The 57,671-nt window shown below is 40.1% G+C and carries 48 protein-coding genes (1 of these 48 running past the window's edge); 18 read left to right on the forward strand and 30 right to left on the reverse strand.

The genetic code is table 11. From position 1 onward, the window contains the following. The 5 genes from PseudUWO311_RS09675 to PseudUWO311_RS09695 form a co-directional block, all read right to left on the reverse strand. The coding region (locus PseudUWO311_RS09675; protein ID WP_142655049.1) for a glycosyltransferase family 2 protein at positions 1–868 on the reverse strand (868 nt) is incomplete at its 3' end. Next, the gene (locus tag PseudUWO311_RS09680; protein ID WP_142655050.1) at positions 868–1,329 is read right to left on the reverse strand and encodes a serine O-acetyltransferase; all 462 of its coding nucleotides are present in this window, start codon (positions 1,327–1,329) and stop codon (positions 868–870) included. The genes PseudUWO311_RS09675 and PseudUWO311_RS09680, both read right to left, overlap by 1 nt. 118 nt (positions 1,330–1,447) lie before the next feature. Further along, positions 1,448–2,236 carry a glycosyltransferase family A protein gene (locus PseudUWO311_RS09685; RefSeq protein ID WP_142655051.1) on the reverse strand — a complete coding sequence of 263 codons (789 nt, stop codon included), beginning with the start codon at positions 2,234–2,236 and terminating at the stop codon, positions 1,448–1,450. A 705-nt stretch (positions 2,237–2,941) separates the two neighbouring features. Continuing rightward, positions 2,942–4,090 carry a glycosyltransferase family 4 protein gene (locus PseudUWO311_RS09690; RefSeq protein ID WP_142655052.1) on the reverse strand — a complete coding sequence of 383 codons (1,149 nt, stop codon included), beginning with the start codon at positions 4,088–4,090 and terminating at the stop codon, positions 2,942–2,944. After that, complete coding sequence (locus tag PseudUWO311_RS09695) at positions 4,087–5,133, reverse strand: glycosyltransferase family 4 protein (protein WP_142655053.1); 1,047 nt, start codon at positions 5,131–5,133, stop codon at positions 4,087–4,089. Before PseudUWO311_RS09695 ends, PseudUWO311_RS09690 begins: the two co-directional genes overlap by 4 nt. A gap of 750 nt (positions 5,134–5,883) precedes the next feature. On the opposite strand from PseudUWO311_RS09695, the gene PseudUWO311_RS09700 reads away from it, so the two are divergent. From PseudUWO311_RS09700 to PseudUWO311_RS09725, 6 genes are read left to right on the forward strand one after another with little or no spacing between them, the layout of a single operon-like run. Next, entirely contained in the window at positions 5,884–6,513 is a 630-nt protein-coding gene (locus tag PseudUWO311_RS09700) for a hypothetical protein (protein ID WP_142655054.1), read from the forward strand. Beyond that, positions 6,506–7,141 carry an HAD family hydrolase gene (locus PseudUWO311_RS09705; protein WP_142655055.1) on the forward strand — a complete coding sequence of 212 codons (636 nt, stop codon included), beginning with the start codon at positions 6,506–6,508 and terminating at the stop codon, positions 7,139–7,141. Before PseudUWO311_RS09700 ends, PseudUWO311_RS09705 begins: the two co-directional genes overlap by 8 nt. Beyond that, complete coding sequence (locus PseudUWO311_RS09710) at positions 7,138–7,905, forward strand: glycosyltransferase family 2 protein (protein WP_142655056.1); 768 nt, start codon at positions 7,138–7,140, stop codon at positions 7,903–7,905. Before PseudUWO311_RS09705 ends, PseudUWO311_RS09710 begins: the two co-directional genes overlap by 4 nt. Further along, entirely contained in the window at positions 7,898–8,224 is a 327-nt protein-coding gene (locus PseudUWO311_RS09715) for a cupin domain-containing protein (protein ID WP_142655057.1), read from the forward strand. Before PseudUWO311_RS09710 ends, PseudUWO311_RS09715 begins: the two co-directional genes overlap by 8 nt. A gap of 1 nt (position 8,225) precedes the next feature. Beyond that, complete coding sequence (locus tag PseudUWO311_RS09720; RefSeq protein ID WP_142655058.1) at positions 8,226–8,984, forward strand: glycosyltransferase family 2 protein; 759 nt, start codon at positions 8,226–8,228, stop codon at positions 8,982–8,984. Between the two features lie 56 nt (positions 8,985–9,040). Further along, on the forward strand, positions 9,041–10,027 hold the full coding sequence (locus PseudUWO311_RS09725; RefSeq protein ID WP_142655059.1) for a glycosyltransferase: 987 nt from the start codon (positions 9,041–9,043) through the stop codon (positions 10,025–10,027). Positions 10,028–10,054: 27 nt separating this feature from the next. On the opposite strand, the gene PseudUWO311_RS09730 is transcribed toward PseudUWO311_RS09725, so the two are convergent. The 6 genes from PseudUWO311_RS09730 to PseudUWO311_RS09755 all read right to left on the reverse strand — a co-directional run bounded on the left by PseudUWO311_RS09730 (position 10,055) and on the right by PseudUWO311_RS09755 (position 17,385). Further along, positions 10,055–11,512: an O-antigen ligase domain-containing protein gene (locus tag PseudUWO311_RS09730; protein WP_142655060.1), complete on the reverse strand. Its 1,458-nt coding sequence runs from the start codon at positions 11,510–11,512 to the stop codon at positions 10,055–10,057. 115 nt (positions 11,513–11,627) lie between these two features. Continuing rightward, the gene (locus PseudUWO311_RS09735) at positions 11,628–13,241 is read right to left on the reverse strand and encodes a SagB/ThcOx family dehydrogenase (protein WP_142655061.1); all 1,614 of its coding nucleotides are present in this window, start codon (positions 13,239–13,241) and stop codon (positions 11,628–11,630) included. Between the two features lie 300 nt (positions 13,242–13,541). Beyond that, positions 13,542–14,552 carry a DUF1517 domain-containing protein gene (locus tag PseudUWO311_RS09740; RefSeq protein ID WP_142655062.1) on the reverse strand — a complete coding sequence of 337 codons (1,011 nt, stop codon included), beginning with the start codon at positions 14,550–14,552 and terminating at the stop codon, positions 13,542–13,544. A 62-nt stretch (positions 14,553–14,614) separates the two neighbouring features. After that, a complete protein-coding gene (locus PseudUWO311_RS09745) occupies positions 14,615–15,628 on the reverse strand; it encodes a diguanylate cyclase (RefSeq protein WP_142655063.1) in 1,014 nt (337 codons plus the stop codon). Between the two features lie 63 nt (positions 15,629–15,691). Next, positions 15,692–16,576 (reverse strand): J domain-containing protein, encoded by an 885-nt coding sequence (locus tag PseudUWO311_RS09750; RefSeq protein WP_142655064.1) that lies wholly within the window; start codon positions 16,574–16,576, stop codon positions 15,692–15,694. Next, positions 16,489–17,385, reverse strand: coding sequence for a substrate-binding periplasmic protein (locus tag PseudUWO311_RS09755; RefSeq protein WP_142655065.1), 897 nt, complete (start codon positions 17,383–17,385; stop codon positions 16,489–16,491). Before PseudUWO311_RS09755 ends, PseudUWO311_RS09750 begins: the two co-directional genes overlap by 88 nt. 143 nt (positions 17,386–17,528) lie before the next feature. Between PseudUWO311_RS09755 and PseudUWO311_RS09760 the strand changes: the two genes are divergently transcribed. From PseudUWO311_RS09760 to PseudUWO311_RS09775, 4 genes are all read left to right on the forward strand, one after another. Continuing rightward, positions 17,529–18,530, forward strand: a complete 1,002-nt coding sequence (locus PseudUWO311_RS09760) for a DUF928 domain-containing protein (RefSeq protein WP_142655066.1) — start codon at positions 17,529–17,531, stop codon at positions 18,528–18,530. Positions 18,531–18,581: 51 nt separating this feature from the next. Next, on the forward strand, positions 18,582–19,730 hold the full coding sequence (locus PseudUWO311_RS09765; protein WP_142655067.1) for a glycosyltransferase family 4 protein: 1,149 nt from the start codon (positions 18,582–18,584) through the stop codon (positions 19,728–19,730). 152 nt (positions 19,731–19,882) lie between these two features. Further along, the gene (gene argB, locus PseudUWO311_RS09770; RefSeq protein WP_142655068.1) at positions 19,883–20,752 is read left to right on the forward strand and encodes an acetylglutamate kinase; all 870 of its coding nucleotides are present in this window, start codon (positions 19,883–19,885) and stop codon (positions 20,750–20,752) included. 111 nt (positions 20,753–20,863) lie between these two features. Further along, a complete protein-coding gene (locus PseudUWO311_RS09775) occupies positions 20,864–21,499 on the forward strand; it encodes a hypothetical protein (protein ID WP_142655069.1) in 636 nt (211 codons plus the stop codon). A gap of 33 nt (positions 21,500–21,532) precedes the next feature. On the opposite strand, the gene rpmF is transcribed toward PseudUWO311_RS09775, so the two are convergent. Together rpmF and PseudUWO311_RS09785 are read right to left on the reverse strand one after the other, a co-directional pair. Beyond that, a complete protein-coding gene (rpmF, locus tag PseudUWO311_RS09780; RefSeq protein ID WP_103668198.1) occupies positions 21,533–21,709 on the reverse strand; it encodes a 50S ribosomal protein L32 in 177 nt (58 codons plus the stop codon). A gap of 177 nt (positions 21,710–21,886) precedes the next feature. Then, entirely contained in the window at positions 21,887–22,858 is a 972-nt protein-coding gene (locus PseudUWO311_RS09785; protein ID WP_142655070.1) for an ABC transporter ATP-binding protein, read from the reverse strand. Positions 22,859–23,274: 416 nt separating this feature from the next. Between PseudUWO311_RS09785 and PseudUWO311_RS09790 the strand changes: the two genes are divergently transcribed. Then, positions 23,275–24,318, forward strand: a complete 1,044-nt coding sequence (locus PseudUWO311_RS09790; protein WP_142655071.1) for a hypothetical protein — start codon at positions 23,275–23,277, stop codon at positions 24,316–24,318. Between the two features lie 275 nt (positions 24,319–24,593). On the opposite strand, the gene PseudUWO311_RS09795 is transcribed toward PseudUWO311_RS09790, so the two are convergent. Both PseudUWO311_RS09795 and PseudUWO311_RS09800 read right to left on the reverse strand, forming a co-directional pair. Continuing rightward, positions 24,594–25,490, reverse strand: a complete 897-nt coding sequence (locus tag PseudUWO311_RS09795; protein WP_142655072.1) for an ABC transporter ATP-binding protein — start codon at positions 25,488–25,490, stop codon at positions 24,594–24,596. Between the two features lie 173 nt (positions 25,491–25,663). After that, a complete protein-coding gene (locus PseudUWO311_RS09800) occupies positions 25,664–28,090 on the reverse strand; it encodes an NACHT domain-containing protein (RefSeq protein ID WP_142655073.1) in 2,427 nt (808 codons plus the stop codon). A gap of 166 nt (positions 28,091–28,256) precedes the next feature. Between PseudUWO311_RS09800 and PseudUWO311_RS09805 the strand changes: the two genes are divergently transcribed. Then, on the forward strand, positions 28,257–28,985 hold the full coding sequence (locus PseudUWO311_RS09805; protein WP_142655074.1) for an ROK family protein: 729 nt from the start codon (positions 28,257–28,259) through the stop codon (positions 28,983–28,985). A gap of 18 nt (positions 28,986–29,003) precedes the next feature. On the opposite strand, the gene PseudUWO311_RS09810 is transcribed toward PseudUWO311_RS09805, so the two are convergent. Next, positions 29,004–31,292, reverse strand: a complete 2,289-nt coding sequence (locus PseudUWO311_RS09810) for a RelA/SpoT family protein (RefSeq protein WP_142655075.1) — start codon at positions 31,290–31,292, stop codon at positions 29,004–29,006. A 337-nt stretch (positions 31,293–31,629) separates the two neighbouring features. Next, positions 31,630–32,067, reverse strand: a complete 438-nt coding sequence (locus tag PseudUWO311_RS09815; protein WP_142655076.1) for an ATP-binding protein — start codon at positions 32,065–32,067, stop codon at positions 31,630–31,632. Positions 32,068–32,235: 168 nt separating this feature from the next. On the opposite strand from PseudUWO311_RS09815, the gene mrdA reads away from it, so the two are divergent. After that, positions 32,236–34,062, forward strand: coding sequence for a penicillin-binding protein 2 (gene mrdA / locus PseudUWO311_RS09820; protein WP_142655077.1), 1,827 nt, complete (start codon positions 32,236–32,238; stop codon positions 34,060–34,062). A gap of 46 nt (positions 34,063–34,108) precedes the next feature. Here mrdA and ilvC read toward each other — a convergent pair whose 3' ends face one another. Further along, positions 34,109–35,104, reverse strand: coding sequence for a ketol-acid reductoisomerase (gene ilvC / locus PseudUWO311_RS09825; protein ID WP_142655078.1), 996 nt, complete (start codon positions 35,102–35,104; stop codon positions 34,109–34,111). Positions 35,105–36,515: 1,411 nt separating this feature from the next. On the opposite strand from ilvC, the gene PseudUWO311_RS09830 reads away from it, so the two are divergent. Further along, on the forward strand, positions 36,516–36,851 hold the full coding sequence (locus PseudUWO311_RS09830) for a hypothetical protein (RefSeq protein ID WP_142655079.1): 336 nt from the start codon (positions 36,516–36,518) through the stop codon (positions 36,849–36,851). A gap of 17 nt (positions 36,852–36,868) precedes the next feature. Here the strand turns inward: PseudUWO311_RS09830 and PseudUWO311_RS09835 are convergent, their stop codons facing one another. After that, complete coding sequence (locus PseudUWO311_RS09835) at positions 36,869–37,090, reverse strand: hypothetical protein (protein WP_142655080.1); 222 nt, start codon at positions 37,088–37,090, stop codon at positions 36,869–36,871. 299 nt (positions 37,091–37,389) lie between these two features. Then, positions 37,390–37,896: a GNAT family N-acetyltransferase gene (locus PseudUWO311_RS09840; RefSeq protein ID WP_411729682.1), complete on the reverse strand. Its 507-nt coding sequence runs from the start codon at positions 37,894–37,896 to the stop codon at positions 37,390–37,392. Between the two features lie 216 nt (positions 37,897–38,112). Between PseudUWO311_RS09840 and petB the strand changes: the two genes are divergently transcribed. Next, positions 38,113–38,760, forward strand: coding sequence for a cytochrome b6 (gene petB / locus PseudUWO311_RS09845; protein WP_103668178.1), 648 nt, complete (start codon positions 38,113–38,115; stop codon positions 38,758–38,760). A gap of 83 nt (positions 38,761–38,843) precedes the next feature. Further along, positions 38,844–39,329, forward strand: a complete 486-nt coding sequence (gene petD, locus PseudUWO311_RS09850; RefSeq protein ID WP_094528536.1) for a cytochrome b6-f complex subunit IV — start codon at positions 38,844–38,846, stop codon at positions 39,327–39,329. A 61-nt stretch (positions 39,330–39,390) separates the two neighbouring features. On the opposite strand, the gene PseudUWO311_RS09855 is transcribed toward petD, so the two are convergent. Beyond that, positions 39,391–41,094: a ShlB/FhaC/HecB family hemolysin secretion/activation protein gene (locus PseudUWO311_RS09855; protein WP_142655082.1), complete on the reverse strand. Its 1,704-nt coding sequence runs from the start codon at positions 41,092–41,094 to the stop codon at positions 39,391–39,393. Positions 41,095–41,321: 227 nt separating this feature from the next. Next, complete coding sequence (locus PseudUWO311_RS09860) at positions 41,322–45,686, reverse strand: CHAT domain-containing protein (protein WP_142655083.1); 4,365 nt, start codon at positions 45,684–45,686, stop codon at positions 41,322–41,324. Positions 45,687–45,947: 261 nt separating this feature from the next. Here PseudUWO311_RS09860 and aroC point away from each other — a divergent pair, with 261 nt between their 5' ends. Beyond that, positions 45,948–47,030 (forward strand): chorismate synthase, encoded by a 1,083-nt coding sequence (aroC, locus tag PseudUWO311_RS09865; RefSeq protein ID WP_142655084.1) that lies wholly within the window; start codon positions 45,948–45,950, stop codon positions 47,028–47,030. A 371-nt stretch (positions 47,031–47,401) separates the two neighbouring features. Beyond that, positions 47,402–49,285 (forward strand): excinuclease ABC subunit UvrC, encoded by a 1,884-nt coding sequence (uvrC, locus tag PseudUWO311_RS09870; RefSeq protein WP_142655085.1) that lies wholly within the window; start codon positions 47,402–47,404, stop codon positions 49,283–49,285. Positions 49,286–49,314: 29 nt separating this feature from the next. Here the strand turns inward: uvrC and PseudUWO311_RS09875 are convergent, their stop codons facing one another. The 8 genes from PseudUWO311_RS09875 to PseudUWO311_RS09910 all read right to left on the reverse strand — a co-directional run. Next, positions 49,315–50,235 (reverse strand): glycosyltransferase family 2 protein, encoded by a 921-nt coding sequence (locus PseudUWO311_RS09875; protein ID WP_190303457.1) that lies wholly within the window; start codon positions 50,233–50,235, stop codon positions 49,315–49,317. 186 nt (positions 50,236–50,421) lie between these two features. Then, the gene (locus PseudUWO311_RS09880; RefSeq protein ID WP_142655087.1) at positions 50,422–51,534 is read right to left on the reverse strand and encodes a glycosyltransferase family 4 protein; all 1,113 of its coding nucleotides are present in this window, start codon (positions 51,532–51,534) and stop codon (positions 50,422–50,424) included. 110 nt (positions 51,535–51,644) lie between these two features. Further along, positions 51,645–52,616 carry a GDP-mannose 4,6-dehydratase gene (locus tag PseudUWO311_RS09885; protein WP_142655155.1) on the reverse strand — a complete coding sequence of 324 codons (972 nt, stop codon included), beginning with the start codon at positions 52,614–52,616 and terminating at the stop codon, positions 51,645–51,647. Between the two features lie 58 nt (positions 52,617–52,674). Continuing rightward, complete coding sequence (locus PseudUWO311_RS09890) at positions 52,675–53,748, reverse strand: class I SAM-dependent methyltransferase (RefSeq protein WP_142655088.1); 1,074 nt, start codon at positions 53,746–53,748, stop codon at positions 52,675–52,677. 64 nt (positions 53,749–53,812) lie between these two features. Beyond that, complete coding sequence (locus tag PseudUWO311_RS09895) at positions 53,813–55,135, reverse strand: glycosyltransferase family 4 protein (protein ID WP_142655089.1); 1,323 nt, start codon at positions 55,133–55,135, stop codon at positions 53,813–53,815. 147 nt (positions 55,136–55,282) lie between these two features. After that, positions 55,283–56,368 (reverse strand): glycosyltransferase, encoded by a 1,086-nt coding sequence (locus PseudUWO311_RS09900; protein ID WP_142655090.1) that lies wholly within the window; start codon positions 56,366–56,368, stop codon positions 55,283–55,285. Positions 56,369–56,490: 122 nt separating this feature from the next. Then, positions 56,491–57,534 carry a glycosyltransferase family 2 protein gene (locus PseudUWO311_RS09905; protein WP_142655091.1) on the reverse strand — a complete coding sequence of 348 codons (1,044 nt, stop codon included), beginning with the start codon at positions 57,532–57,534 and terminating at the stop codon, positions 56,491–56,493. Positions 57,535–57,543: 9 nt separating this feature from the next. Continuing rightward, a protein-coding gene (locus PseudUWO311_RS09910) for an alpha-1,2-fucosyltransferase (protein WP_142655092.1) crosses the window boundary here: on the reverse strand, positions 57,544–57,671 show its final stretch. 856 nt of this gene lie beyond the right edge of the window; only the last 128 of its 984 coding nucleotides appear in the window; its start codon lies beyond the right edge, outside the window; it ends in the stop codon at positions 57,544–57,546.

A 57,671-nucleotide genomic window follows, 5' to 3' on the forward strand; every position in this document is an offset into this window, starting at 1 on the left:
ACTTTTGTCTTGCTACGTCACCTTCTTTAGGCAAATATCTTATGCACTGCAACACGCCAAAAGCTTCAGATGTACCGATCGCGATCGCCCAAATCGTAAACACCAATCTTTGTAAAGGAGGCAAATAGCCCAATAACGCTACTGTCTCATTATGAACAGCATTAACTGATGCTTGAGCATTAAAAGAATTGCGCTGATCCTCGTCAAAACGCTGTGCAGGAAAGTGATCTACCGCAATTTGTGGATCGTAAATTAATTTCCACCCCTTTTGTCTCAAAGTCAAAGAGAAAACTACCTCGAAATGCACCTGTGCACCTGTGCCTCTCATTCTTTGATCAAAGCGTAAATCAGCGATCGCTTTACGCCGAAAGCTCATATTTACACCCTTCAGCACATCTACTTCGCGCCCTTCACCGCTGCCAATATGATGATTGCCAATCAATCGCCCAAACCACTGTAACTTTCCTACTACAGGCTTAGAACCATCTTCCAATATTGTCCCGTGATAGACCCAATCACGCCCACCAACTCCACCAACTTGCTCATCTGCTAAATAGTAAGCTTCTATCCTTTCTAGCCAATCAGGATGAGGTGCAGCATCATCATCAGTAAAAGCCACAATATCCCCTGTGGCTGACTCAAGCCCAACATTCATCGCCGCAATTACGCCAACCGCCGTTACTGTTGCTGTATGTAAAGGTAAAGCGCCGCGATCAAAATTTTCTAAAAATTGCCAAGTTTCGAGATCGGTATCGCGGACAACTATCCACAATTCATCAACAGAACGAACCTGTTGCTTTAACGCAGTTAAGCAACGAGCTAAATCTTGTGGGCGCAGGTAAGTGGGAACAATTACTGTTATCTTCATTATTTTTCAATTTCTTTTTTCTCAGTTTCTTTTTGAATGGTTCGAGCAGGTACGCCTATAACCGTCTCTCCGTCATTAACATCGTGGGTTACTACAGCATTTGCTCCAATCACTGCGCGATCACCGATTTTCAAAGTCTGATCTTTGCGCCCCACAAATGCTGCTCCAGCGCCAATGAAAACATCATCACCAATTTGTATTTTGTACGGAGACCCAACCCAAGTTTCTGCTGCTAAAGTTACATTGTGATAGATTTGGACGCGATGTCCAATCTTGACATTTGGATGAATGACGATACCTAAACCGTAATATTTTAGATCGATGTCACGTTCTATTTCCGCTTGATAAGGAAGAATCGCGTGAAAAAACAAAAAATTAATCGTTTTAATTAATCGCGGAATTAACGGGATTTTCAGTTGGTAAGCCTTACAACTTAACCACCACAAGAACGATACATTCATTACTGTACTTTGCTTAAATAGGTTGCTTCAATAAAATTGTTTATTTCAGATGATTTGGCTTGGTTATTGTTAAGTATTACTAAACATTGATGTTTAATTCAAGTTGACTAAGGCAGAATCACAGATCGTATAGACCAAATGTCTGACGTATCGTTTCCGTTAACTTTTGAGAAAGCAAAGTTTTAACAATTTGCCGTAACCTAAACAAGAATAATTCTTTGAATTTAGATTGCTTAAGCATATTTATCTTAAAAGCAGGCAGCCACATATTTTCTGTGTGCCCGATAACATAAATAGCACCTTCAAATGGTAATTTCTCTAAAGGAGTAGAGTTGTTATTCATCAGATGCAGTACGGACTGATGATGTAAAAATTGGAAACCTTTAACATCACTAATATCAAAATTTATATATTTATCCAACAGATTGTAACGGACTATATTGCAAGTACCGCACTTATCCTGAAATTTACTTCTCATGAGGTATATGGAGTTGCTACCCTCTCTATATTCATAGCCTTTTTCAACATACCAACCATTACTTTCAGTATGTTTAGAAACAAAGTCAGCAATGTTACAATTTATTAAATCATCGGCATCCACAATCATGACGTGTGATGGTTGATACTTTTTAGCATAATTTAATCCATACCAAACCTTGAGAGATCTGTCGGTTTCTTTAATGTATAAATCAGAATCCGAATTTGGCATAGGAAAATCTACCTGAATGTAATCTACATTCGGATGTTGAAATGTTATGTCTGGTAACTCATGGCAAACTACAATTGCTTTAAAGTCGGAAGAAGTTTGATTGCATATAGATTTAATGCTACGTTCAAACAGTTGAGATACTAAATGCCAATTGCTAGAAGTTAAGGCACTTTTTAGCGGTACAATAAATACAATCAATTTATTGTTTTATTTAGAGAACACTAATAATTTTAACATGAAATTGTAGCTGATTTTAGGCGCTGGAAAGTTAAAGCGTGATCGACGTATTTGCATATTTTTGGTTGGCGTGAAATGGGCATTTCACAACCCATCCCCCATTAGCTGACCAGTGCCCTGATTCTAAATCAATATTAGTTGTTGTAACTACAATCGCTATTCTATGAGCTAGGGCAAATTTTTGCGATAAATTTAAGTTTCTAAAATGATTAATCTGAACACAATCATAGGCTTAATAGACTACCCCTGTTAAGGTTGCCAACCAAATTGCGTAATCCTAGCGATATAGCTGCGTAAAATTTCGTATCAAAAGTTCAAAAAAATGGATTTTTGAAGGCTGAAACAACCAATCTATGTTCGATATTTTTGCACCTTAACAGGGGTAGCTTAATCTTACTTTTAACGTCATCTCTGAAATGCCTTCTAGGTAAGGATTTTGGCATTAGCCAAATTTGCAATAAGGATTACTTAATGACAATATGTAACGGTGGAATAAGGCTTGTAGAGTTATGAATGTTAACGGTTATGCTAGATCAAAAAGATAACGGGAAAAGTAAGGTAGCTTAATAGACCACAAATTATTGTGTCAATTTTATACAACTTACACCAGAAACCCAGAAGAGCCAAAAAATTCTTGGTTCTATATTGCGTAGAAAGCGCTGTAACTTAAATTGCGCCGGTACATTCATTAATACCTTGAACAAATCGCTGCCCAATTACCTGATTAGAATATTCATTTAAGACTACTGAACGTCCTTTAGCTGCAAGCTCATGACGCAAATCTATATCTTCTATAAGTTGAGTAATGCGATTAGCTAAAACATCAGCCTGAGTCTCAGGGAATGTTAGCCCACCTCCCGTTTTATTAATCAGATTTGGAATTTCTCCTGAATCTGAACCAATCACAGGTGTACCACAGGCGATCGCCTCAATTGTGACACGCCCAAACTGTTCCTTCCAGTTTTTACGAGTTTCAGATGGTAAAACTAATATGTCAAAAGCTGATAAATATTGCGGCGCGTTTTGGTGAGGAATAAAACCAAGATGGGTAATGCGATCACTAATTTTACATTCTTGAGCGATCGCATCAAACGTAGACATATAGTTACCCGAACCAACCACAATTAGTCGCCAAGACAAATTAATAATAGTTTTGAGCGCATAAAGTAAAGTTTTTAAACCTTTTTCTTCAACAATCCTCCCCATATAACCAATCAATACTTCAGAAGCAGAAGCTTGCAATTCGGTTTTAAGTGATGTGTTAGATTCTATTTGAGGTTGGTATATCAAAGGATCGACACTGGCAGGTAATAAAATAGACTTGCCTTTAAAGCCTTTTTGAAGCAATACCTCAGCCGCACTATACGATCCAGAAAAGGCGATCGCACTATTTTCAAGAACAAATTTCTCTGAATAATTGAAGGGGAATGGATAGTGCTTTAAGATATTTTGCCATGTAAAGAAACTGATAGGTTTTTGACCACTAATAAAATTTGCTAGATATAGCTGTGCTGTAGCGGCAGCATATGGCTCGTGATGCACATAGATGAAATCAGGTTGGAGATCGCGTAGGATAGATAAAAAAGTGGCAAAGTAGAAATGTAGAGGCACGCTTCCAGATATGAGAACTGGTAATTCAATGATTTTGCCGCGAAATGTCTTCCATCGCTTAGGAAAAATCACATTGTTGTAGTCATTTTTCCATTTTTTTGGCACAATTATGGTGATTTCCCAGCCAGTTTGCTCTTCTATTTCAGCAAAAAATTGCTGATTAACTGGTGTAACACATGCATGGCTGAGTACAAGTAGCTTCATAAGGCCTCATTCTTTTTGGATTTTGATGCACAAGCCTTTTCATAAACTTGCTCGTATTTTTCAGCTACTCGATCCCATGAAAAATCCTGCGATCTCACAAGCCCCTGTTCTATATAATGGCGTAGCAAATCTGGATTACCTATCAAGCGATTGATACTATTTCCCAATTGATCGTCTTCGGCAATTAATCCATATTTGCCCTCTGTGAGAACTTCTTTCGCACCCAAATTAGGACTTGCAACTACAGCCGCACCTGAAGCCATTGCCTCAATATAGGGGACTCCAAAACCCTCATAGGTACTTGGTAAGCAAAATATCCAAGCCTTTTGAAATAAATCGCTTAGCGTATCAAGGGGAACTCTACCAAAATTACTAATTCTTTCACCAACCAGTGGAATATCACTCACAGCCCATAATTCAGCATTTGGGAACTGCGGCAAAACTTGCTCGCAAAAAGTTTGAGCTAACAAGCTCCCGCGCTTTCTCCCCCCCGCCGAACCTACAAACAAAATAGTTGGATGCTCAGATTTTTGAGCTGGTTTGAACCGTTGAATGTCCACACCACAGGGAATTATATCTGAGATAACTGGGATACGCAGCCTTGTTGCTTCAGAAACACCAACATTTATATCTGCTACCCAAGTGCCTGCAATTTCCAAATAGAAGAAAATCGACTGTAAAACGCGTCTTTTTAGATTAACTGCAGAAGAAGCTTCATCCTTAGCAGAACCATGAAAAGTCCTAACCTGTGGGTGTTTTCCCCACATTAAATAATTATCTCCATGGGAATGAATAACATCAAATCCAACAAAATTCGTGCGTAGTAAATGATAAGCTAATAGAAAAGGTTGAAATTTAGGTGTTCTTAGAGTAGGTGGATACTGACTGACACTATACAAACAATCTTTATAATGAGGGCTAAAAGTAAACATTGTGACATCATGTCCACGACTAACCAATGTATTAGACAAATAATGAGATTGAAAGGCCACGCCCCCATTTGACTCATTGGGCAAGTCAGCATGTATCATTGCAATTTTCATAAGTCAATATCTTAAAGCAAATAAAATTTTAAGCGCAAAATTTCTGTAAAAAATAAAATACTTGCAATGTGCGACTTAAGCCAATTAAGTTACAGTAAATTTGCTAACGGAAATTAACTTAAATTTATAAATAATTACAACAAGCTATTTCCATGCCTAAAAAAGGCTATAGCAAAATGCCTTAAGCTCCTTAATTGTTGTCGCCCCAGCAAAAAGACGAAATATAGACTGCATAATGATAGCACGAATTATTGAAGCAAAAATGTCTTTAGCACTTTTAGTAGGAATTCTCATTATGAAACTGATTTTTGTAATTGAGAATGGCTGTTTATTTAGGGCTTGTAAAAATCAGAATAACTGATAAAATAATGTTTCATATATAAGGAATTACCACAATCCATCCCAATTCAAATAGCATAAACAGATCAGTACTGCACAGTTAATGAGTGATGGATGCTCAAACGCCCATTTCATAAGGACAAAAAAGATGCAAATAAGTCGATCATATTTTAGCTGTCCAGTGCTGATTTGTTTGACAGCTCTGATCCGACCTTTGCCAATATCAGGTGTCCTAAGAAGCTAAGGATTAGCTACAAGGTAAAGAAGTATTGTAGTAATGGATGGAATCCAAATGGCTCCAATGTGATTTTCTTGTTTCTTATCTGTGGAATGTCAGTTAGTTTTTTTCTGGAAGATGCTTTTTCCCTACATTCAGTTCAATTAATTTTATTAGCAATTTCAAATTAATTTATGAAAATATTAAGTCATCGAGGGTATTGGCAAACCGAGGCTGAAAAAAACACGATAGATGCTTTTGTTCGTTCTTTTCAGTTAGGGTTTGGCACTGAAACAGATATACGAGATCGCAATGGACAGCTAGTTATATCTCACGATCCCCCGACTAATGAAGCATGTTCTATCGAAAAATTTCTAGAGATCTATAAGCAATATGGGGAGGGTTTACCATTAGCGCTGAATATCAAAGCCGATGGGCTGCAAAAAACTCTTCAGCAAATTCTGTTGGATTACGATATCAACAACTATTTTGTCTTTGATATGTCTATTCCTGATACACTTTCGTATCAGCGAAATCACATGAACTTTATGATCAGAGAAAGTGAGTATGAAAAAGAATTGCCTTTTTATGCCTACTCCGTAGGTGTTTGGCTCGATTGTTTTGAGAGTGAATGGATAACCCAAGCAGACATCAAGAAACATCTAGACGCTAAAAAAATCGTATGCCTTGTATCACCTGATTTGCACAAAAGAGAATATAAATCTTTTTGGGCAAAAATCTCTGATTGGGAACTACACAAAAATGATAGTTTAATGATATGTACTGACTACCCCGAAACAGCGAGGCTTTTTTTTAATGGTTAAAATCAAAGCGGTCATCTTTGATATGGATGGAGTGCTTATTGATGCAAAAGAATGGCACTATGAAGCATTAAATCGGGCACTTGCCTTATTTGGCTACGAAATTAGTCGCTACGACCACTTAGTCACCTTTGACGGCTTGCCAACTAGGCGTAAGCTGGAAATGCTAAGTATCGAACGAGGACTACCGAACTGCTTGCATGGATTCATTAACGAGTTAAAGCAAAATTACACTATGGAAATTGTCCAAACCAAGTGTAAGCCAGTCTTTCAACACGAATACGCGCTCTCGAAAATCAAAGCACTTGATTACAAACTCGCAGTTGCCTCCAACTCTATTCGCGATAGCGTCGAAATAATGATGAAAAAAAGTAACTTATTAAAATATATGGATGTTTTGATGAGCAATCAAGATGTTGTCAAAGGCAAGCCCAATCCAGAAATTTATCTCAGCACAATTTCTAAACTGGGACTAGAACCTTCTGAGTGTCTTGTCGTCGAAGACAACGAAAACGGCATTAAAGCCGCCAAAGAAGCGGGTGCAAATCTCATGGTTGTAGAATCTGTTTATGATGTTACCTTTACCAACATAATGGCTCAAATTCATCGATACGAGGCAATTCAAGCATGAATACTTTAATCTTGATGGCAGGTAGTGATGTTGCTTTTGAAGAGGCAGGGTACTTATACCCCAAAAATCTGGTGGAAATTGATGGGCTACCTTTAGCACAAAGAGTAATTGAAAAGTTAAGTCATTTCTCTGAACCCGATCACAAATTTATTTGTGCTGTTCGCGAAGAGGAAAACAAAAGGTTCTACATTGCCGATGTGATTCGTCTACTAGTTCCAAATGCAATCATTATTGAAGTCAAAGGTTCAACTGCTGGTGCAGCTTGTACAGCACTTCTGGCTGCTGAATATATTAATAATGATGAGCCTCTACTAGTCACGAGTGGAGATCAAATAATTGCAGAAGATATTACCGCAATTATTAATGGTTTTAAAACTAAAGGATTAGACGGAGGTACGCCTGTATTTGAATCAGTGCATCCTCGCTGGTCTTATGTTAAATGTTCTGAAGATGGTTTGGTGATTGAAGCATCAGAAAAACGTCCTATTAGCAATCTTGCCACCGCTGGACTATATTACTTTGCTAAAGGATCTAACTTTGTTAGCGCAACCATGGAAATGATTAAAAAAGACGATCATGTTAATGGTAGCTTTTACATCTGTCCCGTATACAATCAAATGATTTTAAATCAGGCAAAAATTGGTGTTCGCAAGATCCCTAAAAGTAATTACTTCAAACTAGCAGGCGTACAAGAAGTTCAAGCCTATTCAGAGTATCTGCACTCTTATTCTCTATCCACTCAGAGGAATACCAAATATGCGTAGTGACAAACTGGAAAATATGTTCAGGGGTTGGTTTGTGGGTAATTTTACACCCACTCTTTACCAAACCAATGATGTTGAAGTAGCGGTAAAAAACTACCCAGCAGGCGCTACGGAAGAATGGCACTACCACAAAATTGCAACTGAGCTAACGGTGATTATTTCTGGAGAAGTGGAAATGTGCGATCGCCGCTTTGGTGCAGGAGAGATTATTGTGATGGAACCTGGTGAAGGCACAGGTTTTGCGGCAATTACCGATGTCACAACCGTTGTGGTCAAAGTCCCTGGCGCTAACAATGATAAATATCTCAAAGAGGAGTAAAATGCTCAATATCGTTATACCGATGGCAGGCCGGGGTAGTCGCTTTCAGAAAGCGGGGTTTACTCTACCAAAACCACTCATCCCCGTCCATGGGCGGCCAATGATCAGGTTAGTAATTCAAAACCTTCGTCCAAAATGCGATCATCGCTTTATCTTTCTTTGTCTCGAAGAACATATAAGAACATATAAGCTTGATCAGAGTCTCCGTGATTGGTCGCCTAATTGTGAAATTGTACTTGTGGATGCTGTAACAGAAGGCGCTGCTTGCACAGTATTGCTTGCTAAGGATTTGATTGATAATGATGATGCTTTGATGATTGCCAACAGCGATCAGTGGGTGGATATTGATATCAATGACTACTTGAAGTTTATGGAAACATCAGGCGCAGACGGCTTAATCATGACTATGACTGCCGATGATCCCAAGTGGTCTTTTGTACGCTTTAATGAGCAAAGTGCGATCTGCGAAGTTGTCGAGAAAGAGGTTGTATCTAACGAAGCAACTGTTGGAATTTACAATTACTGTCGAGGCAAAGATTATGTAGAGGCGGCAGAAGCAATGATTGCTAGAGATTTTCGTGTGAACGGTGAGTTTTATGTTGCTCCTGCTTACAATGAAATGATTGCTAAAAACATGGAAATTGAGTGCTATAACATCGGCAGCGAAGCTAACGGCATGTATGGTTTAGGTATTCCTACGGATCTAAGCAAATTTGAAAGTTTACCTATTTCCCAAAAAGCGATCAGTCAAATTTCGTAGAGATTGGTTGATCTCACGCTGTTTTTTATTTATGAAAATACTTCTTAACTGAACCTATGCAAATATCTGACAAGCAACCACTTCTTTCCATCGCAATCCCCGTCTACAATGGCGAAAACTTTTTAGAAAAGTGCCTAAATTCAGTTTCAGATGCAGTTGCGAAACTAGACAAAACAGAACAAAACTTAGTAGAGGTAATTCTCTGTGATAACTGCTCTAGCGATCGCAGTTTAGAAATTGCTCGTAATCATAAATTTGAATGTGCCTACCAATTTATCCAAACTCCTGAATATTACGATAATCGAACTTTGAACTGGCGACATGCTCTCGCGCAATCCCAAGGAAATTGGATGATGATGCTCCATGCGGATGATCTGATGTCAGTAGATGGTCTTGGGAACTTGTTAGCTGCTTGTAAATCGCAAGTCAATAGCTCATCCGTGATGATAGCAGGTCGAATCAGAACCTTTAGTGATACATCAAGTCCCAGCAGACTTAAACCATTGTGGGCATCTCGAACCATGATCAGTGGAGAAGAACTACGCAAACGGGTCTTACCCCTTATTTGTCCTTTCGTCCCATTTACAGTAATGCGCCGTTCAGCATATATAGAAGTTGGTGGACTAAACATAGCTTACGAACTTGTTCAAGACTGGGAGCTATGGATTCGCTTATTGTCTCTTGGAGATCTTTATTTTTATCCTAGCGAATTTGGACTATGGCGCACTCATGGGTTCTCTGAAAAGTACGCCAAAATTTTTGCTGTTGAACACACACTTTTATCACTTGATATTAGAAACCTTGTGCCAAACTTATCGTCTAATCAGGCTCAAATTTGTATGGAAATTCAGTTAGCAAAAGCAAGGAACTGGCTCCCAGATATATCAACAGAGGGCTTCAGTCAGATAATTCAGAATGCACCTGACACTTTAATTAAATCTTTTCCTTCCTATGAAGAAGCACAAAAAAGATTGAAATGGGCAAGTAGACAAGTTTCTCTATGGCTCTACTGGTTAAGATTTTTGGGTATGTTTCGACTATAATGGCTCTAGCTCATAATAGATAGTCTGCTACGACTTTTCTGCATCAATAAAAGTTTTGTATCTCAGATCTGAATCGGCACTATTTTGTAACAAATTTGATTTGTAATAATAATTGCGGCCAGATAGCGCTAGAGACAAAGATGACCAAAGTAGCATACCAGAAGCGCCCTTCATTGATGCACCTGCAAACAGATAAAAAATTGATTGCAGTATCATTGCATGAATTATCGAAGCAAAAATATCTCTGGTTGTTTTAGGACTCTTAAAGATCAAGATCAACAGTGCAATTAAGGAACCCACATAAGGGATAGAGCCAACCCATCCCAAATCAAATAACATAACCAAAATCGCACTGTCATATCCAGTACCAACTCCAATTCCTCGCCCAATATATGATTGGAGAGCATCATTAAATAGAATATTGTAGAGTCCTTGCCTTTCTTGGAAACTACCATCATTACTAATATCAGATAGTGTTTCTAATCTTTTCGTAATAGTCGAACCAAAAGGTTCCATTGTTGCGAGAGGAATTACTAACGCGGCGAGTACTAAAATAGTTAAAACTAGTTTAAATTGTTGTTTTGGTTTGATATTCGCACTTATAAATATCATTCCGAAAAACCAGCTTAACCAACCAGTTCTCACTACAGATAGCAAGAATGATAAGGCTCCAAACCCAGCGGCTGGAAGAACTAAAAAGCTTTGGCAGCTAAATAGAATCAATAAACCCGCAGCCATAAAGACAGCAAATGTACCTGAAGCATTCATCGTACTCCAAACTCTTATGCCTAGAGGCTCTGGCTTACCCATACTAGATAGTACATTGGGTGCGTTAGCTAACCAAAAGCGATCCCATTCAGGAGCTACCAAATATTGATAGACTCCATAAATTCCCATGATTAAGACTCCCCATAAGAAAACCTTCTGAAGATTGCGACAATAGGCAGGATATCTATGCCAATTAATATATAGATGATATGCAAACAATATCGGTGATATCCATTCTAAAAATGCCACAGTAACTGAGACAAAGTTATTACTGTTAATAAGCCCTACTAAGTAACCGTATACCACACCACTGATTGCCAATATGAATGGAATTGAACCTTGTTCTTTTGATTTGGATAAATTTAAGTAAAGTGTGTATACGCATATTAGAATTGCTACATAGGGTGCTAAAAGCATTGGACTTGGATCTGAAAATGTTCCAGCCCGAAAGTCGGCAATACGTCGGACAAGCGGCGTCAAAAGAAACAGCCACCAAACAAAACCTGCATACAAAAAATGATGCCGAAAATATAGCTTCAACGAAACAACAAAAGCCCCAAATGGGTAAATAACATTGAGTGATTTAGCCCCGACTCCAAACGCCATTAAAATTACAGCAACAAACAGAAAAATTGTTGTCCAAGCATCAGCAGGCTTAAAAAAGGCAAGGAAGTTATCTTGCTGAGTATAAGTTTCAGGTGCGTTGTCTTTGTTCATCACAAATACTTTGACATCATAGTTTTGGTAATTGTATTTCTTTTAATAGGGCAATTTGAGATTATCAGTAAGACAAAATCTATATTGCCCGCTAATCGAGTAGTTTAGATTCTTTTTAACGATGTCGGCCTAATGTCGTAATGTATAAAACGGCTTCATCGCTGGGAATGCCAAGAACGTCATTGACCAGATCGTCAAAGAAACCTGCAATGCCGCTTACGCCGACACCTAAGCCGATCGCAGCCAGATTTATGCGTTGTCCTAGATGTCCTGCATCCATATGTAGATAACGATAAACGCGATCACCATATTTAGCTACAGCTTTTTGAAGATCGGCGGTGTGGAAAATGACGGCTCCTGAATCGCGTCCGAGGTCTTGACCGAGACAGAGATAATGTAATTCATCACGAAAGTTTTTAAAGCGAATTTGGCGTAGCTCTTGTGACTTGGGTGCGTAGTAATAGCATCCTTCGTCTAGGCCAACTACACCTGTTACGGCTACAAAGGTCTCGATCAGACTGAGGTCGAAATAGTCAGGATTACCATCAATACCCTGATCAGTATAGTGTTGCGGCTGATAAGTAAAGTCAAGAATTGCTTTGAGTTCGGCAAGTTCTAACTTTGCGCCACTGTATTCACGGGTTGATCGCCGTTGCAAGATGGTATTTTCGAGCATTTCCAGATCATCGCCCCAGTGAATGCTTTCAGTTTTAGTACAGACTTTTGCGCAAAAAGGAAAGTTGTACTTATCGAGATCTTGCTCAGGAATTTGTTCGATATCATCTGATTTTTGGCCATCTATCTGCTCTAAAAGCTTCTGCATATTTGGCTGTTCAGAAATTTGAGTAGATCGGTGTAGATATTCTAAAAGCTCACCATCAGGTAGCTTAGGATAACTGGTGACAGTTGCTGATGGCAGGGCTGTCATAATTCCTCTAGAAATATTGAGCGATCGCTGCATTGGTTCTCGCGATTCCTGACCTCTGCCAATGCGCTCTTCATCTTGCAGATCGAGGATTGGCGCGATCGCGATCGTCCCTTCAACCTCTTTATCCAAAAACAACAGTTCATTGACTGCTTCATCGGCAAATCCCCCAATTAGTGATGATTGATAATCCTCAATTGAGCTAGCAAGTTCAATATTTCCGAGCAAATGCCCTGTATCCAGAAAAATTCGTCGATAAGCCCGATCTTGATAGCGCCATGCAGATCGATGAAATACTGCGGTGATGGCGATCGCCATGCGGGTATTTTGTAAAGCGGGATGAGCAAAACAAGCCTGTTGCAAACCAGCCCAAACATTATTGTCTTGCCAAAAATGGATCAAGCTATGGGTGCGGACTTGATAGTTATAGAGCCCTGCGGACAAAAGCGGTGTCCCCGCTGAGATCAGATATAACTCTGCGGGATATAGCCCTCCAGCCGAAGGAGCCGATCGCAAATAAAAAGCCTCACCAGTTACGGTCGGTACTCGCGCCGTCAATCCATAGCTACAGAATAGTAACCTAGATAGCCTTCGCCAACGACTTATCAATAATCCATCGCGATCAGACTGAATTTCTTCAGTAAGATATGGCTTTAGATCATAAACCGTACCAATTTTATAATCCTTGTATGGCGATGGTTGGGTACTCCAATCTAGTCCCTGACTCTTACTAGCAAGGGTGGCAGGTGCATACTTAGTCCGTTCATGATAATGTTCGGCGAAGGAAATTCTGGCTTCGGGCATGTTTTTGCAACGTGACGTAAATAGGCATTTACAAACCCAAATTTGTAAGATTGCGCCCCGCAGGGGCGCAATCTTACAAATTTGGATAATTTATTTTGTATAGCAAAAAAAGAGTTAGCTGGTACAAACCAAAATCCCAGAAGTGAGTTGCGGCGCGAAGCGCCGCAACTCACTTCTGGTTTTATGTCCTAAGCAAACCTTGCTTTGCTATACAAGTACTTAGCTTAAAATGTTATATCAGTTTGCACTGTCGTCGTTGCTTTGCGTCGATGACAGTGTCAGATTATCTCCGCGAGTTGCTTAAATCTGAATCATATTGCTGTACTCCGTCAGTAGCTCATCGTAAGTGAGGCTGTCTGTATCCGCTTGAGGACTCCAAAGCAACTCAAAAACCAATAAATGACTAGCTTGGATCGAAGCGATCGCCTCTAATGCTTGGCGTAACTCTTGAATATTTTTGATATCACCAAACAGTGGCTTATCATGTTCAGTCCCAATCAACAGCGTCACCACAATATAAGCGGATGGGTCTTTGTCTGGGGATGCAATCGCTGTTGATCGCTGGGCAACTCTGCCCCTGATATTCACTAATGTTTCTTCGCTAAACTTGGTACGTTCTTCTAGAGACAATTTATTAAAGACTTCTTCAGCTTTGTCTCGATGCACTGATTGTGAACTGGAGGAAACATGTGTCCAATTTTCTGGAGTACGTACTAAGGCAAGTGCTGACTCTTGCATCAAGGTCATCAACCCTTCTGGTGTATCAGTATCAACTTCAAGAGTTAACTCCGTCAATCTGGCTTGCACTTCGCGGGCTTGGGCAAAGAGTGCAACTTGGAGTTTGCTAACCGTAAAGGTTGCATTCCATAAGTCATTTCCTCCTCCAATCTGTTTAGAACGCATCATGATCGCTCGAATAATAAAGTAGACGATCGCAAAAATAATCAATAAAATTATTATCCAGACAAACCAAGACATACCATTCGACGATGTGGAAGTTGTGGCTCGGTAAGGATCATAGGGTGAGTTATTCGACGGATTATTGATAATTACTGGGGCGACGATGGTCGATGGTCGATTTGGTGATGGTTGGCTAGGGGTAGTTAATGCGTCCCGATCATTGGAAGGACTAGATGGAGTTGAGGGTGATGATTTGGATGTACTAGAACTACTAGGCTTTGAAGGAGACGAACGGGTGAAAGAGCCACCACCGCTTCGACCAGCACTACTTTTTGCGTAGACTTGTTGATCTTTGAGCAAGAATGTATCTAATTTACGATCGTTAAAGCCTAACTCAATCGCTTGAACCATCGAGAATGCCAGTAACGTGGATACAAAGAACTGAAATTTTGTCTTACGCACGGTTGTTATAGTTATTCAAAAATTTCAAGGTAGTCGCGATCGCCACCAGATTGTTGGGATTGAAACAGCAATTGCTCAGCTAAAGAGACCAGTTCTTCAAAACTTATGTCAGGAATCTGTTGGTTTTGATTGTCTAAGGCTGTTATTACACCACCGATACTTATCGTTAAAGGAAATAACAACCCTGAAGAAACGGCGATCGGATGACTACGAATACTCGTAAGAAGATTCAAAGATAGTTGCTTACCACTTGTCGTATCACTATGGGGAGTGACACATACAAACTCATCTAAACCATGACGATAGATTAAGCTATTTGGCATACAACTATGGCTTAATCGTCCAGCGATCGCATTAATAGCCTCATTACCGATTTTCTTGCCGTAAGAATCGACAATTGCTTTAAACAGATCAATATCAATGATCAATACACTTAAGAAACTGTAATTCTTGTAAGTACCAAATCCCTTAAGTTGCTGCATCATCTTAGGCATGACATCAGCAAAGGTTTGCTCACTTAAAACCTTGGTTAAAGAATCAGACAAGCCAAGTGCATCCAGCAAGTCATTTTGAGCGAGCAACCTTTGATTGGCCCATGTTAATGACTTTGTCAAAGCAGTGAGTCGGATTCCTGTTCTCAATCTTGCTTTGAGCTCAGAGCCATCTATTGGTTTGTTGAGAAATTCATCTACACCAGTATCGAGACCAATTTGGCGTTGTTGGGAGTTAGAATCTTCCACGATCAAGACAAAATATATTGCCATTAACTCGGGATGCTCAAGATTTGACTTGCTCCGATGACAAAGTACTAAACCTGACACATCTGGGATTGCCCAATCAGCTATGACGATCGCAGGTTTCTTTTGGAGAATTATTTCCCACGCTTTTTCGCCACTGGTTTCAGTAATGAAATTATATTTTTCAGATGTTAAAACTTCAGCGATCGCCGATAAAATCTGGCGATCGCCACTAGTAACTAGAATTAGCGAATTATGACAATAATATTTTAGTCTACGGAAATCCAAGGTGTTTGCCTCGCCATATCTTTAGTCTGCGGAAATTCAGCCTTAGCGAGAAATACTCGGAATTTATTTCTTACCCCAGCCAAATAGTCCACCTTTTTTTTCTGGTGGCTTTTCTGGTGGCTTTGGAGTTGCACTCACTTGATTAATGTATTTGACGGCTATTGGCTCTTTAGGATCGAGTTTGAGTGCTTTTTGAAAGCTTGCCTTGGCGATCGCCGCCGCATTTTGATTCATCTGTACTAAACCCTTGAGTGCATACACCTTAGCGTTATTAGGATCAAGTTTTTCAGCGCTAATCAATTCCTTGAGTGCATCTGTCCATTGTTTCTTGCTAATAAACAGCTCAGCCATATTCAAATTGCGTAGGGCTGGCGATTGAGCAGGTTTTGCCGCAGGAGTCGCTTCTGCATTACCGACCTGACTGCCAACAGGAGTCGCAGTGCTACTGCCAGAAGAAAAACTAAGACTGGTTTGGGTAAACAAATATACGAGATTTAACTCACTTAGAGTGGCGGTGTATTCCATGATCGAGTCGAGTGTTTCATACTGTTTAGGTGAAATTTCCTCGATATATTGCTTGTAGGTGATTTCATGGGGGATACGATACAGCTTTTGAGCTATTTCAGTGCTGAGAGTTGGTGTTTCTTCTTTTTGCTTTTTGCCTTGGGCAAACATTCTCAAAGTTGCCAAATATTCACCACGTTCGCGATCGCTATTCAGTAATTGATAGGCTGGGCTGACCATCTTCGAGAAATATTTGGTCGCACTCTCTTTTTCTTCGGCATTTCTGCCAAATACATCTGGATGCAAAATCTTCGCAAGTTTGAGAAATTTTTTGCGAATCTGCACTGGATCAGTGGTCATTGGTAAACCGAGTATGGCGTAATGATCGCTAATACCGTAACTGGCAAGTCCTTTGTTGATTTTAAAGTTTTCTGGCTTTCCCACAGGTTCCACCTCTTAAGTATTTGTTCGAGTTTACCCTCTTGACGCATCTCTGTTAAAGTCTTATCTACAGCTTTTTTAAGTGATACATCATCTTTGTTGACGATCGCGACTAGACGAATTGGAATTAACGGCTCCCCAACAATTATAAAGTTGGGATTGTTGCGTACTTGCCATACTGCCACAGGTTCGTCAAGGATCATGGCATCAAGTTGGCGATCGCGTAATTGGATCACCATCCGATCAAGATCCCGTGACGAAAAAAGGCGAATGGCGTTGCCTCTATTTTTATTATAGGTTTCGGCGATCGCAGCGCCTCCGCTATTTGCCACAACCCCAACTCGCTTGCCGATCATATCGCGCAAGGATTTGATTTGTGTTCCATCAGCCCTAATCAATAAACGCTGAGAACTACGATAATATGGTGTCGTTTCAATGAATTTGCCTTTATTATCTCCTGATTCCAAGGCTCCTTCTTCCCTTGCACTAAGAAGAATATCAACTTGTCGTGATGCCAAATTTTCGGGCTGGGTTGTCCAAGGAATATTAATTGGACGTGGCTCAATGTTTAGCCTTGCAGCAATTTCTTGAATAATTTCTAGCTCAAAGCCATCATAAAACTGGGTCTTAGCATTCCAAAACATATAGGGTCCACCGATCGCAGCATCGATTCCCACCCGTAGATGTCCGCGTCGCATGACGATACCGAGGCTGCTATCTTCAGCAAATACTGGCGATGTAACGCTAACTACACTCAGACATAAACCTGTGTAAATTGCAAAGCCAGCGATTTTTTTGGCAAATTTAAACATTAATTTTTTAGTCAAGCGATCACTACAAATATACCAATATCGCTATCATTCATTTGGTTTAGATAAAGTGATGCTCATGTGCTATGACTGCTATTACTTAGCAAATACCTAATGCCCATTTTATTCGGGTGGCTCCAAAATTTATGATGTGTAAAGTACTTATTCCTCAAAGTAACTTTTTGATTGCCAAAACGACTAAGCTAAGTCGGCATACATATCTCGACTGTACATTGACAATCTTGATATGTACTTCTTTGAGTGTGACAATACCAAGCTATTTTTTGCCCTTAGAGACGATCTCGCAAACTTGGCTAGTAGCTCAGTTTAGCGGCACTAATTTTGGCTTAGGTCTACCCAAAACTGCAAGCACAGGCGGAGGTACAAGACTTGTCAATCCCGACTTAGAAATTGATAGAGCTGTCCCTATCACTCCCCCAAGAACGCTTAGAGGTGGTGCTTCATCTGCCCCTATCGATAGACAACCACAACTATTGAGAGAGCAGCAACTACCATTACTGATCTTGATTACACCTGAAGATGGGGCAAAGACAGCGATTTCACAACCTACGCTTTATTGGCATTTGCACGACAAAAATGCTCCAGCTTCTGCATCAGAAATTGATAATCTCGAAAATAATTCGTCTAAAGTAAACGCAAAAAATCTCTTTGCAGGGAAGCTTAGCCTCACCACCTCAGAGGGAGATAAATCGATTACGATTTTTCAAACTGATCTAAAAATGTCCAGCGGTTTATCTAGCTTCAAAATACCGATCGTCGCTTCTTTGCAACCATCTAAAACCTATCGTTGGCAAATCACTGTAAAGGATAAACGTGCCAAGGAAGTTACGGCAAGCGGCTGGATTGTTTATACGCCACCTAATGATAATCTTCAAAAATCCTTGATGCGTGCCTTGACTATTCGCGATCGCGCCAAGATTTATGCTGAAGCAGGATATTGGTTTGAGGCGATCGATGGCTATACCCGTTGGCTAAACTTTAAACCCGAAGATCTAAAAGCTAGAACCGCCAAAAATGAAATTTTGAAATCAGGATTTGTAACCAATAAAAACTTGGATTTTGATTCTTTTATTGGTTTATTAAATGCCGATACGCCAAAAAACAAGCAAGTTGTTATAGATAAGTAAATTACAGACCGCACCGCAAAGAATTACTCAAAGTTGACTACACTACCAGACATGAATACAAAAAAAATTTTGTTTGTGAGCTATACCGCAGTCTTAGGTGGGGGAGAGCTTTGTTTACTCGACTTTGCCCATGCTTATCGTGAGACTAGTCAAGTAGTGTTATTAACTGATGGCATCTTAAAAAATCGACTCGAAGATTTAGGCGTAAAGGTTGAGGTTATGCAAGCATCGCGATCGCTAGCGGATGTGAAAGTATCAAGTGGATTGGCTTCGCTCAAATCCATCGGTGATTTATGGCGATTGGGTAAGCAAATAGCCCAAAAGAGCAAAGATTTTGACTTGATTCATGCCAATAACCAGAAAGGGTTTGTGGTATCGGCGATCGCAAGATTATTTGGCGGTGCGCCTGTGGTTTGGCACTTACATGATATTTTAACCTCTGATATTTTTAGCTCCACTAATCGTCGTATTGCAGTAACTTTGGCAAATTGGTTTGCCACGCGAGTAATTGTTAATTCCCAAGCTACAGGTGAAGCTTTTCTTGCCGTAGGTGGGAAGCGACAATTATTACGTACGGTTTATAACGGATTTAATGTTGAAACATTTGATCAAATTAATGACTATCAAAAGAACTTACGGGAAGAATTAGGGATTCCTCGCGATCGCAATTTGATTGGTATGTTTAGTCGTTTATCTTATTGGAAAGGACAACATATTTTGCTGGAAGCCGCGAGTAAGCTCCCTGATGTGCATGTTTTATTAGTTGGTGATGCTCTTTTTGGCGAATTTGAGTATACGGAGAAATTAGAAAAAATTGCAGCGAGAGAAAGTTTGCAAGGGCGCGTACATTGGCTAGGATTCCGTCAAGATATTCCTGCATTAATGAAAGCTTGTGATGCGATCGCCCATTGTTCGACTGCTCCCGAACCCTTTGGTAGAGTAATCGTGGAGGCGCAATTATCAAAACGTCCTGCGATCGCTACCATCGGCGGCGGGACTTGCGAAATTATTGAAAATGGGATTACAGGCTTACTGATTCCACCAAATGATCCGCAATTACTTGCTGATGCTATGCAAGAAATTTTTAGCGATCTTGCTGCTACTCAGAGAATAGTCGAAACTGCCTATATCCAAGCCCAAGCTAAATTTTCGATTCCTTCAGTTTGTCAAGCTTTTGAAATGGCGATCGCAGGTGTTTAGTATTAGAGTGGGTGCAAAGCGCCTACTCTAAATGTATGTAATTTCGCAAAAGTCATCAAATATTGATAGAAAGCCTAATTAGCTCATCTATTGGGGTAATTGAGGCTGTAAGGTTAATCAAAGTATTTTTTTTAGATTAGTTGAGGCGTTAAATGCTAACAGACAGCGATCGCGTTCAGGTTCTAAGTGAAGCCCTGCCTTATATGCAGGAATTTTCAGGGCGTACCATTGTCGTCAAGTACGGCGGGGCAGCGATGAAAGAAGAAAACCTGCGACAGGACGTGATCCGAGATGTCGTGACGATGTCATTTATGGGACTGCGCCCCGTATTAGTTCATGGCGGGGGACCTGAAATCAATACATGGCTAACGAAGCTCAACATCAAACCGCAGTTTATCGATGGTTTGCGTGTTACCGATGCTGAGACAATGGAAGTAGTGGAAATGGTATTAGTGGGGCGAGTCAACAAGCAGATTGTCGAAATGATTAATCTGGCTGGTGGTTCTGGTGTGGGGTTGTGTGGTAAAGATGGCAACTTGATTCGTGCTCGTCCACAGGGAAATGATGCGATCGGCTTTGTCGGCGAAGTTAGTGGCATTAATATCGGTTTACTTTCAACCTTACTGGAAGCAGGACATATCCCTGTTGTGTCCAGTGTGGCAACCGATGAGACTGGTCAGTCCTACAACATCAATGCTGATACGGTTGCTGGTGAACTCGCCGCCGCCTTGGGAGCTGAAAAATTAATCTTGCTTACCGACATTGCAGGTATTTTGCATGATTACAAAGATCCCAGCACTCTCTACCGTAGTTTGACGATCAGCAAGGCGAGAGAATTGATGAATAGCAATGTCGTCAGTGGTGGCATGATTCCCAAAGTACAGTGTTGTGTGCGATCGCTAGCTCAAGGTGTGAAAGCAGCACATATTGTTGATGGTCGTGTGCCCCATTCACTGCTATTGGAAATTTTCACTAATAGTGGGGTTGGCTCAATGATTGTTGCTTCGGAAAACACGCTCTAAGAAATCATTTAAGGATTAACTTTTGCTAGGGGCGAGTGGATCTAGGCAATTTTTAAATGGTTTCTTAGAGATCAGGCGTGCTTCATAAGCCCTTATCTTTTGGATGAAATTATGGCAGATGCTGATGATTCTGATAATCAACAAACTGTAGCGGATCAATCAAAGAGCGCCTCTGAATCAGCTCAATTTGATCCGTCAAAACCTAATACATTAAGAACCCTAATCTCACCTAAACGTGGGCAAACTGGATCTAGTTTGCCCACGCTTAGGTTGCCCAGACTTAAATTGCCCAAATTTAAGTTGTCGAAACCTAAATTACCCTTCAAAAAAATCCATTTTCTCTGGTTGTGGCTAGCAATTATTTTGTTCAGCTATAGCTGTATGGGATATTTCCTTTCAGTATTGTTAACTATCCCAGCCCGACGGGATTTAGCGATCGCAGGCTTCGTGATCATCGGATTATTCCCAATTATTTCCGCCTTTGCTGACTATGCTCTGATGAAATGGAGCTATTTGATCAGTGGTCTTTTAGTTATTGGCGGTTTATTTTTCTTAGTACGGTTGAAGTTTAATCTTTTGCTTTTTGCGATCATTGCTTGGGTGGGTTTAACTGCAATTGCCTTTGTTGGGGATGTTTTGATTAGACAACGCAAGTTATGGATCGCGATCAGCATATTGACAATTCCTTGTTTGATTGGACTAGGAATTGGCTATCAAGTATGGCGACTAGCTACTCAATGGAGTTAAATCAAAAAAAGCGAGCTTAGCTCGCTTTTTTGATTACTCTTCTGTTTCAGCCTCTTCAGCCATTGGATAGACAAAACCATCATTTTTGCCTGAGAGGATGGACTTACCTAAAGAAATAGCTTTTTGAGCATGAACTGCGGCTTTCCTCTTCCATACTGCTTTGCGGCTATCTCTCTTAGATTTAGAAGTTTTCTTCTTGGGTACTGCCATGACGTGATCCCTATATTAAATGTGATTATTTTCTAGTTAGAAAATTTTTGACAACCTTTCTATCATAAGCGAAATCATGAATGTTGCGAACACAATTTTGATTGTCTAAGCAATTTTGGTGTTTGCTGCGCCTAGCTAGGCGCAACAAACACCAAAATTGCTTTTTTGAATTAGAACTTAGTCTTTATGACGCGAAGCTTTTATTTGATCGATAAAAAACTCTTCGAGAGTTTGGCGGGCTAGCTCGATCGCGATCGCCTTAGCCCCAATACTAGCGATATAGGTCAAAAACTCTGGCAAATCCTTAGCTAATTGACCATGCCAAGTATCATTTTGGAAAATTAAATGTTCCAACCAAGGTTGCAACTCTGACTCAGAGCCACCATGACCGCTGACTTGATAGGACTGCTCTGTCCCCAACAACTCATTTAAAGTTCCCATCGCCACAAGTTCGCCTTTGTTGAGAATACCTATGCGATCGCAGATCAGCTCCACATCAGACAAAATATGGCTGTTAAAAAATACAGTTTTACCCTGATTCTTGAGCATCAAGATAATTTCGCGCACCTGATATCGCCCAACAGGATCAAGCCCAGACATTGGCTCGTCAAGAAATACAATTTCAGGATCATTGATGAGAGCTTGTGCTACGCCAATTCTCTGCACCATACCTTTAGAATATTGGCGCAATTGTTTTTTTCGAGCTACTGACTGTGATAGACCAACAAGATCTAACAGATCAGCAATGCGCTGGCGGCGTAATGTCGGCGCAACCCCAAACAAACTGCCAATAAAATCCAGTAGTTCCCAGCCAGTCAAATAGTCGTAGTAATAAGCATTTTCAGGTAAATAACCGATTGACTGCTTAGCCGTGCGATCGCCTAGGGGATATCCTAAAATTTCACCAGTTCCTGCTGTGGGCTTCACAATACCCAACAAAATCTTTAATAATGTGGTTTTACCTGCCCCATTAGGACCTAACACACCAAAGGTTTCGCCTTGGCGAATGGTTAATGAAAAATCCTGTAAAGAACTAATTTTTTGATTTAACCAAAAGCCAGTACGATAAGTTTTGCTCAAACCATCTGCCACAATGGCGTTGCTCTGAATAATCTGAGTCTGGGATTCATTAGTCAATACTTCTACCATAGCTGCCGATCAAAGCTGCAAAGTTCATGCTTTAAAACATTATTTTAACGTCAGTTCGGGTTAATTTAAAAATGAGGATAATCTTGATGTCTACACAATTTCTGCCCCACACCTTCAATTCTTGAATCACAAGGATTCACATACCTAATACCAAATAAAAAAATGGCTACGCTATTTCTTAATTTAAAAACCCTTACTGGGTCTGTTTTTTTGATTTTGGTATAAGTCCCTGTGCAGAATAAGTGAAACCCTTAAGGTTGCGCCCCTGCGGGGCGCAACCTTAAGGGTTTGGGGTGTAATTAATTAAGCGTGTCTACTTATTTAGAAGAAAGATAAAAATAGTTAGTCCGCTAATAGGTATGTGTCAATAGATAACCTATACAATGTAATCAAACAAGGCTAGATAGCGCCCAGCTATGAGTAACATTTTTTTGCTGCCACCAAACCTAGACAAGAAGGAGCGTTTTGCTGCTTCTTGGGAATATTTGCTAGAAAACATTCCAGACTTAGGTCAAGATTTCGTTGACTTTTTAACACAGCGATCGGGCAAGCCAAGTTCAACCTTTGTTAAATCTGTTAGCCATCCTTTTTTTGCGTCAAGCATCCAGCCTGATATACTTTTGGAGTGTCAAGACTTTGATATTATCTGTGATCATCGCTTGGAGAGCCAGCTAAACAAGCTCTCTTTAGACTCATTATTCATTTTGGCTAAGTCTCAAACTAAGAAGACCTATATCGCAGTAATTAGTAATAGTTATTGCTTAATCGAACCTGAGGTTTTAGCTGGGGTTTTAGCAAAACAATATTATCTCCAGCCATATGATGATACAAATTCATCTATGCCATATTTTTGCTGGCAAGATGTATATGTTTTGGTAGCTCAGAAGCAAGAACGCCTTGCCCATGAGTTTGCTGAATACATGCATTTCATGGATATGCAACCTTGGCAGCATAGTGAATGGGGTAATTTGTTTCTTAATCCTGATGTAGCAAAAACTTTTAGTCAGCAATGGGCGCAAACAATCGATTATTTCCGAGAAATGGAGATTGACGCTAAGCCGAGTGGTTATAGTGCTTTAGAGGTCATTTATCCTCTACCTTGGTTGCAATTGCTTTATATCTATGTAGCAAGATCTGTTAGTCATAACGATCTCCAAGCTGTGAGTCCCTATCTTGTAGCGACAATTTGGATTAAGGGGGATGCAAAAACTCAGATTCAGGCTTTTCATGGCATTTCTGATCGCTTTACACTACCAGATAATAATCATATTACAGTTGAGATTAGAGCGAGTTTGGCAGATGGTCTATGGACAACCAAAGCTGGTAACAGACCTAAACTAGCTGCGACATATTACACATCTCTTGATCGTCTTGTAGCTTTAGATTCTCTGCAAATCCAGCAAAACTTGTTGGCTTTTTCTAAGGCAGTTTTTGTCCATGCTCAAAGCATATCAAGCTAAAGGCAATCAACGCCTTGAGCTTGAATTCGTAAGGTGGGCATTGCCCCATCTACTGTTTTTATCTGTTTTTATACCAATTCACGAAAGTATAGCTACACTTTCGTGAATTAAGAACCAAATCCTGTAAGGGTTTTACAGCGCTTTGCGCGCAAACCCAAACCAAGATAAATTTAGAAAGCGTTGCGAAGCAACGCTTTCTAAATTTATCTTGTGGCTCGTTTAATCGGCAATTGCTGTAAAAACAAAAAATGTCGTAGCCATGTTTTGTTTTGGTATTATTTAGAGCCTTGCGTGACTTCTACATAGATATTTTCAAGACGGACGGGTTGGCGCATAATCGAGTCAATTGTGATACCTTCAAAACATTCCAGAATTTCTTTTAGTTCCATTACTTTTGGGAGCCAAAAAGCTAGATCTCTCCCATAGTAGCGATGAGGGAAGCCCAACTCGAGCGCTCTAGCGATCGCTAAGTCTTCAGTGGGCGTGCAAATAATCGCAATTTCTTGAGCAGGGACATGTTTACGAAGTTCTTCTAGACTACCTTCAGCGAGCAAACTGCCCTGCTTAATAATGCCAATCCGCTGACAAAGACGCTCTGCCTCTTCTAGCATATGTGTAGTCAATAAAATCGCTGTATCTTGACTTCTAAGTTTACGAATCAATTCCCAAACTTCATAACGAGCTTCAATATCAAGTCCTGTTGTTGGTTCGTCGAGTACGACTAATTGTGGCTGATGGACAAGAGCGATCGCCATACTTAGACGACGTTGCATTCCACCACTGAGACTATCCGCAATACTTTTTGAGCGATCGCCTAGCCCCACTAACTCCAAACAATATTGTGCTTGTTTGCGACAAGCTTCATGACTAAGCCCATAGAGCTGTCCAAAAAATCGCAAATTCTCTTCACAAGTTAGACTTTTATAAAAAATATTTTCTTGTGGGGCAACGCCGATTAGCGATCGGGTTAAGCTGGATGCATTTTGCCCGTTCATTGTGACACTGCCGTGATCGGATTGGATCAAACCACACAAAATACTAATCGTAGTGGTCTTGCCAGCACCGTTTGGGCCGAGTAATCCATAGACTTCTCCAGGCTGGATAGCAAAACTTAAGTTCTGTAAAACTTGCTTTTTTCCATAAGATTTACAGATTTTGCGAACTTCTAGCACAGGGGATGTATCTCTTTAAAAGCAATGCCTAAAGTATAGCAACCGCTATTACAAAACTACAAAAGTAGAAACTGCATAAAGTGTAGTTTCTACTTTTATACATAGCTATAGTTAGCAATTCAAATTCTTTACTTATAAAACCAAAAATAGTAGCGGCGCAAAGCGCCGCTTTTTTAATACTGCAATATGCTGTACTCGCCTTGAGGTAGTAGCAATGTTGATTCGATTTGACTCTTGACTAATGGGCTGACATATTCAGCATTATTTAGACATTCGATCAAAAGCTTATTAGCATCATGATATGTGCGTAACAAATTAAGTTGATTTTCACTGAATTGCCATTCTTGGGAACTTTTACGATGCTGAACGATTAAGTTTCGTAATTTTTTTGACCAATCTAAGCCCTTAGCTTGCCACCACTTTGCAAAAGTTTCTCGACTTTTATTAGGATCAGGAAATTTCTGACGTAAAAACTGTAATCCTCTATGTAGATCTGGCTCAAGGGCACAAGCAAGCTCTATAACAGGGTGATTAGCAAAATATAAAGCTAAGTCAAGATTTAAAGCTAGATTAATAGTGTAATCTATGTCTACCTCAGTTTCCATCGTATTGTCTATACCCATTGCTTTGGTGCGGGCTCGCTCCAAAGAGCGAGAATGGGCGATGTCTAGAGCCCGAGCGCGGTCGAGCGATCGCGTATTTTCTAAATCAATATCTAGATATAAAGCCCGAATCGCTACCGATTTATATGGGGTTTGAAGTTGAATTGACTGTTGATTAACCCATGTCAGAAATGACTGCAATTGAGGATCTTGACTTACCAAGTCATCTATTTTTCGTTTCATCATCTTCAACATGCGATCAGCTTGTTGAGAAATGCTGACGGTCATCACGATCACACCATGCCAACGCTTAAGATATATCCGCTCTAGAAGATAATTTTGGGCAGCAGTGGGATTGCTGTTAGCAATCCGATAGGCAGCAAGATAGTCATGCAGAGTAGTGTGGGTGAGTGAGTAAATTCCTTTTGCACATTCAACCAATAGGCTATGTTGCCACTTGAGAATCTGGAAAATCCGTTCATAATCGATCGCTAATTTAGATAAGTTGCGACTAGCTACTATACAAGCTTGAAAGTCTTCCTCAAGTTGATTGTTTTGCCACACATAACCATGCCGATCGAGTGACACGATCGCCACATAGGAGAGTAAATCTAGTTTTTGAGAAGTTGATAACGTTTGATTTGATGAACTAGGTAAACATTTAGTTTGCTCCCATTTGGTCAATAGTAGATTTAAGATTTCCTGATAAAAGTTTGTTTTTAGAGAATCACAGTTGTTAAAGACAGTACAAAGATAGGTGAGTAGTAAAGGGTTTCTAGCAATCTCGGCTAAGGGTTGATTTGTGGCAAGCAATTGTTGAAACTTCTCATTTTTTTTCGGATTTTGAGAGCAAGTAGCTAGAAACCATTTATTTGCAAATGTAGCGATTTGTGTTTCTTCAAAAGGAGCTATTTCCAATGTCGAAAACGATTCGAGAATATGACCATAGATTGGATTGCGCGTAGCGAGAACTGTTCGATTTTTAGGATAGAGATCGCTAAAGTCAGAAATTTTTTGTGCAATTTCTGCGTGATAAATTTCTGGCAGGTCATCTAACCCATCCCAAAGTAATAACAATCGTCCTTGATTTAATAATTGTTCTAAGACTGTGCTATCCAAAAATTCATCTAACAAACCATAGTTAATAATTTGATGCTTTAACCATAAGAATGGGTTACCGATATCCTTGAGAGAAACAAGCGATCGCAGTGGCAAAAAAATAGGCAAATATTTCGGCAAAATTTTTCCTGAGATGCAAGCCATTGCCCAATATTTAAGTAATGTTGTCTTTCCTGAACCTAAACCACCCACTAGCAAAATTTGTTGGGATTCCTCTATAGCCTGATTTGCTGGAATTGTCGATGGGCAAATTTTGGCTAGATAAAAGCGATCATATTGCTCAGGAGATACATTAGCAAAAGCTTCATCTAGATCAAGATGTTGACTACTGGGTAAAATGGTAAAAACATTAATCTCAGTATATAAATCATGCAAATGAAGTGGCGTATTAACATCAATTATTCTGAGGCGATCGCATTGACGTATTAACGAAGGCGATATACTTTTTTGGATTTTCTGCAACGATTTATCAAGACTAATTTCCCCACTGATGGATAAACCATCACTTAAACTTTGAGTGATTTTTTCTATGATATTATTATCGTCTTGATTTACCTTTGATGGAATATTGTTGTTAATAATATTGTCATTGTTTGCTGTATTAAGATTAGATGATTGCAGATTTGAGTCGTCTTTGTTTTCTATAGACTTTTCTAACGATAGATCCTGAATTGAATTTATAGCAATGTTTAGGTTCTCACAAATCAAGTTATAGGTATTGCGATCGACGATTTCTCCATTGAGGAAATTCTCGACCAGTTGAACCGCAAGACTAAGCTCAGAGGCTAACTGGAGAGGATTGGAACCTCTAAGAGAGAGTTCATTTTGCGCTTTACTAAGAATATCTGAAGGCGCTCTTAGCATTAAGGCTGTAGCCATAGTCTTAATTCCTCTTTTACCTACTTCAACAAAAATTTGCCAGCAATATTAATAAGAAATCAATATTGGCATTTTAAGTGCCTCAGGCGCTTAAAATGCCAATATTGATTTTGAGAAAAACTTACTTTAATCAATTCTATTATCTACTACGAGAAGTTTATATACTGTGAGTCTGTTAACATTAGCGATTGATGTGGGTGGAAGTAGTATCAAAGCAATCATATTGCAAGACGATGGTACTAACGCCTCAGCGAGATCGCTTATTCGTACGCCCCATCCCGCCACTCCTGATGCCATAGTGGCAACATTAATCGACTTGAGTACAAAACTGGGTGAATATGATCGCATTTCGATTGGATTTCCTAGTGTTGTCGAAAATGGGGTGACTAGAGACGCGATTAATTTACATCCTGACTGGGATGGCTTTCCGTTAGCTGAGGTATTGCAAAATAAATTAGATAAACCGATCAGAATTGCTAATGATGCTGATGTGCAAGGTTGTGGGTCGGTCGTAGGACAAGGTGTAGAGTTAGTAATTACTCTAGGAACTGGCTTTGGGTCTTCACTATTTCTCAATGGTAAGCTGTTGCCAAATCTGGAACTTGGTCAACATATTTGGCGTGATAGCCATACTTACGAAGATTGTTTAGGGCAAGTGGCGCTTGATCAAGTTGGTGAGGCAATATGGAATACCAGATTATTAGAAGTGATTGCAACGCTCTATAAATTATTTAATTACGACAAACTTTATATCGGTGGCGGCAATGCTCGCTTAGTGAATTTGGCTTTATCGCCAAAGTTATCTGACAAAGTTGCGATCGTCTCCAATGATTTTGGTCTAATCGGCGGTCTAGCTCTGTGGAAATCTAGTGAAAAGAAAAAATCTGCTCCCTAAGGGAGTAGATTTTTTCTATTACTCAGCGACAAGGCGCGAAACAGAGAGGGTGTCACACATTTTATTGATTTGATTGCAAACCCGATCAAATTGGTGGCGATCGCTAATATCAATACTCAAATCAATAATTGCTGCCTTACCTTTTTTGGTCTGCACATTTGCCTTGCGGACATTAATTTTGTTATCCGATAGACGAGTCAAAATATCTCGAAGTACGCCCACACGATCAATTGTTTCCACCCGAATATCAATGGGATAGGTTTGAACATGATCATTTTCCTTTTGCTGATTCCAACCCACATGCAACAGGCGATCGTTAGGGATATTCGCTAAGTTATTGCAATCATGACGGTGAATCGTGATCCCACGATTGCTACCTAAAGCGACTACACCTGTGATCGGCTCTCCTGGAAGTGGAGCACAACAACCTGCGATCGAGTAAACCATACCCTCTAACCCTAAAATTGGCGACTTAGAGTTATTACTATGATGGGGGCTTTCATGACGTGCTTCATACTTTTGGGGATTGAAATAACGATCATTGTGTTGATTCTCACGCAGTTTGTTAACTACAGAATTAACTGAAGTTTCACCATAGCCAATACCTGCTATTAAATCTTCAACATTGTGATAATTGCAGCGCTCGGCAAGTTTTTGCATTTGGTCAGATTTGAGCAAAGCATCTAATCCGTTTTTGCCCAATTCTCTTTCTAACGCACTGCGACCTAATGCGAGATTTTCATCACGGCGCGATCGCTTAAACCATTGTCGAATTCTACTTTTCGCCGAATTAGTCGCTACAAAATTAATCCAGTCAGTACTAGGGTGAGCATTGTTTTGAGTAAGGATCGTGACAATATCACCATGTTTAAGTGGACGCTGTAATGGAACCATCACGCTATTTACCAATGCTCCAGAGCAGTGGTTGCCAACTTCGGTATGCACACGATAGGCAAAATCTACTGGTGTTGAGCCTCGTGGCAAGCAATACACATCGCCTTTGGGACTAAAGACATAAACCTCGCTATCAAATAAATCTTCCTTGACGCTATCAAGATACTCTTGAGGATCTTTCAGTTCACGTTGCCATTCCACCAACTGCCGCAGCCAAGTAAATTTTTGTTCATCCCCCTTCAGTGGCTTGCTAGTCGAATTACTCTCTTTATATTTCCAATGCGCCGCAATCCCATAGTCTGCGATGTGATGCATTTCCCATGTGCGAATCTGTACCTCAACAGGTTGACCTTTTGGCCCAATCACCGCTGTATGCAATGATTGATAGCGGTTCGGTTTAGGTAAACCAATGTAATCTTTAAACCGACCAGGAATCGGACAGAAATGATCGTGGACAACAGCTAGAACTCGATAGCATTCTTCTTTGGTATTGACGATTACTCTAACGGCTTGAATGTCATAAATTTCATTGTATTGCTTCTTTTGGCGTTCCATTTTGCGATAGATGCCATACAGATGCTTCGGTCTACCACTAATTTCAAAATCTTCAAGTCCCATTGAATTTAGGCGATCGGCTAATACCCTTGTCACCTCCGTCAACTGTTCGTGGCGATCCTCATGGGTCTCGGCAACCAGAGACACCATCGTTTGATACTGATCTGGCTCAATATATTTAAAAGCAATATCTTCCAATTCCCATTTGATTTGCCCTAACCCCAGACGATTTGCCAAAGGTGCAAAAATCTCTCTCGTTTCTCTAGAAATTAATACTTGTTTCTCAGGACGCAAATGTTCCAGCGTTCGCATATTGTGCAGTCGATCGGCAAGCTTCACGATAATCACGCGAATATCTTGAGCCATTGCTAAAAACATGCGGCGAAAATTTTCGGCTTGGCTTTCTGTTTTACTCTCAAAACTCAGTTTCGATAATTTGGTGACCCCTTCAACAAGTTGTCGTACTTCTTTCCCAAACATTTCTTCGATCTGATCACAAGATACCTCCGTATCTTCCACCACATCATGCAAAAACCCTGCGGCGATCATCGCATTGCTGCCACCTAAATCTTTCAGAATTGCGGCAACTGAAATCGGATGTAATATGTAAGGCTCTCCCGATGCACGGCATTGACCATCATGAAGTCTATAGGCAAAATCTAAGGCTCGACCAACGACATCTTCATTATCTAGACTTTCCCCTCTTTGCGATTTCTCCCAACTAACTCTCAGCCAATCTGGAATCCACGCATCTACTACCGCATTACATTCCCGCACATTGACGCAAGCTATCTCATCATCAATCGGATGACCTAAACGTTCTACTGGAGCTTCAGCTAATAATGTCATCGGAGTCATACGTTTAATTTCGCCCTAGCAAAGAAGTTATTAAGATCTGCATAACCTTATCTTAAACTTTATGTTATTAAATATACGATTTTGTCTTTAGGAAAACAAATTCTCATATTTATCATCAGCAATTCTACTTACGAAACCAATCTCGTTTTTTCTTAGCATGTAGGCTTTCAAGAAAACCAACCTTGAATTACTGAGCCAGCATATGTACCTCCCGATGAGCGAGAGTTACAGTTGCTGGGGTTTCATATTTAATTGCGCTTAGCTATTTAAATGTAGTAAAAAATTTATCGTGAGAAGGCGAAGCATTCTCCAAATTCTAAATATTGATATAATAAGACTAAAAAATTATTGGTTTACTTGATCGATCAATCCGTTTGCACAAAGTCAAACGATGCGTACCAATATCCCAATGCACATGCTCAAAAATCTTGCGTAATATGTAAAAGCCTCTGCCACATTCCAAGTCATGGCATGGCGTGGGATCATCTTTTGAGCCGCCAGAGGATTGCAGATCGCTTCCCTGATCAGTGATTACCCACCAATAAGTTTGCGAAACTATTGAAAATTTAACAGTGATTTGCTTGCATGGATCGAGAGAATTTCCATGTTTTACGGCATTAACTAACGCTTCTTGCAAACCCAAACGTAATTCTGGCTGCCATTCTGACGGTACTTCGTCAAGCAACAGTTCTAGTACTGGGGCAAGATAGAGGGTTGAAGTAAAACTAATATTTCTCCACTTTCGCCCTACAGGACGCACCGGTGTCACAATCACGGACTTTTAACTCCTCTGAAAGACGGCTGCAGCTTGCTTTTGTGCTTTGTGAACCACAAAAATGTCCACTAAACTTGCAATGGAATTAATTAAATTCACGATCGCCATACAATAGATCTATCTATTATTCTAGCGAAAAAATCCTTCTTAAAATCTTTCCTTAGCAATATGACTTTTACGCAACGACAAATCTCACCTTTTAATCCCACTGAAAATACCCGCACGATGGGAAAAGGGATGCGTGCGGCTATTTTATTTTTGCTAAGCGTATTGGTGCTAATTGGGATTTTAGGTGGACGACTTTTTTACTTGCAATTGATTGAAGGCGATCGTAATCAGCAACTTGCGGAGAATAATCGGATCAGATTAATTGCTAAACCCCCTGAAAGAGGCCGTCTGTTTGATCGCAAAGGTAATATTTTAGCTTCAAGCCGCTTAGCGCATGTAATTTATCTATGGCCGATCGCTCAACCTAAGGACAAATGGCAGCCAATTATTAATCGTTTAGCTGGGCTAATTGGCGTTTCGGCTCAGACGATTACCGATAAGCTGGAGCAAGAAGGCTATAACTCCCCAAGCCTAGTCCGAGTTTCTACGTCGATTAGTCCCAAACTGGTGACCGTTCTCTCAGAGCATAGCCTCGAATTACCAGGGGTAAAAGTTGAGGCAGAAGCCGTACGCTATTACCCCAGTGGTGATGTCGCAGCTCATGTGTTGGGCTATACAGGAGAATTAACTGCCGAAGAGCTACCCAAATTGCGCGAAAAAGGTTACCGCCCTGGGGATGTGATCGGTAAAGCAGGAGTAGAATATGCCTTTGAAAATCAGCTGCGGGGCGAATGGGGCGGTCAGCAAGTAGAAGTCGATGCTTTTGGAAAAGTACTGCGAATTTTAGGTCAGAAACCACCAAAAGCAGGTAACGCTGTCAAAATGACAATTGACGCAGATTTAGAAAAAGCAGTAGAAAAGATTTTAGGTGAGCAACAAGGCGGTATTATCGCGATGAATCCTAATAATGGGGAAATACTCGCCATGGTTAGCCATCCTGCCTTTGATCCCAATCTATTTTCAGGCAAGATTTCTGACGCAACATGGAAACGACTGCAAGAAAAAGACCATCCCTTTGTCAATAGGGTTTTACAGGTATACCCCCCTGCTAGTACTTTTAAGGTTGTGACAATGACCGCAGGTTTAGAAACTAAAAAATTCGGCATAAATGATGTGCTAGCCACATACCCCTATCTTGATATAGGCGGGTTTCAATTTTGGGATCACAACAAAGCAGGATTTGGCACAATTAGTTTTTATGAGGCGATGGCATATAGCAGCAATACTTTCTTTGGGCAGGTAGGTATGCGTGTGGGCGAAAAAGATCTTGCCGCATGGTCGCATAAATTTGGTTATGGAGAATATTCAGGCATTGAAATTAAAGAGGAAGAGACCAAAGGTACGGTTCCAGACGAAGAATGGAAGAAGAGAGTAATTGGAGAGCCTTGGTATGTTGGCAATACTCTGAATATGTCAATTGGACAAGGTGATGTGCAAGCCAATCTTGTGCAAGTTTCGATGATGACTGCTTCTGTTGCTAATGGTGGATTTAAAATTAGACCCCATTTGCTCTTGGAAGACAATGATGCAAGGGAGTGGCGACAATCTCTGAATATATCGCCATCAAATTTGGCAGCATTGCAAAAGGCTTTAAGATCTGTATTTGAGTTCGGTACAGCCGCAGCGCTAAATTCATCGGAAATAGCGATGGCTGGTAAATCTGGCACTGCCCAAGATCCGCCCAGACCCAACCATGCATGGTTTACGGTATACGCGCCCTATGAGAAGCCAGAAATTGTGGTGACAGTTTTTGCGGAGAATGCTGGTGGCGGTGGTGGTAGCGCAGTTGCAGCTCCTTTGGCGGTGCAGACGATTGAGGCTTATATGCAAATTAAGAATAAGCCCAATCCAACAAATAATCCGCCAGTATCTGCGGAGACTAATTAAATAAAAAAGCGGCACAAAGTGCCGCTTTTTTATTTAATTGATGAGACTAGATCTTCTTCAACCAGCTAAACATAGCGCGGAGATCTTTACCGACGGACTCAATCTGATGCTCTGCTTCTTGACGACGCATTGCGGTGAATCCAGGTTTACCAGCTTGATTTTCGAGAACAAACTCACGGGCAAATTGACCAGATTGAATTTCCGAAAGAATTTTCTTCATTTCGATCTTAGTCTGTTCATTAACCACACGAGGACCGCGTGTGTAATCGCCATATTCAGCCGTATTCGAGATGCTATAGCGCATATTCGACATACCACCTTCAACAACCAAGTCCACGATCAGCTTTACTTCATGTAAGCACTCGAAGTAAGCGAGTTCGGGCTGATAGCCAGCTTCTACGAGGGTCTCAAAGCCTGCCTTGATAAGCGCACATAAGCCGCCGCAAAGTACAGCTTGTTCGCCGAATAGATCGGTTTCAGTCTCTTCACGGAAAGTAGTTTCGAGAACACCGCCGCGTGTACCACCGATACCCTTGGCATAAGCCATTGCGCGATCGCGTGCATGTCCAGTGGCATCTTGATACACAGCGAATAAAGCAGGAACACCTTGACCTTGAGTATAGGTGCGACGGACCAAATGACCAGGCCCTTTAGGTGCAACCATGATCACATCGACATCCGCAGGGGGGACAACTTGAGCGAAGTGAATATTAAAACCATGTGCAAAAGCTAGAGTATCTCCAGCTTTAAGATTTGGAGCAATTTCGGTAGCATAAATTGCTTTTTGAGTTTCGTCAGGCAATAAAATCATGATTAGGTCAGCAGCAGCCGATGCGTCTGCAACAGTCTTAACGGTGAGACCTTCTGATTCTGCTTTTTGCCATGAGGGACTGCCTTGATATAACCCCACGATGACATCCACGCCGCTTTCTTTTAGGTTAAGGGCATGGGCGTGACCCTGAGAACCGTAGCCGATAATTGCAACTGTCTTACCTGCTAGAAATTCAAGATTTGCGTCCGTGTCGTAGTACATCCGAGCCATAGTGTGGTTATCTCCGAGACAAAAGATTGGGTGAGTAGTTTTTAGATGTAGTTTGGAAGATTTATTGTCAATTGCCTTCAAACACTTTTCCTAGTCTAACAAAAATCGTCGCACCTCTTAAAATATATTTACCGTGCTATTCCTAATAGCACGGTAAATATATTTCGTGGCTTCAGATTGGTATCTCCAAATATTTTAGGAAGATTTTATTTTAGGTTTTTTATTTGTGGCGAGAAAGAATTTGCAACATTTATAGACTTTCTTTGATAATGTTTGACTTTTTTGATAATGTTTGACATTATTAGGTGTCGAATGAATTTCCTGCTAAATCAATGGCAACCAACAACTTAAAAACAATTCTTCAAGATGAAGGCTTAAAGCAGTCAGAATTGAAAACGCATGGTGGTTGCCCATTATGCATTGCAACAATTAATAGAACCGCAAATGGAAAGGAGACCCCAGCGCCAACTTCACTAGTAAAGATAGTGAGAGCATTAAATCGAGCTATCATAGTGGCTGGCGGTACGAGGCAGTATGAAGTTTTAGATGTTTTTCCTAACTACCCGCAAAAGCAACACAATGGCACGAACCCAAATAATAGGAGTCACTAGATTTATTGTGTAATAATCCCACAAAGTCTTCATTAGCTGGCTTGAGTGAGTGGGGCGGTGATTTTAGTCAATATTTCACAGCAGTTCTAATTAAAATAACTTCAGTAATTGCATTTATCCATTCTTTTAATCATTCGGTCATCACTAATAGATTTTGGCGTTATTGACTTTAGTATGCTAACCAAAATGAATTTTAACGATCTTTCGGCGTTAGCGTATGACTAAACGATTAAGAAAATATTCAGCATGAACATTAGCGTATAAAGAATGATAGACCCTAGATTTTACAGTCTTCTTCTTATAAATTTTTCGTAGCTGTAGTTTAAACTTCAATAAAAAATAATCAAAAACTCTATGCTTCCCAGGGAAGCATAGAGTTTTTGATATGGATTTCAAGTTTGACGGTTCCGAAACCTTTACATTAATTTGGCTTTACAATTCTTAACGTTTTGCCTAGGTGCTGAAATGGCGCAAAATCGTTCTGGATTTTGGTTTGTCGATTTTTTTTGTTTGCAATATCTCTACTGTATTGAATCAAAAAGATAACAAGTTAAAACTTTATCAATAATTGCAAAACTAATGTAATAGCCCAAAACCAGCATACAGAGCGGATCTTGAGCTATTATTTAAGTGGTTAAGCAATTAAGCGTTCTATCTAAAAAATACATCAACGGCAATTGATGGAAATAAACTAATCACATTTGCTTATTGAAGCATATCTTCTTGATATAACGCAATAGCGAATTAATTGGTAGATAAAACCTCAAAATCAATTTAATTTTTTTAGGGAGAGTTTACCCATGAATCGTGTTCCAATAATTCAAGATGGAATCCCGCCCAATCGTGAAATTATTTGTATAATCTTAGAGAATGGCGAGTCCGTGTTTTTTGATGAGTTTAGCTTTATTGCTGAAATCAAGCATCTCCAGATTCGACGTATCGAGCGTATTCCTATTGGAACGCCTCGGACGCGAAGTGGAGGAGAGGTGGGAAATGGAAATATTTTCTCCTTTACTGCTGTTGCTCTTTTCGCTATTTTGGCTACAGTACTCCTTACTTTTTACTTTATAAAACCAAGTGCTACGGACGACTCCAAAAGACCTAAGGCTAGCACTTCTCAACACATTCAAAGTTAATAGTGTGCAAAGAGATTTTATGGCTTGCCTTCTGGTAAGCCATTTTTTTTATTCAGTAACGGTTGAATCCAATCTTCAAGAAGCTCTTCAATGAGCTCCGAGAAATCTTTTTTCTGATTTAGCAATTGAATCTTAACCTGCGTATGAAGTTTTCTAGGTACATATGCTCCTACCTGTGCATATTCTGGATCACTTCGTCTTCCTTGCACTCTTGTTCGTTTAGGTGATTTATTAGGCATAACAAGACCTTAGTAAGTTAAAAAAAAAGCTATGCAATCCAAAGATATGTGTGGCTGCAACCTTGCAAAAATATATGTAATAGATGCAAATGAATGGGTATTAAATAACACAGATATAGTGCAAATGCAGATTTTATGGTGATTTTACTACTATGAGTAGTTGTTAAACATATTGTAATATCCCTGCGGACTGTTATTTTTGCACTGTTAATTAGCTTAACATTGATTACTGTACTTTTATCAAAAATCGCCTTTCTCTTTTATAGTTAGGGTTAAAGATGTTCATTGTTGGGTTTAATCTAAGTGCGGCGGCGTAAGCGTGGACGATTGCGATCTGCTTTATCGCGTTCGTAATTAATGAGCCTGCCGTAATATTCATGTTTAGCCAGATTTAGCGACAAGAAAACATGTTCTCTGGCATTACCAAAACCTTTGCGGGTAAAGAAATTAATCGCTGGCGTATTGGCAGGATCGGTATCCACGAGCATAAACCTGACATTATCCTCGATCATCCGCTCAACGATTTTATCGACTAGGCGATCGGCGATACCTCGACGCTGAAAATTTGGGCTAATGCCTAGCCAAGTAATATATCCATATTTCCATGAAGCCTTAATGATGATTGTGCCGAGAATAAATCCTGCTAGTTGATCATCGACCTCGGCAACCAAGCAATATTCAGAATCGGTGTTATACATGCCGATCACCTCCCACTCGTCCCATGTGCGGTAGAGATATGGATAGAGATCGCTAGTAAATAATTGTTCGCCTAAGTGAAAAATCGGTGCAATATCATCGATATTCATCTCGCGGATCGAGATGCTATTGCTTTCAGGGCGATCGCGATCGCTATCCTTGTCGGTAGATTTATCAGGTAAATCGTTCATAATCGTTATGTATATTTTAAAAAAGCTGTTAAAAAACTATGTTTGAGTTTGCTTACATCTGTCAAAAGCATTAAAATATATTACAGCTATCAAAAAATTGTTAAATAGTTCAGCAATCTTGGGTTTTTCAATTACATGAGTAAAGTTTACGATTGGTTTAACGATCGCCTTGAAGTCGGGGCGCTCGCTGAGGACGTTACTAGTAAGTACGTTCCCCCTCACGTCAATATTTTTTACTGTCTCGGTGGCATCACCCTCACCTGCTTCCTGATTCAGTTCGCGACAGGTTTCGCGATGACCTTTTATTACAAGCCATCCGTAACCGAAGCATTTGACTCAGTTCGCTACATCATGACCGACGTTAACTTCGGTTGGTTGATCCGCTCAGTCCATCGTTGGTCAGCAAGCATGATGGTGTTGATGATGATCTTGCACGTTTTCCGCGTTTATTTAACTGGCGGCTTCAAAAAACCCCGTGAATTGACTTGGATTACTGGCGTAATCCTTGCTGTAATCACTGTTACCTTCGGTGTAACAGGCTACTCCTTACCTTGGGATCAAGTAGGATATTGGGCAGTAAAGATAGTATCTGGCGTACCTGATGCAATTCCCGTTGTTGGCGGAACATTAGTTGAGCTATTGCGCGGTGGTCAAAGTGTTGGTCAACCAACTCTTACCCGCTTCTACAGCTTGCATACCTTTGTATTGCCTTGGCTAATTGCGGTATTCATGTTGGCTCACTTCTTGATGATCCGTAAACAAGGTATTTCTGGTCCTTTGTAAGGTTTCTTTTCCTAGAAACACTTTTGGGATTTTCCTATTAGATAATTTTAGAAAATCATAACGCAATAATATAGAGCAATAAAATGGCAAAGACTGAGAAGCTCCCCGATTTAAATGATCCAATTTTGCGTGCAAAGTTGGAAAAAAACATGGGTCACAACTACTACGGCGAACCAGCTTGGCCAAATGACCTGTTGTACATGTTCCCCGTTGTAATTACTGGCACGATCGCTTTGATCACTGGTTTGGCTGTGCTTGACCCCACGATGGTCGGCGAGCCTGCTAACCCTTTTGCAACTCCTTTGGAAATTTTGCCTGAGTGGTTCCTTTATCCTGCATTCCAAATTTTGCGGATTGTTCCTAATAAGTTGTTAGGAGTACTGCTACAAAGTTTGATTCCTGTTGGGTTGATTCTCATTCCTTTCATTGAGAATGTAAACAAGTTCCAAAATCCTTTCCGTCGTCCTGTAGCGATGGCTGTTTTCCTGTTTGGTACAGCTGTTACTCTTTGGCTAGGAATTGGTTCAACTATGCCAATTGACAAGTCTTTGACTTTAGGCTTGTTCTAAGCGTCACGTCAATTTAAACAAAAAGAAGGACAGTGCTAAGCGCTGTCCTTCTTTTTATTATTTAAAAATTTGCGTTTACAGAGAAGTAAATTCCTGAATCTTGCAAATTATTACCTGAGTTAGAGACATTTACTAAAGGAATACCATAGTCAAGACGCAGGGTTAGATTGCGAAGTGGTTGATAGGTCGCACCTAAGCCCAGACCAAACAATGACTGAGTTGTCGAATTTATACCTGAAGAATTCCAAATTGTGCCAGCTTCCACAAAAGGTAACAGCTTGACAATGGATGATCCTTCTTCATCTCGCGCCACAGGAAATTGCAACTCTACCGAAGCCTGAATCCCGCTATCACCCGCCAGTTGATTTTGGCGATAGCCACGAATAGATTGAGGACCGCCAATACTAAACCGATTAAGAGACAGTAACTGATCTCTTGAAAACTGCATATTGAGCCGAAAGAACGCCAAGGTATCTTTATCATTACCAAGACGTTGAACTCTCAGCACCTGGCCAATCCAATAGAAAAATCTACCATCAGGTGAACCATCATTGCGAATCGTTGCTCCAAGAATATTTAGACCCAGATTTAGAGTAGAGCGCAATACCCAAGCACCATCTGGATCGCGGTTTAAATAATCTTGACTAAATCGTAAAACTCTGGACTGTGATCGCCCATCATCAAACTTAAAATTTTGAAAATTAAATGATCGATTCCCAAAATAAGAGCCACTATTCTCAAAAGCGATACTGGCTCCAAGGGTAAACTCTTCACGGGGCGATCGCAATAAAGGTTGGCGGTATGCTAATTCATAGGTTTGCGAATCTGTGAGAATATTTAAGCTATCAAAGGGCTTCTCAGTAATCGGGTTTTGACCTGCGGAAAAGTTAAAGCTTAGGGTTCCAGCATGGGGATTAATCGGGTATTGATAATTGAGTTGATAAACATCGGAGCTGCCAGAACGGGTATATCCTGCAAAAAGCGAGTCCCCAATACCTGTGGTGTTAAGTTCTTGTAGATTTACACCAACACGATAGATACCTGTAGAAGTATTGCCATAGTTATCAAAAAATGGACGAATACTCAGGGACTTTGCTTCGCTAAGCGTGATTTGCAAAATGCTCTGATTTTGTTGACTACCTGTAGTTAAATTAGCTCTAATATCCCCAATTAAAGGATCAGATCGCAATAATTGGAGAGCATCTTCTAAGCTCGTAAAGTTAAGAGGTGTTGATGCTGCTTGCAGAATGCGATCGCGGATATAGCTATCATTTAGTCTGCCAGCCACATCTCCCGATCTCTTGACATCCACTCGCTCTAAAGATCCTTCCCTGACCTGAATTGTGACCACGCCATCTTTGATATCCTGTGGTGCAAGGACAGCGCGAGAAGTAATATAGTTGCGATCTTGATAGATTTGAGTAATTTTATCGGCAACTTCTTGCAATTGGCTGAGTGCAACCAATTTATTTTGGAGTGGCAATATCAGTATTTCAATTTCGGCTGATGTGAGAATTGAACTTCCTAAAATATCAATTCTCTTGACTGGGATTAAGACTTCATTTACAGAAGGTGGCAATGGCTTGTCTTGTGAACTTGTAGAAGGTGATGATTGCGAAGGATTGAGAATTGGACTCACAGGCTTCGTTGGTAGTTTTGGTGCTAGAGATTCTGGGGGGCGGGTTAGCGGGGAGGATATTGAAGGGACTTGGGCGTAGCTAGCCAATCCAATCCAACTAAGAAGTAGGCTTGGTAGCGAGACCATTATGATCTTGCTACTTGTTTGGATTAGACTCTTCAAATTTTGATTCACCTTCACACCTCAAATTGATAACTTATTCAAATCTTGTAGCCCTAAGATTGCGATCGCATTACTATACACAACAATTACAGCAATTTATGATCAAAAGAATTAGAACCAAAGTTTTTAAAAGTAGTGCAAAGCACTACTTTTAAAAACTTTGTTCGGGTTTGAGCGCAAAGCGACATAACTTATAGCCAATTACCCACCAAAATAAAAGATGACCAAAAGAAAGGATGACTGATATCGACATTTCCAGTTCCCTTTGGCAAAGCGATCGCCGCTAAACCTTCAACTCCGACAATTTGATTATTCACAATCTTGACTTTCCCATTTATCAAATCAAGCTGTGCTTTTCTTAAAGCTGTCGCCTTACTAAGCGCATCAGGAAAAGCCTTGTAAAAACTAATCATCAAAGGTGCTGTCCCCGAGTCTGACACTGTCCAAAGAGATGCAAGAATACTTCTTGCCCCTGACTCAACCGCCAAGCCGCTAATACCAAGATTGTTTCCTACAGCCGTTTCACAAGCACTTAAGGTGAGCATGTCGATCACAGGTTGATCAAATCTCAGACTCGGAATCTGATTTGATCGCAGCCGACTATCCCAAAACTGAATAAACGACTCATTAGATCGATCTTGCAAGAATTTTCCGTGAGTTCCTAAATGGAGTATTCCATATTTCGCCTTACCGCGTTGCGCTTGCAGATTATTGACTGTAAAGTCTCGATCTAAAAACGTAGTCCCTGCTAGCACCTGATTAGCAATTGTTCTAATTTCCACTTCTACGGCTGGCAATGCACTCAAACCTTCCCTTGCCTCGGTTAGCCCCATTGCTAAAACCCGCGTATTTTTGCGATCGCGCTCTTCTAGTCTGGTCACCCGTAATGAGGGAATATTTGCCGAAGCATAGCGCTCGACTAAGAACTGTTTGCCATCATGAAGGGAAGCAGGAGGGATCACGCGTAAGCCAGAGTCCATCACGAATACAACTGTTTCAATCTTTAGGGTTTGCAGTTGAGTATCAATCGGACGCATCACCCAGTCATAAAGCTTTCGCGCTTGCTCTAAATAATCCAGTGAACTTGTATCGCGGAGGCTGGCTCGATAATCCGTCAAAACTGTAATGATTTCTTCTTCGCTAGCATAGTTGGTATAGCGATGGAATGGTTTGCCAAGTTCTTTGGGCGGGATCACTAAAATTTCAATGCGATCGTTCAGCATGATCGGATAGATCAACACAGAAGGACTTCCTGATCGCTTTGAGACATCGCTTAATATATCTTGGGCTTGATTTATGCTTAAAGTTGGTAGATTGAGCGGTTCCCCCAAGAAAACCCCTAACTCAGAGATATAGGCTTTTTCGATTGACTCAAAAGCCTTGTCCAACTTTTCTTCTTTTAAGAAGCGATCGACCTCTTTTTTCATGACATCCCTGATTTGGATCAGAATCTTTGTCTCAGGAGGACTGGGATTGACCTCAACTATCTTCTTTGGCGGCGTGAAAATAGTGTTGCCTGATGGAGCGACAATAATATTACCTTGAGTAAAAATACCTGTGCCGACGGGAATAATACTGCCCAGAGATAAGGTAGAAGACCCAGTAGTGACAATGCCTACGGTTCCATTTGTACTAGAATTACCAATCACAAATGGAGTAAGTCCACCATGACTGAGAAATATCTGACCGCCAATGCCACCGCTATTGCTAGCAGAACAAATACTCGATCCTGCACAAGCGGCAAATACACTAGACACGAAGCCAGTGACTCTGATATTGCCGCCTGTTGAGGATGCGAAGAAATTACCACCCTGAATCGATCCCGATGTATTTGCAGAGGTCAGAACAATGTCACCGATTGGATCGAGGCTAATATTGCCGCCAACACCAAGATCGCTACTGGTATTCAGATTATTGGTTGTAATACTGTTACGGGCTTTGAAATTGATATTGCCACCATTGCCACTGATAGAACTAGCATTAATATCTCCTGTAGTTATATTAATCGCACCACCCGTACTAGTCAGGTTGATAGTACCGCCGCCTAATGTGCCTGTCGCCAAAATCTGACCTGTAGTGATGTCACCAAATGATTGAAAATTAATAATTCCTCCATTTCCATTCCCTCCATTGATCCTTGCCCTAACAGTACCGAAGGTCGTGTTAATCGCTCCACTAGTGCTAGTTATAGAGATAGATCCTGCGTTACCAAGAAAAAGACTACTTGCTGCAAGATTACTGGTTGTGACATTTCCTAACGCCTGAAGGGAAATGCTTCCACCATTGCCTAAAGCTCCCACATTGAGTTGTCCTAATGTGGTGTTAATAGAACCAAATTGACTGATGAGACTAATTCTTCCGCCGTTGCCATTAGCATCAGATGTTCCAGCGGTTACATTAGACGTAACAATATTACTGGCAGATTGAAAGAAAACATTGCCAGCATTACCAATATTTGAATTTCCAGCATCTATATCTCCCAAACTAGTATCAATTGAGCCACCTAAACTAGTAAACGAAATTGTGCCAGGAATACCATTACCACCAAAAGCAATAAAAGCTCCAACAGCTGCAATAGGAGCTGCCCCAACCCCAGTCCTAATATTTCCTGCCGCTTGAAATGTAATGTTGCCACTATTTCCGATTGTGGCAACTGCATGGACGCGCCCAGAGCTAACATTGACCGCACCGTTAGTACTTATTAAAGAAATATTACCTGCATTGCCAACTGGAGAAGCATTGGAAGAAATGCTGTAAGTAATACCAAATAGTGAAGTAAAGGTTCCCGTAGTTTGAATATTTCCCCCTGCTCGGATAGTGACATTGCCACCATTGGCAGGAGGCACAGTAACGATATTGGAAATTGTATCAATGCTATTTAACCTGACATCTCGACCTGCCGTAAGGTTTACGTCAGCAGCACTACCAATAGCAGGAGATGTTTTTAGCGCTCCTGCTCCGATAATATCTCGACCTGCGGTAAAGTTAATTGCCCCAGCATTTGTGGAGATATTACTGTTGACATTGATATCTCTTCCTGCCTGAGCCGTTAATCCTATACCAGCCACAGTCATGACTACTGGGGTAGTAAAGTTGATGTCATTAGTTGCTTGTAATATGACATTCGATGTTGCACCGTTGATCAAAGCTACATTTAACGTATTAGCTCCAGTATCTGGATCGTTAAATTGATCTACCTCAGTCAATGCATTAAATGTAGGGAGAGGGAAGGTCAGAAAAAGAAATACAGTAATATCTGTTGGATCAAGTAGTAGTGTGCCTGTTTTTCCATTGGAAGCAAAGGTGTTCACGTTACCGCGATAATCAAGGTTCTGTTTCCCAGAGACTTCCACAAAGCCGCCATCACCTGTCTGAGTTCCACCCTTTGCAAGAATTGAACCTAGAAATCTTGTAGTTTGATCAGCCCAGACGATCGCAGTGCCACCATTTCCATTTAAGAGCGCACTCACATCAATTTTAGAATTGCGATCTACAAAAGTTCTGAATGCATTTGGCGTAATGCCATTACCTTGAAGATTGCCACCAATTAAAACTGTCCCACCACCAAGCGCTCCCGATGCATCAATCTGAGCATTCATCAATCCTACTTTTTCACCAAAGATTCCAACATTTCCTCCCTTACCAGATAAATCTGAGACATCAACCTTTCCCGATACAATTGTCATCCCATTGGTCACCGCAATATCGGTAGCTGCTGGAGTTGATACTAGCGCCAGCGAACCATCAGCTTTGACCACGACTTGATTTGCTTCAGGCACTTTGCCAGTAAGTAGCTCCGCTAATTTGGGTAACTCTGTAATTTTGCCATTCCAGTTAGCAGGAATCGCATTATTTGTCACCTGCAAACCTAAAACCGCATCAGGCGATCGCAACTCAACCAGACTATTTCCTGCCACAGAAGTCAAAGCAACATTACCACTAGGAGCCGTCAATGTCCCCGTATTGATAATACTTCCGCCAGTAAAAGTAATCGATTTACCAGCATCTACCGTTAAATTTCCTTGATTGATAATGCCAGCAGGTTGAGCGATCGCAAATCGAATCGTTTTCGGATCGCCATTGGGAAAGCTGAGGGAATTTCTGTCAACATTAAAAGTGCCGCTATCAAAGCCCAAACCATTGCCTGTAGTCGCATGAAAGGAGCCACCAATATCTAAACGGGCATTTTGTCCAAATACAATCCCATTGGGATTCATTAGGTAAAGGTTAGCATTAGGAAAAGCTTGACGGCTCTCAAGCGTGCCTAAAATTGCAGAGGGATTATCGCCTGTAACCCGATTGATAATGTTACGAACATCAGTGCCATTGACCGCAGAGTTACCAGTATTAAAGATTACGCCCGACTGCGGTACGTTGAATTCACTAAAGCTGTGATAAAGATTATTGCCATTGACAGTGCCTGCTCCTGTCGGGGCGATCGTATTGCCATTTACTTGCGTAGCCGTAGTGCCGTCAGTGGCGATCTGGGCTCGCGTTGATTGGGCGCTGCTTAAAAATGCGATCGCTGACAAAAGTAGGCACAATCTATTTCTCATTTAAATTCACACCAGAGAAAAATTAATAACTACTATCAGCAAAAATGTAGATTCTGCCTCTAAGCTATCACGAAGTCCTAAAACAGTAAATGATTTTTATTCAGCAATTTATACTATTTGTTAAGCAAAAAAATGAGCGATGGTATGAATCGATCAGAGTCATCTGTTTTCTGCTTCGTCGAACAGACGTTAAAATTAGGTAATGGTCAAACTTAGGTCATCATTCATTTTTTAGTGTTTTTTAGGATTCAAAATTTAAACATGGGTAGTACATTCGGACATTTATTTCGCGTCACGACATTTGGGGAATCACACGGCGGCGGCGTGGGGGCGATCATCGATGGATGCCCACCGCAGCTAGAACTGAGCGAAGCCGATATTCAAACTGACCTCGATCGCCGTAAACCAGGACAAAGCAAAATCGTCACCCCACGCCGCGAAGACGATCGCGCCCAGATCTTGTCAGGCGTGTTTGCTGGCAAAACCCTCGGCACACCGATCATGATTTTGGTGCAGAACAAAGATGCTCGTAGCCAAGACTATTCCGAAATGGCTGAAAAATTCCGCCCATCCCATGCTGATGCTACCTATCAAGCAAAATATGGCATTCGCAATTGGCAAGGCGGCGGCAGATCTTCCGCAAGGGAAACAATTGGTCGAGTAGCCGCAGGTGCGATCGCTAAAAAAATCCTCAAACAAGCCGCAGGTGTAGAAATTATTGCCTATGTCAGACAGGTCAAAGACATGGTTGCATCTACCATCGATCCGAATACAGTCACAATGGAGCAAGTGGAAAGTAATATTTTGCGCTGTCCCGATCCTGAGATGGCGGAAAAAATGATCGACTTCATCGACAAAATTCGTCGTGATGGCAACTCCGTCGGCGGCATCATCGAATGTGTGGCGAGAAATGTGCCTGTCGGTTTGGGCGATCCTGTATTCGACAAATTGGAAGCGGATCTAGCTAAGGCAGTCATGTCTTTGCCAGCTAGTAAGGGTTTTGAAATTGGCTCAGGATTTGATGGCGTGCATTTGACTGGTCGCGAGCATAACGATGAATTCTATATGGAAGGCGATCGCATCCGCACAAGGACGAATAACTCAGGCGGCATTCAGGGAGGCATTTCCAATGGTGAAAATATTATTTTACGGGTTGCCTTTAAGCCAACTGCGACAATATTGCTAGAGCAGAAGACAGTAACAGTCTCAGGTGAAGATACTACCCTCACAGGTCGAGGTCGCCATGACCCTTGTGTATTACCTCGCGCCGTGCCGATGGTAGAAGCTATGGTGGCTTTGGTGCTATGCGATCGCTACCTCAGCCAAAAAACAGTAAGTATTTAGGGCTTGCTGAAAAAGTCTACAGAGCAAATTTAAAGGCAATACAGCTTTTAAAATAGTATTCTGTCGCATATTTCCAAAATTTACCCAGCGATTTTCCACAGAAGTGCAAGGGTTTTGAGCCTCTAGGCGCTATAACCTTGCACTTGTCATGGCAAAAAAAGCTTAAAGTCCTTATTTAGCAAGCTTTTGTACTTTTTCAGGAAGCCCTATTTAAATAAGCCAAGAACTAAAGTTCGTGGCTAAAAGCTCAAGTCGGTTTCAACCGACTGAAGAAATTCAACCCGTTTTAACGGGTTTTAGCTCTTAGCCCGCACTTGAGTGCAGGGCTTCTGCGCGGCTGGTTTGAGACAGCCTTTGGATATAATTGGATTATGACTGAGCCATTACTGCAAGATTCTGAAAAATTACAGGCGCGTTTAAAAGAAATACCTCTGGAAGCAGGGGTTTATTTTATGCGCGATCGCCATGATGGCGTGATCTACATCGGTAAATCTAAGGCGCTACGCAATCGCGTGCGATCGTACTTTCGCAGTAGCCAAGATTTGTCACCACGTATTGCGATGATGGTGCAGCTAGTCCATGAAATCGAGTTTATAGTCACAGACTCCGAAGCCGAAGCCCTCGCCCTTGAAGCGAATCTGATTAAGCAATATCAACCCTATTACAACGTCCTTCTCAAAGACGACAAAAAATATCCATACGTCTGTATTACTTGGTCAGAGGACTATCCGCGCATTTTTATTACCCGCAAACGGAAGATGGGCGGGACTAAGGATAAATATTATGGGCCATATGTTGATGTCTTCAATCTCAAACGAACATTAGGAATTATCAAACGCGCTTTCCCACTCCGTCAAAGACCAATACCAATGTTTAAGGATCGCCCCTGTCTTAACTATGACATGGGCTTATGTCCAGGAGTATGTCAGGAGCTAATTTCGCCCGAAGAATATCACAAAATCATGGTGCGAGTTGCCATGATTTTTCAAGGTAGATCCAGCGAATTGATCGAGACTTTTACCGAGAAAATGGAATCTGCGGCTGAGGCTTTGGAATTTGAAAAAGCTGCGGATTTGCGCGATCGCATTCAAGTTTTGCAAAATCTGGGAGCCAATCAAAAGGTATCTCTCCCTGATGATACAGTTTCTCGCGATGCGATCGCTATGGCACAGGATGAGCAACATACTTGCATTCAGCTATTCCAGATTCGCGCAGGGCGACTGGTTGGGCGATTAGCTTTTGTTGCCGATAGTCAAAGTGATGTACCAGAGGCTATTTTGCAACGCACTTTAGAAGCCCATTATCAAAACTGCGATTCTGTCGAAATCCCCAATGAAGTCCATACCCAATTAGAACTCCCTGAAGTGGAGATTTTGCAAGCATGGTTAAGCGATCGCAAAGGGCGCAAAGTTGCGATCGCGACACCGCAGAGACAACTCAAAGCCGAACTAATCGAAATGGTAGAGCGCAATGCTCAGTATGAGTTAGCGCGGATTCAAAAACAAAGCGATCGCAATTTGCAAGGGTTAGAAGACTTAGCAGAAATTCTCAGTCTTGATAGCTTGCCGCATCGCATCGAAGGTTATGACATTTCCCACATTCAAGGCTCCGATGCCGTGGCAAGTCAAGTAGTCTTTATCGATGGTATTCCAGCGAAACAACATTATCGCCATTACAAAATCCGTAATCCAGACATTCAGACTGGGCATTCCGATGACTTTGCCAGCCTCGCGGAAGTCATTGCCAGAAGATTCAGAAATCACACCAATTTCAATGACTCCCAATCAACAAACACCAATCACCAAAATGATTTCCCCGACTTAGTCATGATCGATGGAGGGAAAGGTCAACTTTCATCAGTGATGAAAATTATTGATAAGTTGGGTTTACGAGATCGCCTTACGGTGATTAGCCTTGCGAAAAAGCGCGAGGAAATCTTTTTGCCAGAACAGTCTGAACCGTTAATTGGTGGCGATCCAGAACGAGCAGGCGTACAGGTGTTGCGCCGTTTGCGCGACGAGGCACACCGTTTTGCCATTACCTTTCACCGCAAAAAACGTAGCCAAAGAATGCAGCGATCGCACCTCGATCAAATCACTGGCTTAGGTCATCATCGGCAAAAGGTGCTGCTGGAAAAGTTCCATTCCGTTGATTATATCCGCCAAGCAACTGTAGAACAGATCGCCGAAACTGATGGTATTGGCAATAAGCTAGCTCAGCATATTTATAACCATTTCCATTCAACAAATGACTGAGAATAGGCGGTCTAAAGCATTGCTCATTCTCACTTATTAAAGAGCAACTTACGTTCTTTCTCCCAATTGCGATACATCCATATTACAGTGTACCAGTTCATATAAACCCGAAAAATCTCCATCGCAATTTCTGATTTACCTTGATCGCATAGCCATTTCAATAGAGGCTTGAGCGTGCGATCATTAAGCGTACCCCCAAAGGTGAGAATCCCCCACAGCGCGAGATGGAGCCAAGTTTTCTGAATCATTAACTTGACTTCCCATGTTGGATGTTTTTGATAAAAAATAATGCTCATTCGACCACGTTGTTCCTCTAAATCAAGCAGTCGTGGCATTTTATCAATGGAAAATTTAGCGTGATAATGGAAAGCGATCGCCCCCGCACAGGTCAAACGTTTTAAGCCCAATTTTTTAACCCGCATTCCCAGCTCAAAATCTTCCCAACCATATTGGAAGAACCCAGTATCAAATTTTCCTGCTTCCAATAACCATTTACGGGCGATCGCTAAATTACAAGTATCAAAAATAGCAGCGGTAAAATACGGTACTGCTGAGACCGACTCTGAGTCAGGAGCGTCAAGATTACTAGTGTCTATAATCCGTCCATAGCTATAAACTTTTTCCCCTTGGGCAAGGGTTTCAGTATGAGCTTGAAGATATTCAGGATTAACCGTAATATCGCTATCGACGAAGGCAATATATTTACCAAGTGCAGCATCAATGCCATAGTTACGTGCTGTCGCAGCAGCGGCATGGTCTTGCGTTAACAGTCTCAGGTGCGGATAGCAATCTTTATTTGCTGTCAAAAACTCAACCGTGCCATCGGATGAGCCATCATCTATTACCAGAATTTCGTAAGGCTGGGTTATGGTCTGCTTTTCCAATGCTGCAAGGCATTTCCGCAAAATTGGCAGACGGTTATAAGTTGGTACAACCACTGACCACAACATTTCCGACACGACGTTTCTCCTATTGCGATCGCAAAAATTATAAATTTAAGTGTCTTTATGCTTTCTATAAGTCTACATTGGTTTGATATTAGACTATCCCTAATATTGTTCCTGAAAGTATTGCGAAGCAATACTTTCAGGAACAATATTAGAGGTTATGATCTTAACTCCGTAGATAAAATGGCATTACATAAATTGTTTTAAAACTTCTACAGTTGCCTTTCCAGTCTTCTCCCAGCTAAATTGACTAGCCCTAGCTAGTCCTAATAGCGAAAGTTTTGATCGCAATCCTGAATCATTAGATATTGCCTGCATTGCGTCGGTAATTTCTTCTACCTTATAAGGATCAATTAAAATCGCCGCATCTCCAGCTACTTCAGGTAAAGATGATAGATTAGATGTAATTACTGGAGTACCGCAAGCCATAGCTTCAAGTACAGGCAATCCAAAACCTTCCCATAGTGATGGAAATACTAATGCGATCGCCCCACTAATTATTTTCGGTAAATCATCATAAGGTACATATTCCAGAAATTTTACTTGATGGGTGACACCTAATTCCTGGACTTGTTTCTTTAGTTCTGGCGTATAGCGATCGTCTGACGAACCTGCTAATAACAGTTGGTATTCATGATGAGATTTCAATTTTGCAAAAGCTGAAATTACACGGCTAACATTTTTATGAGGATCATGTCTGCCAATGTATAGAAAGTATGGATATGGTGAGAAAGGATTTGACTTCTCTTCTATGACTGAGTAAAAATGATTAGAATCATAAGCTAAAAGAATGGGCGTAATCTTATTAGTTGGGATATTACAAAAGCTAGATATGTCTTTAGCCGTAGATTGAGAGTTGCAGATAATATGTTCGGATTGATTTAAAACTTGTGGAACGTAGTACCGATGGTAATAAGTGAGTGGAGAAAACTGTTTAGGGAATCGCAAAGGAATAAAATCGTGAACTACTACTAAATTACGACACTCTGTCCATATAGGAGCTTCTGGAATTGGTGAAAATAGAATTTTAGCTTTTAGCTTTTTATAAATTTTTGGAAGTTGAAATTGTGTCCAGACTATGCGGTTAAAATGTCCTTTTGTCCCCTGGGCTGGAGATAAATTATTTGGAATATGATAACAATCAAATTCAGGATAAATTTCAGAACTCAATAGTGTAGGCTCAAGAGTTTTTAATTGAGGAAAAAGATTTTTAGTGTAATTACTTATACCTGTTGATTTAAGTAAAAGATGTGAAAGATTAACTATTAACTTGTTATTGAGAGTTTGTTCGGCATCATTCATTAGGTAATATTGCTATAATCTATTATGGTCTGGATTAATTGCAAATAAAAAGCTTGCATTAAATTAAGTCAAATAAGTTGATTCTCAGCATAAAGTAGATGTGGAGAACGCTAAAGTTGATTGTCCATAAGCTCTTTGAGATCATGTGCCACCATAACTTCCACTAAATTGTTAAAAGAATATTGCGGACTCCAACTAGTCTGAGTTTGAATTTTATTAATACTTCCAACTAGCTGAACCGACTCATCAGGTCGATAAAAGTTGGGATCGACTGATACATAATCTTGGTAATTTAAGCTCACACATTTGAAGGCACAGTCTACTAACTCCCTGACAGAATGAGTTTCTCCACTACCTATAATATAATCATCAGGATTTTCTTGCTGCATTATTAACCACATTGCATACACTGCATCTTTAGCGTGACACCAATCACGATGAGCATCAAGATTACCCAGTTTTAACTCATCAGCCAAACCTAGTTTAATCATAGCGACTCCACGGGTAATCTTCCGAAAAACAAATTCTGTGCCTCGGCGTGGAGACTCATGGGTGTAGGTAATCCCACAACAGGCATAAAGATTATAATACTGGCGATAATTTGCTGTGAGCCAATGGGCATAGGCTTTTGCCGTACCATATGGATTGCGAGGACGAAAAGCAGTTTTCTCTGTTTGAGGTGATTCGTCTGGTTGTCCAAATACTTCACTACTTGATGCTTGATAAAACTTAGCATCAGGTTTTATCCGTCGAATAGACTCTAATAAACGCGATACACCAATGGCGGTATATTCAGCAGTTAGAGATGGTTGTGTCCATGACAATGGCACATAGCTTTGAGATGCAAGGTTATATATTTCGTCAGGCTGGGAAAGAGCGATCGCATCCATTAGAGAAGATTGATCTAATAAATCACCTGAAATGATATTAATCTCATCAGTAAAATGGCTAACACGAACAAGATTGCTAGTACTAGAACGGCGGACTAGACCATAGACTTGATAGCCTTGATCTACTAACAATTCAGCAAGATACGAACCATCTTGTCCAGTTAATCCAGTTATAAGTGCTTTTTTTGTCATATAGTCATGTAGATCAATGCTCATCAAAAATTAAGACATAAGAAGAATAGTCTTATTTCTAAGAGTGTTTTTTTACAATTATGCCAAAAGATGTTGTCGCAAAACCACCAACCAATAACTTGAGATGAGCATCTAGAGGGGATTGATATGGCGGAATATCAATAAACTTATCTAAGAAGCCAGAGCCAATATCAAAATTTAAGGGTGCAACTTGATGACCTTGGTCAATTAGCCTTTGAGCTAGCTCCATAAAATCTCGCTTTCTAAAAAGAACTGTACCCTCATTATCAATAGTCTTTTCTTCTTGTAGATAATTTAGTTCTGTAGTGTGTATGCATACCCCGCCAGGAACAAGTGTATCAAGCGATTTCTCAATAAATTGCAGACCTTTTTTAATACTCCCAAGGTGTTCCAAAGCACAAGCAGACCAACAAAAGTCATACTTATTTGCTAAATCAGGAGGAATGTTATTCATGTCAACATATTTTAGGTTGACATTCTTTGCAAATAATTCTTGTGAACACAAATGAGAAATCCATATTTTGTCCACAGAAGCCATGCTTTGGTTAGTCTCTAGCCAACCTTTTGATGCAGATTCTTGAGGATCTAAGTCTGTAGCCGTAATCTCAATATCATAAGCTGCAAGTAAACTAGGAAGAGGTTCTTCTCCACAGCCGAAACCCAAACCTTTAAATCTAGGCTTAAGCAGATCGTAATCATAAAGTACTTGAAGAATGTAACAAAATTCCCACATCTTGCGATGATATGCAACAGGAACTTTCATCTGTTGACACCAATAGGCGAACCATTCTGATTCAATATCTTCTTGCTGACAAGCTTTGGAGAGTAAGCCAATTTTTGAAGGAAGTAAGTTTCCTGGGACTTTTAGATCTTTAAGCAGGCTTTTAGCATATTCATAGCCTAAGTTTTTGACATTGGAGTCAATTGTAGTTGCATGATTCTCTACTTTGCTCTGTTTGTCAACTAATATTGAGGTACTAATATTTAATCTTTCTAATATCCTTTCTAATTCTGTAGGCGACTTTCCAGACAATCGCTTAACAGCTTTTACGAGTTTTTTAACTGGAGCCTTGACAAGTTTCTTGATAAGAGTAAGATTTAGATTTTTCATGTGCTTTTATAATAATTCTTAATATTTATGTAGCTGTCTCAAATGTGTAAATGCAAATAAGGTTTTATTCGATCCTAACATTTTTATAATCAGACAATAATGCAAGCAGTTGTTTAGCTGAGTCCTTCCAAGAAAAATCACTGTAATCCATTCTGATGCGTTTTACCAAATGACTGTAGAATTCATCTGAGTTTACCATTTGTTCTAAAAATTGATAAAGTTGCTTTGGTTCATTGGGATCGAAGTATATACAAAAATCACCACCTACTTCAGGTAAAGACCCACCATTACTAGAAATTACAGGTTTTCCGTGTTGGAGTGCCTCCACCACAGGTAATCCAAATCCTTCATAGAATGATGCTTGTACCAAACAATAACAATTTGTATAGAGATCATCAAGATCAACATCTGTTACTGAATCGAAAATATATATGTTTCGACCATACCGCTTGTTTTTTTCAATTAAAATATCAGTATCACTATGCCAACCGCGATTACCAGCAAATACTAAGTTAATATCGTCATTGCTCTCAATCAACAAATCAAAGGCGTTAATAATAGTCTTTATATTTTTATGGGGAACTAAACTACCAACCACCAAAATATATTTTTTTCCATTTAATGATTCGAGAATAGAATTAGCAATGTTATTTTGGGCGGTATTTTCCGCTTGGCGATTCCCAGAATAGTCGGAGCCAAGACGAAAACTACTCACAATTTGATTCTTATTGATATTTGGTAATACACCATCCTGTTTAGCTTGAATGTAGTCATCTGCACTTTTGTTAGATATGCAGATTACCTGATCAAAACAATCAGAATATAGACAGTAAAAATCTTTGAAAGCCTTCACGAAATCTTTAGGGCAAAATTCTGGGAATTTTATTGGAATCAAGTCATAACATATTGACGTGATTGAAACATTGCAGCTTTTTAGATGTTGAAGGAAATGATAGTACGATCTTGGTAAATCCCAATTAGCATCCACAATTAGGTAAATATCTGAAGATGAGAACTGAACACCTGCAAATTTATATTGTTGCCTTAATTTTGACTGCCGATCATTCTTGTAAGTTAAAACAACATAATCAGGCAATACCTTTTTAACCTTATTCTTTAATCTATGGAAATACGAAAGTAATTTTTTTACTATTTTTGTTTTAAAAAAATCTTTTGTATCTTGAGATGTATGATTTAATTCTGGTTCATCGAGTGAAAAAACTTTAGTAATGAAATCACCATCAAATTTAACTGGTATTACCTCTAAATTAGAGCTGATAGAAGATATGTGTAGTAACTCTGAGGTGATTTGACGAACAACGCGATGAATACCTGTGTTCTTGTAGGTGTATGTTGCTGTATGAGTGCAGTCTATGAAAATTCTCATTGGTATTACTAAATGTATATTTATATTGCTATATTACTCTAAATACTAGTAATTAATTTATGAATGGTATGAGCTCAAATCTTTATAACTAATAAATTTTAATTGTAAAGATTATGGGGGAGAATAATCTGATTAATCACCTTGATTTTAGGATAATTGGTTCCTTCCAATCAATCTATTAATAAAAAATGATAGTTTCTCAGCAATCTGAATAGATTTCTTATTAAGCCTCAATTCCATTTCTATCAATTGCTTTTGAAGTAATGCAAATTGTGTAGCATTACTTTCAACAATAGAATCCCTCATTGTTATTATTTTTTCATTTAATTTCTTCTCAATATTGATGTTAGAAATTTGCAAGTCTGTAATTTCATGAATTATGTTGACGTATGATTTAATGTATGGATAATTGTACTTTTCCGAGAAAGTTGTTGTATCTTCTCTTCTAATGACTTCAATAGCAAATTTTTCGTCGTTTTCTTCAAAAGAAGAAGGCGTTGGCTCGTACACCCTAATGTGGGAATATGCAGACTTATGGAAATTGTAGTCTGCATGAGTTCCGTGAGTTCCTTGGTGAGATATTCTTGGAATCATACTTTGAATAACAAAAAGATCATTAGTGGACAACAAATAATCATTAATTGCTATATCCCATCCATCCGTCTCTGCACCTCGAAAACTTCTCAACTTTAGTGGGTAATTAAACCAGTTAGGTTCAAAATATTTGATAAACTGATGTCTGTTTAGAATAATGCCTAAGCTAGAAAAAAATTTGTTCTCTAAAAAGACTGCTTTAAAAGCAGTATGAACTTCAGGAGGTAAGCTAAGTATAGACTGAGAACTACAAGTTGTCGTTAATAAGTTGGCACATAAATAATAATCTGAAAAGTTAGGTGTATGACTAATGGCTTCAGCCACTTGAAGACAATCGCTACTTACAACTACGTCATCTTCTAGATATAGTACTAGCTCAGCTTCATCTCCAAAACACCACTGAAGTAGCTTGTAAGGATTTCGTCTTACTCCCATTTTTGAGTCGTTAATGACGAAATTTATTTTAAGATTACTTTTTGAGAAAGACTCGATAACTGAAACAATCTCACTAGTCAAACTACTAGGATCAATCGAAATGTAGATTTGCCAGTTTTTTATGTTACAGATATTAGAGAGCTTTTTCAAGCATGTATATAACAGTGTTGGTCTGTTATAAGCAGTAATTGCAACGATTTTCATTTTATCTTTCAGTAATTTACGCTATTTACAAATATAAAGATTCTAGGCAAAATCGACTTTACAGATAGAATTAAGGATTCATTCTAACTTAATACTACATTTTTATTATGTCAAACTTCAAACTATTGATGAATCCTAAAAAAACTTTTGATAATTAACCAGATTTGTCTCAACCTCCAGAACTTACTGCTCTTTATTGCAGAAATCAATTCCTGTGCTTGTAGTAATTTAGTCTCAGATTGCTGTAGATCAGATTGTAACTGATTTAGCAATTTAGATTCTCTCCCATTCAATATACGGATTAGTGCATCTGATAGCCATTTATCAAAACCATTAGCTTCATATATACACCTCTTTTGATTGGAATCTCTTAATAAATATATGAACATTAAAATATTCTCTACATTTATATAAGTAGTATCCACTGTCTCATCGAATAATAAAGAATAGTAGTTTAATTCGATATCAGTAAAAGCTCTAGTTAACATTTCCTCAATTTGATGTCTTCGCAATTGTTGAGATTTTTCTACTTGTTCTTTTCTGCGATAATTACTGATTTGGTTTTGGTGTATCCGATATTCAAGCAAGAATTCAGGCAAATTAGCAAGCTCACAGTACTTAGACATAGCAACCCAAAAAAAATAATCTTCGGCTGGGACAAATGATGGTTCATAACGTAACCCAGATTCTTTTAAAAGACATGCTCTCAACATAACTGTAGGATGACCTATTGCGCAATGATTAAGCAAAGATAAACGAATACTATTATTATCTAACGGATGTCTAATTTCATCGCCACTGCCAATTATCTTAAACCAAGTACCGCAAACTCCTACATTAGGATTTATGTCCATGAATGAAACTTGTTTTTCAAACCGCTTAGGTAGTGAAATATCGTCGGCATCCATACGAGCAATATATTCACCTTTAGCTATTTCAATTCCATGATTGAGATGATAAACATAACCTTTGTTTTGGTTGCTATCATAAAATCGAATTCTTTCATCGTCATAGGACCGAACTATATGACCACTATTATCAGTTGAGCCATCATTAAAAATTAAGAATTCAAAATCATCAAAAGTCTGGTTTAAAATGCTATCAATAGATTCTTTAATATAGTCCGCAGCGTTATAAACCGGCATTAATACAGTAACTTTTGGCATGGCTTAATGTTACAACTTGATCCATCGCTCAGGAATTAAGTCTTCAGTGTTACGAGTTTTATCGTTGAACCACTTATTGGGGGCTAATATTAACTTACTGGAATTAGGGTTTAGCCATGCACCCCACCAACTAAATG

Origin of the sequence: Pseudanabaena sp. UWO311 (genome assembly GCF_006937785.1) — a bacterium.
GTDB lineage: Bacteria > Cyanobacteriota > Cyanobacteriia > Pseudanabaenales > Pseudanabaenaceae > Pseudanabaena.

What these genes read in the sequence shown, in the direction of transcription:
- PseudUWO311_RS09725 (WP_142655059.1), top strand. Translation starts at nt 9,041, where the DNA reads ATGCAAATATCTGACAAGCAACCACTTCTTTCCATCGCAATCCCCGTC.
- PseudUWO311_RS09790 (WP_142655071.1), top strand. Translation starts at nt 23,275, where the DNA reads ATGAGTAACATTTTTTTGCTGCCACCAAACCTAGACAAGAAGGAGCGT.
- PseudUWO311_RS09740 (WP_142655062.1), bottom strand. Translation starts at nt 14,552, where the DNA reads ATGGTTCAAGCGATTGAGTTAGGCTTTAACGATCGTAAATTAGATACA.
- PseudUWO311_RS09775 (WP_142655069.1), top strand. Translation starts at nt 20,864, where the DNA reads ATGGCAGATGCTGATGATTCTGATAATCAACAAACTGTAGCGGATCAA.
- PseudUWO311_RS09885 (WP_142655155.1), bottom strand. Translation starts at nt 52,616, where the DNA reads ATGACAAAAAAAGCACTTATAACTGGATTAACTGGACAAGATGGTTCG.
- PseudUWO311_RS09810 (WP_142655075.1), bottom strand. Translation starts at nt 31,292, where the DNA reads ATGACTCCGATGACATTATTAGCTGAAGCTCCAGTAGAACGTTTAGGT.
- PseudUWO311_RS09855 (WP_142655082.1), bottom strand. Translation starts at nt 41,094, where the DNA reads ATGGTCTCGCTACCAAGCCTACTTCTTAGTTGGATTGGATTGGCTAGC.
- ilvC (WP_142655078.1), bottom strand. Translation starts at nt 35,104, where the DNA reads ATGGCTCGGATGTACTACGACACGGACGCAAATCTTGAATTTCTAGCA.
- PseudUWO311_RS09695 (WP_142655053.1), bottom strand. Translation starts at nt 5,133, where the DNA reads ATGAAAATTGCAATGATACATGCTGACTTGCCCAATGAGTCAAATGGG.
- PseudUWO311_RS09900 (WP_142655090.1), bottom strand. Translation starts at nt 56,368, where the DNA reads ATGAAAATCGTTGCAATTACTGCTTATAACAGACCAACACTGTTATAT.
- PseudUWO311_RS09785 (WP_142655070.1), bottom strand. Translation starts at nt 22,858, where the DNA reads ATGGTAGAAGTATTGACTAATGAATCCCAGACTCAGATTATTCAGAGC.
- PseudUWO311_RS09715 (WP_142655057.1), top strand. Translation starts at nt 7,898, where the DNA reads ATGCGTAGTGACAAACTGGAAAATATGTTCAGGGGTTGGTTTGTGGGT.
- petB (WP_103668178.1), top strand. Translation starts at nt 38,113, where the DNA reads ATGAGTAAAGTTTACGATTGGTTTAACGATCGCCTTGAAGTCGGGGCG.
- PseudUWO311_RS09700 (WP_142655054.1), top strand. Translation starts at nt 5,884, where the DNA reads ATGAAAATATTAAGTCATCGAGGGTATTGGCAAACCGAGGCTGAAAAA.
- PseudUWO311_RS09760 (WP_142655066.1), top strand. Translation starts at nt 17,529, where the DNA reads ATGATGTGTAAAGTACTTATTCCTCAAAGTAACTTTTTGATTGCCAAA.
- argB (WP_142655068.1), top strand. Translation starts at nt 19,883, where the DNA reads ATGCTAACAGACAGCGATCGCGTTCAGGTTCTAAGTGAAGCCCTGCCT.
- PseudUWO311_RS09890 (WP_142655088.1), bottom strand. Translation starts at nt 53,748, where the DNA reads ATGAAAAATCTAAATCTTACTCTTATCAAGAAACTTGTCAAGGCTCCA.
- petD (WP_094528536.1), top strand. Translation starts at nt 38,844, where the DNA reads ATGGCAAAGACTGAGAAGCTCCCCGATTTAAATGATCCAATTTTGCGT.
- PseudUWO311_RS09880 (WP_142655087.1), bottom strand. Translation starts at nt 51,534, where the DNA reads ATGAATGATGCCGAACAAACTCTCAATAACAAGTTAATAGTTAATCTT.
- rpmF (WP_103668198.1), bottom strand. Translation starts at nt 21,709, where the DNA reads ATGGCAGTACCCAAGAAGAAAACTTCTAAATCTAAGAGAGATAGCCGC.
- PseudUWO311_RS09735 (WP_142655061.1), bottom strand. Translation starts at nt 13,241, where the DNA reads ATGCCCGAAGCCAGAATTTCCTTCGCCGAACATTATCATGAACGGACT.
- PseudUWO311_RS09875 (WP_190303457.1), bottom strand. Translation starts at nt 50,235, where the DNA reads ATGTTGTGGTCAGTGGTTGTACCAACTTATAACCGTCTGCCAATTTTG.
- PseudUWO311_RS09835 (WP_142655080.1), bottom strand. Translation starts at nt 37,090, where the DNA reads ATGCCTAATAAATCACCTAAACGAACAAGAGTGCAAGGAAGACGAAGT.
- PseudUWO311_RS09690 (WP_142655052.1), bottom strand. Translation starts at nt 4,090, where the DNA reads ATGAAGCTACTTGTACTCAGCCATGCATGTGTTACACCAGTTAATCAG.
- PseudUWO311_RS09895 (WP_142655089.1), bottom strand. Translation starts at nt 55,135, where the DNA reads ATGAGAATTTTCATAGACTGCACTCATACAGCAACATACACCTACAAG.
- PseudUWO311_RS09710 (WP_142655056.1), top strand. Translation starts at nt 7,138, where the DNA reads ATGAATACTTTAATCTTGATGGCAGGTAGTGATGTTGCTTTTGAAGAG.
- mrdA (WP_142655077.1), top strand. Translation starts at nt 32,236, where the DNA reads ATGACTTTTACGCAACGACAAATCTCACCTTTTAATCCCACTGAAAAT.
- PseudUWO311_RS09680 (WP_142655050.1), bottom strand. Translation starts at nt 1,329, where the DNA reads ATGAATGTATCGTTCTTGTGGTGGTTAAGTTGTAAGGCTTACCAACTG.
- uvrC (WP_142655085.1), top strand. Translation starts at nt 47,402, where the DNA reads ATGACTGAGCCATTACTGCAAGATTCTGAAAAATTACAGGCGCGTTTA.
- PseudUWO311_RS09830 (WP_142655079.1), top strand. Translation starts at nt 36,516, where the DNA reads ATGAATCGTGTTCCAATAATTCAAGATGGAATCCCGCCCAATCGTGAA.
- PseudUWO311_RS09800 (WP_142655073.1), bottom strand. Translation starts at nt 28,090, where the DNA reads ATGGCTACAGCCTTAATGCTAAGAGCGCCTTCAGATATTCTTAGTAAA.
- aroC (WP_142655084.1), top strand. Translation starts at nt 45,948, where the DNA reads ATGGGTAGTACATTCGGACATTTATTTCGCGTCACGACATTTGGGGAA.
- PseudUWO311_RS09730 (WP_142655060.1), bottom strand. Translation starts at nt 11,512, where the DNA reads ATGAACAAAGACAACGCACCTGAAACTTATACTCAGCAAGATAACTTC.
- PseudUWO311_RS09860 (WP_142655083.1), bottom strand. Translation starts at nt 45,686, where the DNA reads ATGAGAAATAGATTGTGCCTACTTTTGTCAGCGATCGCATTTTTAAGC.
- PseudUWO311_RS09840 (WP_411729682.1), bottom strand. Translation starts at nt 37,896, where the DNA reads ATGAATATCGATGATATTGCACCGATTTTTCACTTAGGCGAACAATTA.
- PseudUWO311_RS09705 (WP_142655055.1), top strand. Translation starts at nt 6,506, where the DNA reads ATGGTTAAAATCAAAGCGGTCATCTTTGATATGGATGGAGTGCTTATT.
- PseudUWO311_RS09905 (WP_142655091.1), bottom strand. Translation starts at nt 57,534, where the DNA reads ATGCCAAAAGTTACTGTATTAATGCCGGTTTATAACGCTGCGGACTAT.
- PseudUWO311_RS09755 (WP_142655065.1), bottom strand. Translation starts at nt 17,385, where the DNA reads ATGTTTAAATTTGCCAAAAAAATCGCTGGCTTTGCAATTTACACAGGT.
- PseudUWO311_RS09765 (WP_142655067.1), top strand. Translation starts at nt 18,582, where the DNA reads ATGAATACAAAAAAAATTTTGTTTGTGAGCTATACCGCAGTCTTAGGT.
- PseudUWO311_RS09720 (WP_142655058.1), top strand. Translation starts at nt 8,226, where the DNA reads ATGCTCAATATCGTTATACCGATGGCAGGCCGGGGTAGTCGCTTTCAG.